Source organism: Photorhabdus namnaonensis (assembly GCF_001684335.1).
GTDB lineage: Bacteria > Pseudomonadota > Gammaproteobacteria > Enterobacterales > Enterobacteriaceae > Photorhabdus > Photorhabdus namnaonensis.
This window is the reverse complement of record NZ_LOIC01000032.1, coordinates 1-57,671: the sequence shown is the minus strand read 5'-3', so window position 1 is coordinate 57,671 and position 57,671 is coordinate 1. Positions and strand designations below refer to the sequence as shown.

The window sequence follows — 57,671 nt, the reverse complement described above, 5'->3', positions numbered from 1 at the left end:
TCGGATTCTCGAACTGTATCTGAACGAAGTTTATTTAGGCAGAAGTGGTGATGGGGAGATCCGAGGATTCCCGCTGGCGAGCCTCTACTATTTTGGTCGTCCTGTGGATGAATTGAGTTTAGATCAACAGGCGTTGCTGGTCGGTATGGTGAAAGGGGCTTCACTCTATAATCCGTGGCGTAATCCTAAACTCGCTCTCCAGCGTCGTAATGTGGTGCTCAAGCTGTTACAAAACCAGCAAATTATTGATGAAGATCTTTATAAATTATTGAGCGCTCGTCCACTGGGAGTAAAACCGAAAGGTGGTGTTATTACCCCACAACCGGCGTTTATGCAGCTAGTTCGTAAGGAGTTGCAGGACCGACTGGGGGATAGAGTAAATGATCTGTCCGGCGTAAAAATCTTCACTACTTTAGACCCGGTATCTCAGGATGCGGCTGAAAACGCAGTGGAAGAGGGGATTGCCAGCCTGAGAAAAACCCGCAAAATCGCTGACCTTGAAGGGGCGATGGTGATTGTCGATCGCATCAGTGGTGAAATCAGGGCGATGGTTGGGGGTTCTCAACCTCAATATGCTGGATTTAACCGAGCGATGATGGCGCGCCGTTCGATTGGCTCACTAGCAAAACCTTCGACTTATTTGGCGGCATTGAGCGAGCCGGATCAATATCGGTTGAATACCTGGCTGGCGGATGAACCTCTTGCGGTAAAACAGCCGAACAGCAAGGTTTGGGAACCGAGAAATTATGACCGTCGTTTCCGTGGGCGTGTCCTGTTGATAGATGGGCTGGCAAATTCATTGAATATTCCTACGGTGAATCTTGGATTGGCGGTTGGCCTTGATCATGTCAGCAACACCTTGATCCGGCTTGGCGTACCGGAGGAAGTGATTCAACAGGTTCCAGCCATGTTACTGGGTTCTCTTAGCTTGACACCTTTAGAAGTAGCGCAGGAATACCAGACAATGGCGAGTGGCGGCAACCGTGCGACGCTTTCCGCGTTACGTTCTGTCATCGCGGAGGATGGTACCGTGATATATCAGAGTTACCCACAGGCTGAACGGGCTGTACCGGCTCAGGCGGCTTATTTGACGCTGTATGGTATGCAGCAGGTGGTGGCGAATGGAACCTCTCGTTCTCTGAACGCTAAGTTTGGTCGTTATAATCTGGCGGGTAAAACGGGTACCACCAATGATCTGCGTGATAGCTGGTTTGCCGGAATCGATGGTAAAGAGGTGGTGATAGCGTGGGTTGGCCGCGATAACAACGACCCGACTAATCTGACCGGTGCTACAGGGGCGTTGAATGTGTATCGCCGTTATCTGGAAAATCAGACGCCGCTGATGTTGAATAATATTCCACCGGAAGGCATTGTTGATATGGCGGTTAATCAGGATGGCAGCTTTAGCTGTAGTAGCAGTGGTTGGCGAACATTACCTGTTTGGACTTATGACCCACAGAGCTTGTGCCAGCAAACAGCGGTATCAGCACCTGTTCAACAGCAAGAACAAGCACCGAGCTGGTTGCGAGAGATGTTTGGCCAATAATAAATATTTGATGAGATAAATGATAAAACGCTGATCTCTATGGTCAGCGTTTTTGTTTTCTGGGTAAAGTAGAGCGCTATTCATCCCACAGAGCTGTTCACTCCCTTTTTACCTGCTTTCCAAACATACCGCGTTATTATCCTTTTAGTCTTATGTTTGTTATTTTATTGTAAATAAATTGTTATAAATTATGAGTTATTACGCCCATCATAGGCAATAAAATCGGCAATTTTCAGAATATTCCTATATGTTTTTTAAGTGAAATCTGATTAATTGTTGATCATGTGTATTAGCTTGATGGTGATAATAATATGACGATAATTTCAATTAGCTTCACTCTCCATGCTGTAAACCAATGGAGAAGTGAATAGATGGCAATAGGATATTTCTTGCTCGTTGGTGATAAGACAACCTGTGGCGGACAGATTATCACCGGTGACCACACCATGACATTTAATGGACGGGCGACCGCTCGTGAAGGGGATACAGTTACCTGTGGCAAACATCCCGGTACTTACATGATTGTCGGTGGTGTATCTGACGTGTTTGACATGGGCCGCAAGCTGGCTGGCACATTGGACAGTGTGAGTACTTGCCCCTGTCGGGCTAGGTTTATCAACTCGGAGATGGACAGCTATGAGAAGCAGGAGCAGCCTAATCATCGGGCTACAGCGCCTGTGAATATGGCGGCCCAGAATTTCTCGTCGCCGGTGAAGGAAACGAGAAACGTTCAGCCCGCACCTCCTGTGACTAAAGAGCCTCCAATACCGGTATTTGCGAAATCCTGCTTACGGGGTAAAGGTTGTACTGATGCCGGAACCGAGGCTGAACCGGCGAATAACTTCGGCAGAATGGCGATATATCAGGTGCCGTCATCTCCCACTCCGGTGACGCCGCAAAAACCGGAACCGCCTCCGCAAGGTGAGAAACAGCCGCCTGAACCGGATAAACCGCAGGATAAAAAATTACCGTGGTATAAGCGATGGTTCCGTAGTGGTGAAGATAAAGCCGAAGCCGCCGCTACCGCTGTGGCTGCAACTGCCCGCAGCGCGGTAGCGGAAGGGGAAACGCTGGTGATGCGTTACATTGGCGGCGGCACTATCAGTGCAGGACGTTGGCTGGCGGCGCCGAATCCGGTGACAGTTGGGTTGTTACTCTGACATTGATCGATGAAGAACGGCCCCGTTATGTTTACCCAAATCAATTACCATTCCTTTGGTTAATCCAATGACGCGTGCATTTAGTTCCTACCGATATCAACTCATCTCATGATGTTCCATATATTGGATATTAATGCTGTTAAAGTCTATAATGTCTTTTTAATAGGACATTAGCATATAAGGTTGTGATTGATATATAATGTTCTTATAATTGCTCATTATAGATATTAATGGTTTTAATGTATCATTTTTGGAGCGTTATGATGTTACATGAAAAAACAGCTTTAGCAATTGCAGAAGAGTTGGGAGAACGCTTGAAACAAGCTCGACTAAATAATGATCTGACTCAAGCTGAAATTGCTGAACTTTTAGGCGTCACAAGAAAAACTGTACTGAATGCTGAAAAAGGTAAAGTCCAATTAGAGATTTTTGTTGCCATTATGGCCGCGTTAAACTTAACCGAACAATTAGATCTTTTTCTTCCCAAACAAAGCATATCTCCTATCCAACTCGCTAAACTTCAAGGAAAAAAACGACAACGAGCATCTGGTCTTAGAAAAAACAAGATTGAAGAGGATACACCAGAATGGTAATGGAAGTTATCAGCGTAATTTACAATCAGCATAAAGTTGGTGCGATGAGTTTTGACCCTAGTAAAAATTTGGGCTTATTTCAGTACGACCCCAACTTTATCGCTAAAGGGATCGAACTGTCTCCGTTGAAAATGCCTTTGACAAATAAAATCTACAGTTTTCCAGAACTGGACTATAACACGTTTAAAGGACTACCTGGATTGATTGCAGACTCACTACCAGACGACTTTGGCAACGCTGTACTCAATGCATGGGTTGCAGCTCAAGGTAAATCTCCTAACGACATTACACCTTTGCAGCGACTTCAATATACTGGGAAAAGAGGGATGGGGGCTCTTGAATACGCACCAGCAACCAAAATGAGAAACCTTAGTTCCTCAAAACAAGTAGAAATAGATTCATTGGTTTCTATTGCCCAAGAAATTCTTGACTCTCGTGGCAATTTTACTGCTGAGTTGGTTAATAATGGTCAGGAAGATCGCGAGGCCATGATGTCACTACTTTCCGTGGGTATGAGTGCTGGCGGAGCCAGACCCAAAGCTATACTAGCCTTTAATGAGGATTTCACTCAGGTTCGTTCTGGTCAAGTTAAAGTCCCTAACGGTTTTATTCACTATCTTATGAAATTTGATGGTGTCAGTGAGCACAACAAAAACCAGGAAACCTTTGGTGATCCACTAGGCTTTGGAGCGATGGAATATGTATACCATTTGATGGCAAAAGATTGCGGTATAGACATGATGCCCTGCCGATTACTCCATGAAGGCAACAGGCGTCACTTTATCACACAGCGTTTTGATCGTCTGGGGAATAAAAAAATCCATGTTCAAACATTAAATGGACTTGCTCACGTTGACTATAAAAAACCAGGTTCTTTCTCCTACGCAGAACTTTTCTTTGTTGCCAGGCAGCTAAAACTATCGGCTAAGGCTGCTGAACAGCTACTAAGAAGAATGTGCTTTAATATCATTGCTAGGAATCATGATGATCACGCTAAAAACTTCGCGTTTATATTAAAAGGCAAAAAATGGGATTTGGCACCGGCCTACGATTTGGCCTACAGTTATAAGCCTGACAGTAGATGGGTAAACAGTCACTGGATGAGTTTAAACGGTAAAAGAGATAACTTCACTCGGCAAGATTTTTATTCATTGGAAAAACTAAGTCCGTTGTTCACCAAAAAAATGGTCAATGGGATTATTGAGGAAACCATAGAAAAAGTCTCTGCTTGGAGTAAGATAGCCGCTGATTTTGGTGTACCAAAATCGTTGATTGATCTAGTTGATACAAATTTGAGATTGAATATCTAATATTGAAATCCTGATTTTCAAAAATAAGCTATAAATATAAGCAGCTTAGGAGTTGTTGTTAAAAAAGCCCTGCATTACAGAACTTTTGTGTGAGGGGCTTGATACAGATGGGGATTATGTGTTTGCCGATGCTGATTTATCAGCTTGAGCCTGTTTCCGGCTCTTCGGCCTCCTGTTCAGAGGTCTGACCATTACTTTCGTTCAACTCTTTGGCTGACGCGGCAGCATGACTCTCCAGCGTGGATGCCATTTTGCAAGAAGTTGGACTATTTAATTATATCGATATAGAAAGTGATGAAGAATAATTATTTACTAACTTGGGCATAGAACCTATATAGATTATTCCAACTCCTTTCGAATCATGTGGTGTAATTATTATCAATAAGCCCTAAAATGTCCTATGTGAATTTTCATATAATCCAGAGCTCTATTCCAAATAAGCATTAATAGCGCTTTCAGATATTATGAGAGATTAATGAATGCTATTATATCTGGTCAGGAAAAATAAAATATCAGTTATTTTTAATGATCAAAATTTTTAAATGCAGATTTATATTAAAAACAGGTAAATAGTTAATGAATAAACTTTATGGATGAGGCTCATTATCTGCTTAAATGGTTACTAATTTTATATGATTTTATATTGTTCATCAATTAAAAAATTTTCATATTTTATCGCCGTTTTGATAACTAAATCAAAAAACGTTATTAATGATTTTCGATGCTTACATGTTAACATGATTAGAAATTTTTTATTTTAAAACTACGGCCATAATAAATAATCACGTATATAAATAATTTGCTATTATATTTTCAAGGAGATATATGAAGAATGCAGCGCAAATTGTGAATGAGGCTTTAAATCAAGGAATTACTCTGTTTGTTGCTGATAATCGATTACAATACGAAACCAGCCGTGATAATATTCCAGCGGAATTATTCAGTGAATGGAAAAATTATAAACAAGAGTTGATCGATTTCCTGAGTCAGATCGATGCAGAAGAAGAAATTCAAACATATCAATTACAGAATATCCAACGTGATGGCAATGCAGAACATTATCCACTCTCATTTGCTCAACAACGCTTGTGGTTTATCGACCAACTTACCGAAGGTAGCCCTCAATATAATTGTCCCGGATATTTGAGATTACGGGAACAGCTTAATTTCAACGCTTTTAAGGCCGCTGTAAAAACGTTGCTTGAGCGTCATGAGGCGTTACGTACCCATATTAAAATTATTGATAATGAGCCACGGCAAGTTGTCGCGCATTCCTATGATTTACCCATCACACTACATGATCTGACCGCATTCTCTGAAACTGAGCAAGAATCTCAAGTCAAAAGATTCAGCAAAGAAGAAGACAACTTGGTTTTTAACCTTAGTACTGATTTGATGTTGCGTATTCGTCTGATAAAGCTGGCTGAAAATGATTATGTGATTATCTATACCATTCACCATATTGCCTGTGATAGTTGGTCAATAGAAATCTTTATTAATGAACTTATCACCTTATATCGCGCGTATCATAAAGGAGAAATATCCCCATTACCGCCACTTAAAATTCAATATACCGATTATGCTCAATGGCAACGAAATTGGCTGCAAGGTGATATTCTGAAAAAACAACTGGATTATTGGCAAACTCAGTTATCAGGTATTTCTCCGCTTCACCGTCTTCCACTGGATAACCCACGACCAGAGAAACAGAGTTTCGAGGGGCATCTTAGTGAGCAACGTATTTCAAAGGATTTGACACAAGAAATAAGGGCATTATGTCACCAACATGAAGTCACATTATTCATGTTTCTGGAGACAGCCTTTGCCGTATTGTTGAGTCGCTACAGTAATGAAAAAGATATTCTGGTCGGGACACCACTTGCCGGGAGAAGGCACTATGATATTGAGCCTCTGATTGGCTTTTTTGTTAACTCTCTGGTGATCAGAACCGATTTATCCGGCCAGCCTACTTTCAGTGAGTTATTAAAACAGAACAGTCGGACTATCCTGGATGCTTATGCTCATCAAGATCTGCCATTTCAAATGCTGGTGGAAAAAATGAGTCCGGGACGAAACTTAAATTATAACCCTATATTCCAAATCGCGTTTACTCTGGAAAATACTCAGCGTGATACGACACTGGCGCGGGATAATAATATTGAACTTGAAGAACGTCTGCTTCTGAAAGTCCGATTTGATTTGGAAATTCATGTTTATGAAGAAGAGGAAGGTGGATTATCCCTGTTGTGGGTTTATGACAGCAGCTTATTCAGAAATATAACTATTGAAAGACTACTCGCCAATTATGAAACCCTGCTTGCTAATATTGTTAGTGTAATGAAGCCATGTCTTGGTTCCGATCTAATACACAGGGAACCCTCTGTCCATGATATTCCACTATTAGCAGAGGCTGAAATACACACTTTATTACATGAATGGAATGGCCCGCAGGATCATATCCAGCATGGCGGCTGTTTTCATGAACTATTTGAGCAACAAGCTGCGCGGTATCCTGAAAAAATAGCCGTTATTTTTGACGGCAATTCACTAAGTTATCAGGAACTAAATAAACAAGCTAACCAACTTGCTCACTACTTGATAGAACAAAAGATCAAACCAGAAACATTGGTCGCGCTCTGTATTCCTCGTTCAATACGCGCTGTAGTCGCGCTACTGGGGATTATTAAAGCAGGGGGAGCTTATTTGCCGTTAGATCCCAGTTATCCGAAACCCCGTCTTCAATATATGTTGGAACACAGCGAAGCTGAGTTCATTCTGACCGAAACAAATCTGATAGAAAAACTCCCAATCAGCCAGCAGAAAGTCGTCTGTTTGGATACGGAGACAATGCAATCACAATTGCAACACATGCCTACGGACAATATTGCTGAACGCCCATTCCCAATAACGGAAAATAATCTGGCTTACGTCATTTATACCTCTGGCTCTACGGGTAAACCAAAAGGAGTTATGTTGGAACATAAAGGGTGGGTGAATCTGGCACTTTCACAGACGGGTTTATTTGGTGTTGATTCATATAGCCGGGGATTGCAGTTCGCTTCCTGGAGCTTTGATGCCATGATCTTAGAAATATCTATGACACTGGCGTATGGCGCAGCACTTTATTTAATTTCAGAAACCCAACAGCATAGCCCTGAATATTTGGATGAGTTAGTTGATAAACACCAGATTACCCACGCTGTATTACCACCAGCTTTGCTGCCTTATCTGGACTTTAACAAATGGCGTTCCGTTTCAACCTTGCTTTTAGCGGGGGAAGCGGTACCACCACAGATCGCTGTTCGTTGGTCACAGGGCAGAAAACTGTTCAACGTGTATGGCCCGACAGAGTGTACCGCCATTGTGACTGCGGGCTTATTAACTGATGACAAAATTACGATTGGGAAACCATTGCCCAATACTGTTATCCGTATTCTTGATCCATCAGGTAATTTGGTGCCTATTGGTGTTGCCGGGGAATTATGTATTGGCGGCATCCAACTGGCACGTGGATATTTGAATGCTCCTGAAACAAACGCAACGAAATTTATTACTGATTTGATGGGTAAATCCCAATCCCAACGTTTATACCGAACGGGAGATTTAGCCCGTTGGTTGCCTGACGGTAGTGTGGAATTTATTGGCCGGATTGACTCTCAAGTCAAGATTAGAGGATTTAGGATTGAATTGGGAGAAATCGAAACTACACTGGCCGGACATGACGCCTTAAGCAGTGCTGCGGTTATTACTTATGGGAACGATAAGAGATTGATTGCTTATGTTTGTCCAACCAAAGATTGGCTGGATAAAAAAGGGCTGAAATTTAATACCGACAACGTTTCTCAATCCTCCGATATTAAAGCTGAACTTTCAGAGCAACTTGAATCAGCACTGAAAAAACAATTACCAGAATATATGGTTCCAAATCTTTATATTCCGCTAGAGCGAATGCCACTCACGTTAAATAACAAAGTGGACAAAAAGGCATTGCCTATTCCAAATGAAAATGATTTCCGCCAACAAGGTTATGTCGGGCCAAGAAATGAAGCGGAGAGAAAAATCAGCCAGTTATGGCAAGCAGTGTTGGGCGTGAGTCAAGTCGGCATTTATGACAACTTTTTTATGTTGGGTGGTCACTCTCTTCAAGCAACCCGCCTTATCAGCTTAATACGCAATGATCTAAACATTGAAATACCGTTGAGCAGTGTCTTTGAACATCCAACACTTGAGCGATTAGCACGAATCGCCACGATTTATCAGGTTAAAGAAAAGAGAAAACATCTCCAAGCTGGGCAAGAGATAACACAGGAACTATTGGAAGGCGATATATGAAAAATGCGGCACAAATTATCAATGAGGCTTTAAATCAAGGGATTACTCTGTTTGTTATTGATAACAAACTGAAATATAAAACCAGCCGAGACAGCATTTCTCCGGAACTTCTCAGTGAATGGAAGCAATATAAACAAGAATTGATTGATTTCCTCAAGCAAATCGATTCAGAAGAGGATACGGACACTCACCGATTGCAAGGTATTCCTCGTTATGAGCGTGCGGAACATTACCCACTTTCATTTGCTCAACAGCGTTTGTGGTTAATCGATCAACTCACCGAAGGCAGTCCTCAGTATAACTGTACAGGTGATTTCAGATTGAGAGAGCCGCTTAATCTCAACGCTTTTGAGGCGGCCATGGCAACATTGCTTGAACGCCATGAATCGTTGCGTACTTATTTCAAAATTATTGATAATGAGCCACGGCAGGTTATCGCTACTGCTTATGATTTGCCGATTACCATACATGATCTGTCCACACTTTCAGAATCTGAGCAAGAACAACAGCTTAAACAACTTGGCGAGCAAGAGTGGAAACAAGCTGTTAATCTCAGTACTGACCTGATGCTGCGTATTCGGTTGCTAAAATTAACAGATGATGATTATTTCATTCTCTATACGATTCATCATATCGCCTGTGATGGCTGGTCGCTGGCAATCTTTATCAGCGAGCTGCTGACATTATATCGTGCTTATTGCCAAGGCGAGGGTAATCCTCTGCCGCCATTACCCGTTCAATATACTGATTATTCCCAATGGCAACGGGATTGGCTGCAAGGGGATATTCTGCAAAAACAATTGGATTACTGGCAAAACCAATTATCAGGTATTTCTCCCCTTCACCGTTTTCCATTGGATAATTCACGACCAGAAAAACAAAATTTTGAAGGGAATGTTCATCCACAACGTATTTCAAAAGCTTTGACCCAAGAAATACGAGTTCTGTGCGCCAAACATGAAGTGACGTTATTTATGTTTCTGGAAACGGCTTTTGCTGTGTTGTTGGGTCGTTACAGCGGTGAAAAGGATATTCTGGTTGGCATGCCGCTTGCAGGCCGAAGACACCGTGACACGGAGCCTTTGATTGGATTTTTCGTCAATTCACTGGTGATAAGAACGGATTTATCCGGTCAGCCTACATTCGGTGAACTATTAAAACAAAACAGTCGTACGATCCTGGATGCTTATGCACATCAAGACCTGCCTTTTGAGATGTTGGTGGAGAAAATCAGTCCAGAACGGAATTTAAATTATAATCCTATTTTCCAGATCATGTTTGCAGTTCAGAATAATCAACGGGATACAACGCTGGAGCAGGATAGCATCGTTACATCTAAAGAACGTTCCCTGCTGACCACCCGATTTGATTTGGAAGTCCATATTTATGAAGAAGACAAAGGTGAGTTATCTATTGGATGGATCTCTGACACCAGCCTGTTCAGAAATGCGACCATTAACAGATTAATCGTCAATTACGAGATTTTGCTGACCAATATTGTTGATGTGATGAAGCATCATGTTGGTATCAACGAGCCGTCCGTGCATGATATTCCATTATTGGCAGACGCTGAACGGAATACCTTACTGCATGAATGGAGCGGGCCACAAATTCCTTATCCGACCGGGAAATGTTTCCATCAACTCTTCGAAGATCGGGTATCACAGCACCCTGAAAAAAATGCACTGATTTTGGGCGATGACACCCTAAGCTATCAGTCATTAAATGAGCAAGCTAACCAATTGGCACATTATCTGATTAGACAGGGGATCATACCGGACACGTTGGTCGCACTTTGCATACCAAGGTCATTACAAGCGGTAGTGGCATTGTTGGGTATTCTTAAAGCGGGTGGCGCTTATGTACCGTTAGACCCCAGTTATCCGAAGGCTCGCCTCCAATATATGTTGGATCACAGTGAAGTCGAATTCATCCTGACCGAAACTCACCTGGTTGAAAAACTGCCAATTAGCCAGCAGAAAGTGATTTGTCTGGACACAGAGATAGTCCAGTCTCAGCTACAACATATGCCTACGGGTAATATTACTGAGCGTCCACTTCCGCTCACGGAAAATCATCTGGCTTATGTGATTTATACTTCCGGCTCTACCGGTAAACCGAAAGGGGTGATGCTGGAACATAAAGGGTGGGTTAATCTGGCATTCTCGCAAGCAGATTTATTTGGCATTGACTCACATTGTCGGGTGTTGCAGTTTGCCTCCTGGAGTTTTGACGCCATGATCTTAGAGATGTCTATGACATTGGCCTATGGCGCAATACTCTATTTGATTTCTGAAACCCAACGGCGTTCCCCTGAATTGCTGGATGAAGTGGTTGAAAAACATCAGATAACCCATGCTGTACTACCACCCGCATTGCTTCCTCATCTGAATTTTAATAAGTGGCGTTCTGTCTCAACTTTGCTTTTGGCGGGTGAAGCAGTACCACCGCAGATTGCTGTTCGTTGGTCACAGAATAGAAAACTGTTTAACGTCTATGGCCCGACAGAATGTACATCCATTGTCACCACAGCGTTACTCACTGACGAGAAGATTACGATTGGAAAACCGTTGCCTAACGTTGTGATGCGTATTCTTGATCCGGAAGGTAATTTGGCTCCGATGGGCGTTATCGGGGAACTGTATATTGGCGGCGTTCAGTTAGCACGTGGTTACCGAAATTCACCGGAAATCACAGCAAGGCAGTTTATCCGAGATCCATTCAGCCTACACTCAACGGATGGCAGGGAAAACAGGCTTTATCGAACTGGCGATTTAGTGCGCTGGACGCCGGATGGTCAGTTAGAATTTATCGGCCGTGTTGACTCTCAGGTTAAGATCCGTAGTCACCGTATAGAGTTGGGTGAAATCGAGACAGTTTTGTCCGGGCATGATGCTTTAAGTAGTGCTGTTGTGATCGCTTATGGTCAAGATGAAGATAAAAAACTCATTGCGTATGTTTGCCCAAGTACAGAGTGGTTAGGTGAAAAAGCGGTTGAGTTTAACGCAAGCAGCGTTGAGAACTGGACAGAAATTTTTGATGAGCAGTACCGTCAACCCACAACGGATAGTACTCGAAAAGAGTGCGTTCAGAACGGTGATGCAGTCGCATCAGACAGTGATTTTGGCGGCTGGATGAACAGCTATACTGAACAACCGATTGTCCTTGAGCAAATGGAGGAGTGGTTAGCAGGAATCATGCACAGGATTAAAGCCTTGCATCCTCATCGCTTACTGGAAATCGGTTGTGGTACCGGATTATTGTTATATCGCTATGCTGAATGGTGCGAATCCGTGGTGGCTACCGATATTTCGGCTGAGGTTTTAAATCGGCATCAACATATTCTGCAACAGCGCGGCTGGTCACATGTGCAGCTCAGAAGAGGTGATGCGCTCAACCTAGGAACATTGAGTGCTGATGAATTTGATACTGTTGTAATTAACTCTGTTGTCCAATATTTCCCCAATGTTCAATATCTGGAAAAAGTACTTGAACAGTTAATACCGGCGGTTGAAGCGGGTGGGAAAATTTTGCTAGGAGATATCCGCAACTTAGATCTATTAACCGCCCATGCTACAGCGATAGAGCAAAGTCATCTTAACGGGCAGCGTATTCAGGTAGGGACGCTGGCGAACCGTATTCAGCGGCGTTTACAACAAGAACCCGAGTTTTTACTTAGTCCAACTTATTTTGCCCAATTACCGGAGCGTTACCCTGAAATTGGCCGGGTTGATATTCTGGTTAAACGTGGCATCGGCGACAATGAAATGTTGCGTTATCGTTACGATGTCATATTGCATAAAAGAGATGAAAAGACCAAATCTTGTCATGAATTACTGTTAAATTGGCATAATTTCGATTCTTTTGAAAGTCTGCGTAATTTATTGCAGATGGGCGCAGAGGATATATTAGGTGTTTCAGGTATCCCCAACGCCAGAATTAAAGATGACTTCACTTTGGCAGAAGGGCTGCGTCACTGGTCAGCCAATCAGATGATAACACCACTAGCAAATGCCGGCAGTTTCTCCCCACAGGCATTACAACAGGTTCAGGAATTCGAGTCGGTACTGCAATACGCTGAACAATGTGGTTATCAATGCGGCATTACGTGGTCACAACAGCAACCTGATTTGCTGGATGTGATTTTTAGTCGTGGAGAGTTACCACCGGTACAAGCACGCACTGACTATAATCAAACCCATTTAGCTAATTATCCGCAAATTTCGGCCATTAGTGGGGAACTTTCAGAATTACTCGAATCCGCACTGAAACAACAATTGCCAGAATATATGGTTCCAGGTCTCTATATTCCTTTGGAACGAATGCCACTCACGTTAAATAATAAAGTGGATAAAAAAGCATTACCGATCCCAAATGAAGACGATTTACGCCGACAGAATTATGTGGCGCCAAGAAATGAAATGGAAATTAAGATCGGTCAGTTGTGGAAGCGGTTATTGAATGTCAGTCAAGTTGGCATCTATGACAATTTCTTCACATTGGGTGGACATTCACTACAGGCAACCCGCCTTATTAGTTCAATACGTAACGAATTAGAAATAGAAGTTCCGTTGAGAAGTGTTTTTGAACACCCGACACTTGAGCAGCTATCACAGATTGTCACTATTCATCTTATCAAAGAAAAAAGAAAACATTTCCAGGCTGGGAAAGAGACAGTACAAGAACTATTGAAGGGTGAGATATGAGAAATGCCGCGCGAATTATTAATGAGTCTTTAGAGCAGGGAATTACTCTGTTCGTTACTGATAACCGTTTACAATACGAGACGAGTCGCGGCAGTATTCCACCAGCCTTGCTCAGTGAATGGAAACAGCATAAACAGGAGTTGATTGATTTTCTGAACCAGCTCGATTCAGAAGAGCAAACTCATTACTTTTTGCAAGATATTCAGCGTGATGGCAAAGCGGAACATTATCCGCTTTCATTTGCTCAACAACGACTATGGTTTATTGATCAACTGGATGGAGGAAGTCCCCAATATAACTGTATGGGGGATTTCAGACTGCGGGAATCCATTAACATAGAAGCGTTTGAGGCGGTCGTTAAATTATTACTTGAACGCCATGAAGTCCTGCGTACCCATTTTCAAATCATCAATAACGAACCGCGGCAATTTATTGCCACGGATTTCGATTTACCGATTACACATCATGATTTATCCGCGTTGTCTGAAATTGAGAAAAACGAACAGGTAAAACAAATTAGCAAGAAAGAAGAAAATCTAATTTTCAACCTTAATGCCGATCTGATGCTACGCATTAGGTTAATAAAATTGGCAGCAGATGATTATCTTATTATTTATACGATACATCATATCGCCTTCGATGGCTGGTCGATGGCAATATTTCTCCATGAATTTTTCACGTTATATAAAGCTTATTGTCAGGGTGAGGTAAATCCGCTACCGCCGCTGAGAATTCAATATGCCGATTATGCCCAGTGGCAACAGGGTTGGCTGCAAGATGATGTGCTGAAAAAACAACTGACATACTGGCAGAATCAGTTAGCCGGAATTTCATCCGTCCACCGTGTACCGCTGGATAATCCACGTCCGGAAAAACAAAATATCGAGGGGCGGCTTCATCTACAGCGCATTTCAGCACATCTTACCCAAGCAATCAGAGCATTATGTGCCAAGCATAAAGTTACACTATTTATGTTCTTGGAAACGGCTTTTGCCGTATTGCTGAGCCGCTATAGTAATGAAAAAGATATTCTGGTTGGAACCGTTATTGCTGGCAGACAACATCCTGATATTGAACCTCTGATCGGTTTTTTTGTTAATTCATTGGTTATCAGAACAGATTTATCCGGTCAGCCGACGTTCAGTGAATTATTAAAGCAAAACAGCCGTACCATCCTGGATGCTTACGAACATCAAGATTTGCCATTTGAGATGTTGGTGGAAAAGCTCAGCCCGGAACGGAACCTAAACCATAATCCCATCTTCCAAATCATGTTTGCAGTACAGAATAACCGACGTGACGCAATACTGGGACAGGATGATATTATTGAACTCGGAGATAATTTATTTAGAACAACCCGGTTTGATTTGGAAATTCATGTTTTTGAAGAAGAGCAGACAGGCGAATTATCTATAGTATGGATTTCAAATACCAGTCTGTTTTATAGCAGTACCATTGAAAGATTTATCGCCAATTACGCAACCTTGCTTTCTGGCATTGTTGAGGTAATGACAGATGATTCAGTAAATAAAGCGCCCTCCATTCATGAACTCCCATTATTGTCAGAAGCTGAAAAGCATACCTTACTGCATGAATTAAATGGGCCACAGAACCATTACCCACAAGGGCGCTGCTTCCATGAGTTGTTTGAAGAACAGGCGGCACTGAATCCTGAAAAAACCGCGCTGGTTTTTGGTGAGGAAAGCTTAAGTTATCAGGCGGTTAATGCTCAGGCCAATCAATTGGCGTATTACCTGATTGAGCAGGGTATCCAGCCAGATATTCTGGTTGCAATTTGCCTTCCCCGGTCGTTGCAAACGGTGATTGCACTGCTGGGTATTCTCAAAGCGGGTGGCGCTTATGTGCCTTTGGATGCCAGTTATCCGCAAGCCCGCCTGCAATATATGCTGGAGCACAGCGGGGCTGAATTTATCCTGACCGAAACACCGCTGGTTGATAAATTGCCTGTCAGTCAGCGACGCGTTATCTGTCTGGATGCTGAAACAGTACAGTCACATGTGCAAAACCTACCCACCGGCAATATCGTGCATCGTTCAGCACCCCTGACAGAAAATCATCTGGCCTATGTCATTTATACCTCTGGTTCTACCGGCCGGCCAAAGGGCGCGATGCTGGAGCACAAGGGGTGGGTGAATCTGGCACAAGCACAAGCCTCGTTATTCGGTGCGGATGCTGATATTCGCGGGTTGCAGTTTGCTTCCTGGAGCTTCGACGCCGCAGTGTTGGAAATGGCAATGACCCTGGCCTATGGCGCCACACTGTATTTGATTTCAGAAACATATCGCCGCTCGCCTGAATGGTTGGATGAGATGGTTGAAAAACACCACATTACCCATGCTGTACTGCCGCCGGCGCTGTTGCCTCATTTGGATTTCAACAAATGGCGTACAGTTTCAACCTTGTTGCTGGCAGGGGAAGCGGTGGCGCCGCATATCGCCGCGCAGTGGTCGCAGGGCAGAAAGCTGTTTAACGTTTATGGCCCGACAGAGTGTACTTCGATTGTGACCTCCGCCTTATTAACAGCAAATAAGCGAGTGACGATTGGAAAACCGTTGCCGAATACCGTGATGAGAATCCTGAATTCCGACGGTAATCTGGCGCCTCTTGGGGCTGTCGGGGAACTGCATATCGGCGGCATTCAATTGGCGCGCGGTTACCGGAATGCGCCGGATATCACGGAAAAACAGTTTATCCGTGATCCTTTCAGTACCAACCGGGCAGACCGACTTTACTGCACGGGTGATTTAGTCCGCTGGACGCCGGAAGGTGAGTTGGAATTCATTGGCCGCCTGGATTCGCAGGTCAAAATTCGCAGCTATCGCATTGAATTAGGGGAAATCGAGTCGGTGCTGGCGGGGCAGGAGATTTTAAGTAATGCTGTGGTGATCGCTGATGGTCATGACAGTGAGGAGAGGAAACTCATTGCTTATGTTTGCCCGAGTACCAATTGGCTGGCGGAGAAAGCAGCCGCTTTTAATGCAGATTACAGCCAAATGCATTTAGCTGATTACCTGCGACTTCCTGCTATTAGTGGAGAACTTGCGGAGCTACTGGAATCCGCCTTGAAAAAACAACTGCCTGACTATATGGTGCCCAGTCTCTATATTCCATTGGAGCGTATTCCACTGAATTTGAACAATAAAGTGGATAAAAAAGCGTTACCTATTCCAGATGAAAATGACTTACGTCGCCAGGCTTATATCGCACCGAGAGATGAAATTGAGGAAAAACTCTGTCAATTATGGCAAACACATCTAAAAATCAATCAAATTGGTATTTATGATAATTTCTTCTCACTCGGTGGTCATTCACTCTTAGCAGTTAAAATAACTGCTGCTATAAGAAATACGTTAACCGATCATTTCAGTATGCATGAGTTGTTTGCAAATCCAACCATTGCTCAAATTGCAAGTGTGATTCGTCACAGTGATAAGCACGAAATATCCGCATCGAAGACAATCCACAATATATCTGATCACAATATATTTGATGGAAAAATGCCTATTTCTTATTGTCAGAAGATGTATTGGTATTTTGTTCAAGAAACGTTGTTAGAGGACTGTTTCCACGTACCCATTACTTTACTAATGGAAGGAGAATTGAATCACAGTGCGTTGGAAAAAAGTTTAAATACCATTTTGGAGCGACATGAAAGTTTACGTTTTAAGTTTTATCAAGAAAATGAGCAGATTTTCATGCAGCCTGATAACAATATGAAAATCAATCTTCAAGTTATTGAAGCGTTACCAAGAGGAATCGAGAGAGAACAAATTATTATTGGAATTAACAAACTCTGGGAAGAGAAATTAAGAACACCTTTTGATGTTTATAATGGCCCGTTAATCAAGACATTCCTACTGCCTGTTTCGGAAACAATCACGGTATTATTGATTGATGTACACCATATTATCTCCGATGGATGGTCTATCAATATCATTATGAATGAGTTTAAACAGTTATATACCGCTTATTCACAGGGGCAAGAAAACACATTGCCACCCGTTGCCATGCAATATTCTGGTTATGTTTATGAATTGCAAGAAATCCATGCGACTGAGGCAGCTAAAAAGCAAATTAAATTCTGGCAACAACAATTTGCTGATGTTGAGCCAGAACGCGATTTTCCAGTTTCTTTCAGAAAACATCTGGCTTCAAAATATCGGTCTCATGCCCGTCATATCAAAATACCTGATTCGCTGGATAAAGCTGTTTTGCAATATTGTGAAACTCATAAAATCACACCTTATATGTTATTTATGGCTTTGTTCCACACTTCTCTTTTTATGCACTCCGGTGAATCACAACATATTGTCACCTCGCCAAAAGCTGACCGAACTCGCATAGAAAGCCATCAAACAATTGGGTTATTCTTGGGTGACTTGATAGTAAAATCCAATATCAATAAGGAAATGAACCTACAAGGAATCATTAAGCAGGTTAGTCAATCTATTCATCGCGCCATAGAGAATTCTAATATCCACATGTCTGTCGTGATTGACACGGTGGGAGAAAAGGCGAGGGATAATATATTTAACGTTTTATTTAACTATTTGGATGCACAAAGTTTCTATGATTTTATCGACATGTCTAAAGATGAAAAATTATCACTGCCAAATCTTGATGTGAAAGTGATAGATACCGAAATAATTCCTTTTGAATCACTTGGGATGAATTTCTTATACATGCCGCAAAATATCAGTTGTGAACTCCATTACAATCCGGAACTGTATACAGAAGCAGTCATTGATAGGATGGCTACATATTATGAACGACTGCTAAACGTCATCGTATCCGGTCAAGAAAAAGAGAGTATCAGCCAGTTTTATGACTGACTTTTTCTGAAACATAAAGAGATTGGCCTCAGGGATGAGGCTAATCGTGACATCTGAGTCCGAATATGCCGCCGTATATGATGGGATTGAATACAAGATTATCATCACACGCGTTTAAGTAGCGGAATATATAGGAGTTAAGTTGCTGATAGTTTCTCACATAGAAAGTAATATTAATAAAGCTGACATAGGTACTTTTATCTGTTGTGCCTGAGCAATCCCCAGATAACGTTTATAACTTTGGTCAGATTACCCGATATCTTTACCATAAAGTTTGATTAAGATATCAGGTATTGGGATTAACGTATTATGCGATAGTAATTTTGAGGTTTACTCCACAAGCTGCTGCATAGCGTTCAAGTGTTGCAATACTTGCTTTCATTGGGTTTTTTTCAACCTTAGCTACTGCCGGTGGGGTAATTCCTAGTCGTTCGGCTAACTGTGAACTATTAATACCTGCTTTCTGTTTCATGCTTTGGATTAGTTCGTAGAGTTTTTCTTCCTGTTTAGCTGCTTCATAAGCGGCTTGAGCTTTGGGGGATGAGAGGGCTTGCGCCTTCACTTCTGAAAATGGAATACCCTTAACTTTCATCTGTCATTTCCTCTAATCTTTGTAATGCCAGTTTGATTTCTGTCGGTGGAGTCTTCGGGGTTTTCTTTATAAATGTGCGAAGTATATAAATTCTTTTTCCCTTAGCATAAGCAAAAATTGTTCTGGTGATGTCTTTGTTGCCTACTCTCAGTTGAAATAGCCCGTCTCTTAGCGGCTCTGTTGTCGGATACCTCAACTTGTTCCCTTCAGCTTCTAGCTTATCAAGCGCCAGTATCGTTTTACCTCTCATAGTGTCGTCTAGCGATTGGAGCTCGTTGTTAGCCTCTTCGTGAAATATCAGTTCAAACATACATGTCCCCTATTAAGTTGGAACAAAATTAACTGATAGGTATATTTAAATCAAGGGTTAATTTAACTTTTGGGTTAAATTTGGTATTTCAATAAAGTTAGTCAGGTTAAGCATAGGACTTCCAACGGAATTATACATCCACTAAAACGGCGCTGAGCCTATGATTCAAGTTACGATATTTCAGTAGCAATCGTAGCGGTGAGTATTACATCAAATTGATTTATCAGTTCATGATTATCAAATCTCTTTTGATTTATGTATCAAGATCTGTGATAGGATTTGGGATATTCCAGTCAATATCAAGAGGTTGTATGAGCCATAAAGCTAAATTGTTTATGGATGGGAAGAGTCAAGCGGTACGCCTGCCAGCAGCTTATCGGTTTGATTCTGATAAAGTTTTTATTCGAAAAGATCCTAAGACAGGAGATGTAATACTATCCTGTAAACCACACGGCTGGGGCGGATTTTTTGCGGCATTGAAGGGAACAACTATACCCAATGATTTTCTGAGTAAAGAAGAGCGGTGTCAGCAAGAACAATCTTGTGACCCATTCGAAGGATGGAAAGAGTGAGCGCCGTAAAAATACGGCGCTATTATTTGAAAAAAAGAAACTATTTCAGCTTGGCAAAGCAGCGAGCGGCCGCATCAACAGTACGCTGAATATCTTCATCAGTGTGAGCGATAGACATAAAACCCGCTTCAAATGCGGAAGGCGCTAAATAAACCCCTTCATCAAGCATCAGGTGGAAGAAATGTTTAAAGCGCTCAATATCGCAATTCATCACATCCTGATAGCAAGTGACGGTTTCTGCATCAGTAAAGAAAATACCGAACATCCCGCCAACATGGTTGATTACCAAAGGAATGCCAGCCTCTTTTGCTGCTTTCGTCAGGCCAGCCGCCAGATTATCTGTTAGTTCAGTCAGGCGTTGATGAACGCCAGGTTGAGAAACTTCTTTCAGACAAGCAAGGCCGGCAGCCATCGCAATCGGGTTGCCGGATAGGGTTCCTGCCTGATAAACAGGGCCAATTGGCGCTAATTTCTCCATCACTTCATAACGTCCGCCGAAAGCGCCAACGGGCATACCGCCGCCAATGATTTTGCCAAGGCAAGTTATATCGGGTTCGACACCGTAACAAGATTGTGCGCCGGATAGGGCGACGCGGAAACCGGTCATCACTTCATCGATAATTAACAAAGCACCGAACTCATCACACAGCGTGCGCAGACCGGGTAAGAATTCTGGTTGCGGCGGTACGCAGTTCATATTACCCGCAACCGGTTCGACAATAATACAGGCGATCTCTTCGGGATATTGTTCAAACGCTTCTCTGACAGAGTGTAGGTCGTTGTAGGTACAGGTTAGCGTATGTTTGACGAAATCAACCGGAACCCCTGGCGAGTTTGGTTGGCCGATGGTCAACGCGCCAGAACCGGCTTTCACCAGCAGACAATCAGCGTGGCCGTGATAGCAACCTTCGAATTTGATGATCTTATCGCGGTTGGTATAGCCACGAGCCAGACGGATAGCACTCATGGTCGCCTCGGTGCCTGAGTTAACCATGCGCACCATATCCATCGATGGCACCAGTTCAGTCACCAATTGCGCCATTTCCACTTCGGCGGCGGTGGGGGCGCCAAAACTCAACCCTTGCTCCGCGGCTTTGATAACGGCATTACGGATAGCGCTGTGGTTATGTCCCAGCACCATTGGCCCCCAGGAACCGACATAATCGATATAGGCTTTACCATCAACATCATAGAGATAAGCGCCATCAGCATGTTTGATAAACAGCGGAGTACCGCCAACGCCATTAAATGCACGTACCGGAGAGTTGACGCCGCCGGGAATAAGTTGCTTTGCCTGAGAATAGAGGATGTCGGATTGGCTCATGAAAGGCTCCTGAATCTAGTTTTAAGTGGATTTGCCGTTTGCCCCACGGATTATAATGCTCTTAGAACGATAATTCCGGGTTTATTCTTTACGTAATCAAGAAATGGTGAATCGACAACTTTTTTATTCGCAGCAAGTGAGGATGCATTCCTCAGCATTGGGCCATGATCCGTCATAATAAAAATCCCTGTATGTGTGACATCCAGCCCGGCAAGATGGGTATATATTCCAATATAATCGCCCGTTTTTAAGTTCTTAATAACGGCATCATTGACCTTATCACCTGGAATATATTTGATCTCTCTTTTGGTGACACCCAGTCCGGGGATATATTCGCTACCATCAGCCTTTTTATTTAGGCTTTTTGTGATTGTTATGTAAGAAGGACTTATTTCATCCGTTACATCTTTGGCATTTAATTTTTCTCTGGTTGACCAATCTGTAAAGAAGTGTTTTCTTTGCAAAAAGCTAATCTTTCCGTCGATATATCTTGTCTGGATGAGATTTTTTACAAAATCATTTTGGTCGTTGGATTTCCTTAGCGATTCTACATAATCAAGGAAAGTAAAACAGTCTAACCCGCTAAAATCTATCACTAATTTTTCGGGTTCAGTCGGGGAACCAATAAGTTTGTTTGCGGCATAAGGTGTGCCCAGGAATTGATAAGAGACGTTTTTTATTATTTCACCTGGATTATCTTTATTTCCCGGTTTTACCTGGTTGTCTATAATTTCATTAATTTTTTTCGCGGTATAGCTGTCAATATCGGCTTGTTTGCTATGAATAGCACAGCTTGCCAGCGCGGCGACAAGCATCAGTGGTAACATTTTTCGCATAGGAACTCCATGTGATTACTTTGATAAATATTCAATAAAGTAACTAATCATGATGATAAATCAATATTTTTCCTTCTTATTGTAAATTGATTGACTAAGGATTTAACTATAATGGCGGTTTACTGCCCTTTGAGGTTATCGTAACAGGCCAGCAATAGTAAGCCACAGGTGTGATAATTTTTTGGCGGTTGGTGTGTTGTCAAAATGACAAAACTTGAACGAACTAATAAGGTATTGGATAATCCGGGTTATTAATGATCGGCAAATTTTTGTTGTCTTCTAAATATCTTTGCCGGGTTCCAGTCTGGAGTAAAAATGATGAGCGATGATATCGCATTACCTTTGCAGTTTACGGATGCTGCCGCTAACAAAGTGAAAATCTTGGTTTCGGATGAAGAAAACCCAAACTTGCGTTTACGGGTTTATATCACCGGTGGAGGATGCAGTGGCTTCCAGTATGGTTTTACCTTTGATGATCAAATCAATGAAGGTGATATGACCATTGAGAAGCAGGGTGTGGAGTTGGTTGTTGATCCGATGAGCCTACAATATTTGGTTGGCGGTTGTGTAGATTATACCGAAGGTTTGGAAGGTTCACGTTTTATCGTCACCAACCCTAATGCAAAGACAACCTGCGGTTGCGGCTCTTCTTTCAGTATCTAATTCCGGGCGATTTCCCGCGATAGGTCTGTGAATATAACATGACCTGTTTGCGGGATATTCCTGTCATCCTTTAACTGATTCTGATTTATCAGGAACCATCATCGTTCAATTGCTGGCATAGCTGTTCGGCTGCCAGAATGATGCGCGGTCCCGCGCGGTGAAACCAATCTTCATGTAATGTAATGACTTTGGCCCGCAATTGTGGATGCCAGAAATTTTCAATTAATCTGACCTGTTCCTGCCCGCCGCTGATAACAATTATCTCAGGTTTCCTGATCAGTACTTGTTCCCGACTGACTTGGGGCCAGGGGACGGGGCTGTCGGCAAAAATATTTCTGCCGCCGCAGATTGAAAGCACTTCACTTTGCAGTGTATGTCCTGAAGCGGTAAACAGAGGGTAAGTGCCGAATTGTAAAAAGACCGGTTTTGGTGTCGTGGCAGCATATTTTTGTTGCAAATTGGCAAATCGTTGACGAAGTTCAGTCGCGGATTTTTTTGCTTGTTCTGGGTGAGGGCTATATTCAGCGAGCCGTTCTAAATCTTGCGCTATCTGTTCGGTGGCGGTGGGATCGGAATAAAAGATTTTAATGCCAAAAGCCGCCAGTTGTTCCAGTGGACGTTGAGGATTACCGCCACGCCATGCCAGAATCAGATCAGGTTTAAGAGTAATAATGCGTTCCAGATTGATGCCTTGCCAGTTAGCCACTTGCTCAAGTTTACGGGCTTGAGGGGGATAATCAGAGTAGGCGCTGGCGGCAATTAGATTGTCGCCTAATCCGGCGGCGTAGGCTAATTCAGTGGTTGACGGCGATAAACTGATTACCCGCAAGGGAGTGGCATACAGAAAATGGCTGAAACTACCGAGAAACAGTAAAAGCAATAACCCAATTGAACTCGTGCTTTTTATCCATTTCATAGATGTACGCTCTTTAAAACATGAAATATACCCGTCATCTTTCAAGCTGCCTCTTTGTTGGCTGCACTCACTCACCCCGGTCACATAGTTATCTATGCTCCCGGGGATTCGTTCCCTTGCCGTCGCGATGCAACTTGAAATTCATAGGGTATATATCGCCGGCAAACACGCCCGAAAATATTAATCAGGGCGTGTCAGTAATATCTTATTTATCTTTACTCAGCGTTGTCAGCATTGCGTTGACCATCAATGTAGATTGACGGGCTGCCACGGCAAGAAATTCATCAAAGCTGATATGAGATTCTTTATCTGCCACATCGGAGATAGCACGCACAACGACAAACGGAGTGTTGTATTGATGGCAGACATGCCCTATCGCCGCGGCTTCCATTTCTACCGCTGTCACTTGTGGGAACGTCGCCCGGATACGTGCAAGGGGTTCCGCGCCATTAATAAAGGCGTCACCACTGCAAATCAGCCCATGTACCGCGTTCAGATTCAGTGAATGAATACACTTTTCCGCCAGAGCGATGAGTTGGTCATCCGCCACAAAAGCCGGAGGACATTGTGCCATCTGACCGGGTTCATAACCAAACGCGGTGACATCAGCGTCATGATAGCGAACTTCGCTGGATACCACGATATCACCGACTTGTAGCTTCGGATCAAGGCCACCGGCTGATCCGGTGTTAATAATCACATCAGGTTGACAATGTTCAAGCAGCAAAGTTGTACCAATTGCGGCAGAAACTTTACCAATACCGGATTTTAACAGTGCGATTTCCACGCCGTTGAGCTTACCGGTATAGATTTCGCAACCACCTCGTGACAGTGTTTGGCAATCTTCAATTTGATCGCGCAGTAAAGTCACCTCTTGCTCCATAGCACCTATCACGCCTACTTTCATGATGTCATACTCGCTGTTGATTAATTAATCATATAAAATCATCCCGTGTTTGAGTTTAACATTGAATTCGGAACAATCAGGTAATCTGTGATGTAAAACAGTGCTATCTCACAAGTCGGGGGATAAATGTCCGGGATAGACTTTAGTCAGAAGCTTAACTATCAGCGCAAATATCGTCAGTATCATATTGATCCTAATGATGAAGAACAGGTTATTCGCCAGTTTGAAAGTGATCGTGGGCGAATTATAAATTCAGCGGCTATTCGCCGTTTACAGCAGAAAACACAGGTTTTTCCACTGGAAAATAATGCCGCTGTTCGCAGTCGCTTGACGCATTCATTGGAAGTGCAACAGGTTGGACGCCATATTTCGAAAACGATTATTCATGAATTAAGAACGAATAATTTGCTGGCCGATTACGGGTTGGATAAACGGCTATTATCATTTGAAAGTTTGATTGAAATGGCTTGTTTAATACACGATATTGGTAATCCGCCATTTGGTCATTTTGGTGAAGCGGCGATTAAAGATTGGTTTGCCAGAAAGCTCGATCTTAATTTTTCCCTGGAAAATATTAAGCGGGAAGATCGATGCGAAATCCCCGCATTGCGTTTGTGTGGCGATGTGAAAAGAGATCTCTTTCGTCGCCAGTTGCGTAAAGATCTGTGTCAGTTTGAAGGGAATGCTCAAGCTATTCGTATGGTGCATAGCTTATTAAAACTCAATCTGACTTATGCCCAAGTTGGCTGTATTCTAAAATATACTGGTCCTGCTTTTCGTCTTGAAGAAACACCAAATCAATTTAATTACTTGATGAAAAAACCGGGTTTTTATTGGTCGGAAGCGCATTTTGTTCGCGAATTACGTCGTGAGCTTAAAATGGGGGAATTCTGTCGTTTCCCACTGACTTATATTATGGAAGCGGCGGATGATATCTCTTATTGCATTGCTGATTTGGATGATGCTGTTGAAAAAGCGATTTTTAGCGTCGATACCCTGATGGGATATTTGGAACAGGAGTGGCAAGAAAATGGCGGTCATCGGACCGGGGATCTATTCGACTTAACGGTCAGAAAGGCATACAAGGGACTTCACGGTAACGAATTACGTCGAAGTCAGCAGGACCAATTTTTTATGTATCTGCGGGTTTATATTACCGGTAAGCTTGTGCCTTACACTGCTCGTCGTTTTATTGATCATCTGCCGGCTGTTTTTGAGGGTTCATTTAATCAAGCGCTACTTGAAGATAAGAGCGAGGAGCATCGGTTGCTTGGAACATTGAAAAACATTGCTTGTAAGAGAGTGTTTAATCATCCAGAGATTGAAAAATTAGAGTTGCAGGGATACCGAATCATCAATGGGTTATTGGATTTTTATTATCCGTTATTGAAGATGTCCCGTCAGGATTTTGTGGAACTCAACCAGAACAATTTCCACAAAGATTATTTTATGGAAACTCGGCTGTTACACAAACTTTCCACCAAACATCGTCTCGCTTATAGTGAAGCTGTGGAGAAAATTGTTGCCACTGATCAATCTGAAAAAGAGCTGATGGAATTCTATTATCGCGCTCGTCTTATTCAGGATTACATCAGTGGCATGACAGATAATTATGCTTATGAAGAGTATCGCAAATTTATTGTGTGTAATTGATCTTCTCGCCGCTACTCAATATTTTTTTTGCGGCGGTAAGGACATTATCAATTTCATCTGCTAGTTCCAACAATTCGGGTTCTATATCTGTTAATTGAACGCCTTGTTGTAATTGTTGTTCAATTAATTGGCAGAGGGCTTTAAGTTGCGGCACGCCGCTATAACAGCAGCTACCGTGTAGTTTATGGATCTGCTGCTGATAATCTTCCACCGTTTCCCCTGACAAAACTTTTTCTGTGATTGTTTTAATCGTTGGCAGTAAATCTACCAACATTTGCAACATATCAATAGCTAACTGTTCTTTTTCAATGGCCTGTTGTAGTGCTAATGTCCAGTTAATATGTGGTGATTTTGGTGTTTTAACGTAGCGATTTAACACCGATCTCAGGCGATCTTCATCAAGAGGTTTGGTCAGGAAATCCTCAAATGGCGATTGATCTGTATCGCTCTTTGGTCGGCAAGTATAGGCTGTAACCGCAATGATCGGCGTACTGCGGTGCTGCGGTAGTTGGTGGATGCGGTCGGAAGTACAGATGCCATCCATACCTGGCATATGAATATCCATCAGAATAACATCAAAATGGTGAGTGGTTACTGACTGCAAAGCTTCTTCTCCACTGCTACATAGCACGGTTTTTTCCACGATTTCTTCCAGTAATGAGCCTATTAGTTTGAGGTTAGCTGGATTATCGTCAACGGCCATGACGGTCATCGGTAAACGTGGGGGATGGATAAGCGTCTTTTGTGGTACAACCGAGCCGGTTAGAATGAAATCGTTTTTTCCTAGCCATAAATCAAAACGGAAAACAGAACCTTTTTTCGGCTCACTGGTAAAACTGATATTTCCGCCCATTTCTTGGATCAGTTTCCGTGTAATAACCAGACCGAGGCCGGTGCCGCCATAACGGCGGGAAATGCTGGCATTTGCTTGATGAAAAGCCTGAAATAGATGAGGTTGCTGTTCAGGGCTGATACCAATACCTGTATCGCTGACCGTAATCTCTAAATTGATTTTATGGTGCTTCTGTTGTAGCAGATTGATATTTATCTCTACAGAACCTTGGTCAGTGAATTTAATCGCGTTACCGATGATATTGGTGAATATTTGTTGGAGGCGCGTAGGGTCGCCTACGACCAGATTTGGTATTTGGGGATCAACATGGTGAGTTAGCTGAATATTCTTACTTTTGGCGCTGAGTGTTAGTAACACCATAACTTCATCAATCGTATCTTGTAGCAGGAATGGAATGTTTTCCAATACCAATTTATCCGCTTCAAGCCGTGAAAAATCCAGTATATCATTGATAATGTTCAGTAGATGATTAGCGGAACGCTCGATAATATACAGATATTCAGTTTGCTGTATTGTTAAAGGTGTTTTCAGTGCTTGGCGGGTGAAGCCAATGACGCCATTAAGTGGTGTGCGTAATTCATGAGACATGTTTGCCAGAAATTCCGTTTTTATTCTGGCTGCTTCTTGAGCGCGTTTTTTCGCTATTGCCAGCTCAACATTCTGAATTTCGAATTGCTCCATTGTTGCCCGCAGATCTGATGTTGCCTGATAAATATCGTTTTGCATCTCTTCTTTATAGCTGGAGAGCGATTTAGCCATTGCATTAATGCCATTTTTCAGTGTATCTAATTCACCAAAATATTTCCCATTGACTCGGCTGTTTAACTGTCCTTGGCGAATTCTATCGACAGTACTGACGATATCGCTGATTGGCTTCGTGATCTTACGAACCAAATGGTAGGCGAACAGCGATGCCCAACCAAGGCAAATGAGCAATAGTAATATAAAAATAACGATTTCTTTATATTGCTGTAAGTGAGCGGACCGTAAATCAAGATCAATGGCGATATAACCAATCGGATGTAAAGAGGAGACGTCAGAATGCTGCTGATTCTGAGACAAATAGTGTTCTGAAATAATGGGTATGCGTAAAATAATACTGTTTTTAACCTCCGTTTTTGTCAATGTGTTTGGCAGAGGCATCTCTGGCGAGATCTGTAGTTGAGCCGCATTGTATTTATAGTTTGATATATCAAATAGTTCATTATCGTCATTAAAAATGGCAATCGCCCGAACTATCTCAGAATTTCTGCGATGGAGCCGGGTTATCAATGAATTGACACGTTCCCGGTTATGCAGGTTTATGCCAATTTCACTGGCGATGGAAAGGGGTTCAATAATACTGATTCCAGATCGAACAATTTGGTTTTTCAGTTCACGATGGTGATAACAGAGGAATGAGATACTGAAAAACATGCCAACCAGTAAAATTGGAACCAGGATCAGGCTCATCATGCGGATGCGTAAGCTATATTTGGTCATAATCGTCCATTGTGGGAAAATAAGAACTTAATAATTCATAGTCCGTAAGAATCATGGTGCAATTTTATTCCCCCAACCGCCGAATAGTAAATCGACATATCATCACAGTGACTGCCGATAATCTGGATGCCCAAGGGCAGGGTGTAGCTCGCTATCAGGGTAAAACTATTTTTATCGCCGGATTATTGCCCGGTGAACAAGCACAGGTACAACTAACGGAAGAGAAGCGTCAGTTTGCAAAAGCAAAGTTGGTTAAGCGTTTATCTGACAGTCCATACCGTGTGAATCCCCGTTGTCCGCATTTTGGAGTATGTGGCGGTTGTCAGCAACAACATGTTGTACCTGATTTACAACGTGAGAGTAAAGCCAGCGTCCTCGAACATCTGATTAGACGGGAAACCGGTGTAACGGTTTCTGCCAAGCCGGTGATTCTCGGTCCCGAATATGGTTATCGGCGTCGGGCAAGGCTTGGTTTACATTATCGAGTAAAACAGCGCCAATTGGTGATGGGATTTCGTCAAAATCAATCCAATGAATTAGTGGCGATAAAAGAGTGCCCTGTTTTGCAACCTGAATTGGAACAGTTATTGCAGCCATTATCTCAGTGTCTGAATAACTTGAAAGCGGTTAAACGGTTGGGGCATGTGGAACTAGTGCTAGCCGATAATGGTCCATTGATCATATTGCGCCATCTTGATCCCTTGAAACGGGAAGATAGAGAGAAACTATGCACATTTTCCGTGCAACATAACGTCGCTGTCTATCTAGCGGCGGATGAAACCTCACTTGAATCACTGAATGAACCGCCGGAACCTTGGTATCAAGTAGGTGGCTTGAAACTGGTTTTCAGTCCAAGAGATTTTATTCAGGTTAACGATCAGGTGAACCAACAAATGGTTGCTCAGGCGATAGAGTGGCTCGATTTACAACCGAATGACAGGGTGCTCGATCTGTTCTGTGGAATGGGGAATTTTACCTTACCTATTGGTCGCGTAGTGCAATCTGTGGTCGGAGTCGAAGGGGTTGCCACGCTGGTGGCTAATGGGCAATATAATGCCAGATTAAATAATTTGGATAACATATCTTTCTGCCATGAGAACTTGGAAGCCGATATACATCAGCAACCTTGGGCGAAATTGGGGTTTAACAAGGTTTTATTAGATCCGGCGCGGGCTGGTGCGGCAGGGGTTATGTCACACATTGTCAAGTTGGCCCCGGAAAAAGTGGTCTACGTCTCTTGTAATCCAACAACATTGGCGCGGGACAGTAAGATTCTGCTTGAGGCTGGCTATCAAATTATCAGTGTGCGGATGCTGGACATGTTTCCGCATACAGGCCATCTGGAGTCAATGGCGCTATTTAGTCGTTAGATCGTGGTTGGATAGAAGCTATGAAGTAATCGGGAGAGATTATGGTTGCGGTAAGAAGTGCTCATTTAACCCCTGCGGGAGAGTTTGCAGTAAACAGGTGGATCGCTAGTTTAAATGTAGCGAATCTTCAATTGGGTGAGAAATTAGCCGAAACCTGGCGTTATTGTCACGAAAAAGCGCAAAATCATCCTGATTCAGAACTTCTGTTATGGCGTGGTGTAGAGATGGTTGAGATCCTCTCTACGCTAAGTATGGATAATGACAGCATGCGTGCTGCGCTACTATTCCCGTTGATGGAAGCTAAATTACTTGACGATCAAACCGTCACCGGGGCGTTTGGCGGTGTGATTACCAATCTGGTGAAAGGCGTTATGGAAATGGACGCCATTCGCCAGTTAAAAGCCACTCATCACGATTCAATCTGCTCTGTACAGGTTGATAATGTTCGCCGGATGCTACTGGCGATGGTGGAAGATTTTCGTTGTGTCATTATCAAATTGGCAGAGCGGATTGCCCATTTGCGGGAAGTTAAAGAGGCGACTGAAGATGAGCGTGTACTGGCTGCGAAAGAGTGTTCCAACATTTATGCGCCGCTTGCTAACCGACTAGGCATTGGTCAACTTAAATGGGAGCTTGAGGATTACTGCTTCCGTTATCTTCATCCTGATGAATATAAAAAAATTGCGAAATTACTGCATGAGCGCCGAATTGATCGTGAGCAGTATATTGATCACTTTGTCAAGACATTACGCAAGTATACGCTCAAGGAGGGCGTCACTACTGAAATATACGGGCGTCCTAAACATATCTACAGCATTTGGCGCAAAATGCAGAAAAAATCACTGTCATTTGATGAGCTGTTTGATGTTCGGGCTGTGCGGATTGTGGTTGAACGCTTGCAGGATTGTTACGCGGCATTGGGGATAGTACATACTCACTATCGTCATTTGCCGGATGAATTTGATGATTATGTTGCTAACCCGAAGCCGAATGGCTATCAATCCATTCATACCGTCGTGCTTGGTCCGGGTGGTAAGACATTGGAGATTCAAATCCGTACCCGTCAGATGCATGAAGATGCGGAATTGGGAATAGCCGCCCACTGGAAATATAAAGAGGGAGCAATGGCGGGCAGTCGTGCCGGATATGAAGGACGCATTGCATGGCTGCGTAAACTGATCGCATGGCAGGAAGAAATGGCTGATTCTGGTGAGATGCTGGACGAGGTTCGCAGCCAGGTGTTTGATGATCGGGTATATGTATTTACACCGAAAGGCGATGTTATTGATCTCCCTACCGGTTCTACGCCGCTGGATTTTGCCTACCATATTCACAGCGATGTGGGGCATCGTTGTATTGGGGCGAAAATCAGTGGTCGCATTGTGCCATTCAGCTATCAATTGCAAATGGGCGATCAGATTGAAATCATCACACAGAAACATCCGAACCCAAGTCGTGATTGGTTAAATCCAAACTTGGGATATGTCACCACCAGCCGCGGTCGGGCGAAAATCCATAACTGGTTCCGTAAACAGGATCGGGATAAAAACATCATTGCTGGTCGTCAGATGCTGGATAACGAGCTGGAACACTTGGATCTCAGCTTAAAAGAGGCGGAAAAGCTGCTCATTGCTCGTTATAACGTCCATACCCTTGATGAAGTGCTGGCGGGAATTGGGGTTGGTGATATCCGTATTAACCAATTGGTCAATTTCTTACAAAGCAAGCTCAAGAAAACTACCGCGGAGGATGCGGATCGGGAAGCGCTTCGCAATTTAGAAAGTAAATCACATTCTCAGCGCAGTTCTGCTAAAGATGATGGACGGATTGTGGTAGAAGGTGTGGGTAACTTGATGCATCACATTGCCCGTTGCTGCCAGCCAATTCCCGGCGATGAGATTGTCGGCTTTATCACTCGTGGTCGGGGAATCTCTATCCATTGGGTTGATTGTGAACAACTGGCAGAGTTGCAGGCGAGTGCGCCTGAAAGGGTGGTGGATGCGGTTTGGGGAGAGAGCTATTCCAGTGGTTACTCACTGATTGTGCGTGTCGTTGCGAACGATCGCAGTGGATTATTGCGTGATATCACCACGATTCTGGCGAATGAGAAGGTGAACGTACTTGGGGTGAGTAGCCGCAGTGATGTAAAACAGCAGATTGCTACCATCGATATGAATATTGAGATTTATAACCTGCAAGTACTGGGGCGGGTTTTGGCGAAAATCAATCAGTTACTGGATGTTATTGAAGCCAAACGTCTTCATGGCAACTGACCGCGGGAAAATTTGGATAAAAAATGAAATCATCTGCCAACAAAGAGGCAACTTAAAAGATGACGGGTATAAAACGGTTATTAGAGATTATGGCGCAGTTGCGCCACCCTCAACAGGGATGTCCTTGGGACAAACAACAGACATTTAAAACTATTGCACCTTATACATTAGAAGAGACTTATGAAGTCATTGATGCCATTGAGCGTGGTGATTTTTCTGATCTAAAAGAAGAATTGGGCGATCTGTTATTTCAGGTAGTGTTCTATGCTGAAATGGGCAAAGAGCAACAGTTGTTTGATTTTAATGATATCTGCGATGCGATTAGCAATAAACTGGAGCGCCGCCATCCACATATTTTCGGTCATCAGCGGGATATCAGCGGTGATGTGGCTATCGGTGGTTGGGAAAAACATAAGGCGCAGGAAAGAGCGCAAAAAGATCTCCATTCGGTGCTTGATGACATTCCGGCAAGTCTGCCGGCATTGATGAAAGCTTACAAAATACAGAAACGTTGTGCCGCGGTTGGTTTTGACTGGGATACTTTAGGGCCGGTGCTGGACAAAGTTTACGAAGAGATCGACGAAGTGATGGATGAAGCTCATCAGGCGGTGGTTGATGAACAGCATCTGGAAGAAGAGATTGGCGATCTGTTATTTGCCGTTGTTAATTTATCCCGTCATCTCGGATACAAACCGGAAATTGCATTGCAAAAAGCATGCAATAAGTTTGAGAGCCGATTTAGAGAAGTAGAAACATTGATCCTAAATAGAGGCCAAACCTTGGAAGCAGCAACATTGGAAGAAATGGAACAAATGTGGCAACGGGTTAAGAAACAGTAACCGGAAATAATAGCCTGAAAGCTGGGGTTTTTATTTTTTTTAAGAGGGAAATTTGTGTTGAATAAATTTCCCTGAGCTCTGTTTGAGTTAGTTCTAGATATTATAAATGAAGGTAAAATTGATATATCGAATATATTAAATATAAAAAATATAGAGATGTTATGATAGATAAGATATCAAAGCTAAATGATATTCATGTAACTATAAGTCAAGCTAATTTTATTTTCTTTTCAGGAGGTTTTAATAATATTAATTTATTTAAAAATAAAGTCATTGAAAATGGGATAAAAATAAATACTTTCCCATTAGGTTATTTAAAGACCACAGATAATAGTATAAGGTTATCTATTGGTGATAAATTAACGAATGATATTATTTTAAACCTTATCTTGACGAACTTTTATTTTGAATAAATATGGAGAAAAGTCTGGATTATTATTTAATGATGAATGTCTTTCTCGTTTTTCCAATGATAAGTTTTTTCAAAAAAGAATATTTTCAAGAATAGAAGATAGAGTTGGAATATCGTTTTCACCATTACTCAATAATTTTAAATGTACGGAAGAGGTTTACTCAATGCTTATGGATATCAATATATTTATACATCAAAAGGAAAATCAATACCGATTGCATTTAAGGGAAAATCAATGTATTGTGTTTAGTAATTATTTGTATTTACATTCTAGGACGAAATTTCCGAAAGACTCACAAAGGACGTTGTTTAGATTTTGGTTTTAGGGGATTGTATGAATTTAATAATAGCTGATGCATTGGAGTATAGAGACAGAATAAAAAAATTTGCGTCCGGGAACAAAAATGTCATTATATTTCTTTGTTTCTTATTACTTCCGGCAAAAGCCAGTGGTGTAATTGAGTTCTTAATTATCTTGTCTTCGAATATTGTTACTCCAGAGAACTATACCCTATGGATTTCAAGATGCATCGCGGCGGCAAGGGAGCGAATCCCCGGGAGCATAGAGAACTATGTGACCGGGGTGAGTGAGTGCAGCCAACAAAGAAGCAACTTGAAAGATGACGGGTATATATCAAATCGTTTTATTGCTTTTCCATATCCTTAATAATGTATGTGTTATTTTATTTGGTTAATATAAGGTTTTTTCCTACAGCGAGGAAAAATTCAATTGTTGTTTCTTTGGTAGATAAAAAAACATTGTTTCTTTGTAGTATCATTTTTTTCATTTATAGTGCTTTTCCGATGATTATTTTCTTTTCTTTAGGTTTTTTTTCTGGAAATGCTAATTCTTTATATTATTCTTCATCTATGTTGTTTTTGATTGTTTCTTTTGCTGTAATTGGATTTTGCTTGTTTGAGTTAAATTTATTATGTTTTATTTTGGTTGCTGCATTCTTTATTCTTTCTGCATCATTGAGAAATGGAGTATTGTATAATTTTATTTTTACATCGGCTATTTTATTAATAGCGTTTAGATTATATTTAAGCTCTGCATCATGTCACACAATTAATCAACATAAGAAATTATTCTCATCAGGATTTTTTTTATCACCTTATATTATAAACCTACGATGCCATTTCCATAAAAATAAAACATCGTCATTTATTATGTGATTATCTGTTCTGATTTTATATATATTATGTGAAAGTGCGTTTTCTCAAATTCCAGCCAAGGCTGATTATATATTACTAACATATTTCAGTGTTGTTATCTATATGTGCATGTTATTGTTTTATAATCTCTCATATATTGAAATAAATCGATTTTCATATTTATTTAATTTTTTGTCTATGCAAAAATTTTTATTTTATAATTATTTGGTTTCTTTGTTTTTATTTTCTATTTTAATTTCTGCTTTTTGTTTTTTTGTGGTGAAATCATTTTCAGTTATTATGTTTATATCCTATATTTTTCTTTCAGTTATTCTCTCATTTATTTCTTTATTGAGAACTCAGTATACGAAACTTATTATTCTCTGTGTTATTGTCTCTTTTACATGCTTTTTGGGGGTTATTTATGCTTGAAGTTATTGGACTGGAAGTTATTATTAATGATAAAATTATTTTTTCAGAAAGCAATTGTAATTTTTATGTTGGATTGAACCGTATTGCGGGAATGAATGGGTCGGGTAAAACGACTTTTCTTTCAAGTATTGCGGGTATGAATAAGGTTAAAAAAGGAATGATTAACTTTATAAAAAAGGAGAAAAAATATCGATTTAATTTACAGAAACATGGTTTTTATGTATCGGATAATGTTGATTTTTATAACTTTATTACTGGGATGGATGTGATAAAGCTATGCAAACGTTATAGGAAAAATAATCTAAGACATCAATTAGATTACTATTTAAATGGTTTTGGCATATCTAAATATTCTGGTATTGAATATGGGCAAATGTCACTTGGTACAAAAAAGAAATTCTTATTGACCTCAGCTTTTATTACGGATGCAGATGTTTATATTTTTGATGAGCTAACAAATGGCCTTGACTCAGATTCAATAACATTTTTAATAGAATTGATGATTTCTCTTGCAGAAGAGAAAATTGTTATTTTTAGCTCACATGATGATAGCTTTTTGCAGGGATTAAATTTCACTACCTATGAAATAAATGGTAATAAAATAATGCATCATAGGGAATAAAATATCCTGATTAGTAGTAATGTAGCGTTGCCTGAATGTAAAAACATAAAACAACGCAATTGCCGTTAAACCTCAGTAATTAATGGCAGTAATCCCAAATTCAACAACTGAATTTCAACATCATTGGCTTTATCAATATCATCCTGATTTTCGCCGTCAAAAATGCCTTGTTTGGTGATAATTAATGTCCCCAATTGTTCTTTATCATTGGTAATAGGCAAGATTTCAGCTGCCATTGGTAATAATGCGGGGTCTATAACGAAGGGTAAATAAATCATCCAGCCTGCACTTAACCTGTCGGGAAATACCTGATTTCGTTTCAAGGTATAGCCGTTAGTTTCCACCATAATGTAGGGAGCATTACGACTGAGAATTAAAAAGGTAATAAAATCAATCAACCGTGAAAACTGAAACTCTTTTTCGTCAATATTGAGTCTTATTGTTATATTAGTTTGTTCTAACTTGTCTCTACGGTAGTTCTCATAAAATAGGGAACAGGCAAGGTCATCAACTTCACCATCCCAGATTTTCTTTCCTATAAAAGGAAAATCTTCTTTGTAACTTTCTTCAAACACCTGAACCGCTTTTTCTGTCGGGTGGCCCCCTTCAAAAACAAGGTGTTCCAATGCTTCCTTACGAGTATGACCTGTCAAATACCAGTTTTTTTGACGCCCGAAGAGTTGGTCAATCTGTTGTGTTATCTTATACAAATCAGCCAGTGCCACTTGAGGAGTCAAAGATTCTTTCCAGTCAAAATATAGTTTTATTTTTAGCGATAAAATATTCATGTATTACCTCAGATTATCTAAATAAGGGAGTATGAAATACCTACCTGATAAGGGTAGAGACTAAACCTCAGTAATTAATGGCAGTAATCCCAGATTTAACAACTGAATTTCAACATCATTGGCTTTATCAATATCGTTCTGATTTTCGCCGTCAAAAATGCCTTTTTTGGTGATGATTAATGTGCCTAATTGCTCTTTATCATTTGCAATAGGCAAGATTTCATCTGCCATTGGTAACAATGAGGGGTCTATAACGAAGGGTAAATAAATCATCCACCCAGCACTCAGCCTGTCGGGGAATACCTGATTTTGCTTCAAGGTATAACCGTTAGTTTCTACCATAATGTAGGGAGCATTACGACTGAGAACTAAAAAAGTAATAAAATCAATCAACCGTGAAAACTGAAACTCTTTTTCGTCAATATTAAGATCTATTGTTATCTCAGTTTGTCCTAACCTGTCACTACGATAGTTCTCATAAAATAGGGAACAGGCAAGATCATCATCTTCGCCATCCCAAATACTTTTTCCTATAAAAGGAAAATTTTCTTTGTAATTTTTTTCAAACATTTGAAACGCTTTTTCCGTCGGGTGGTTCTCTTCAAAAACAAGGTGTTCTAATGCTTCTTTACGAGTATGGCCTGTCAAATACCAAGCCTTATGACGGCCAAAAAAGTGATCGATTTGCTGAGTAATTCTATATAAATCAGTTAATACTATTTGGGGACTCAACGGTTCTTGCCGGTCAAAATACAGCTTTATTTCTGGTGATAAAATGATCATTTGTTATCTCGCATTATCTGAATAAGGGGGTATGAAATACTTTAATATTGGGATATTTAGAAAACTCTTTTGAATAGTAAGCCGCGCTCATAGGTTCCATAAAATGCCAGTGGGAACGTGGAATGCCATTCAATGAAGTGCATACTTCTTGCTGCCGTCCTCCTTGGTTCCTCATTGAATCTTTTCCCGTCCACCACCCCATTGGCTTTCCCTTCCTAAAAAACTGATCATATTTAGCTTTAGATTCCAGAAATAGGCATGCTTTTGGTCGCCAGCCATCAAAACTGACCCCCAGACATTCCCATACTTGTATGAGTTTTGCGTCCGGTTTGTAAACGGTTTTTGCTATCTGGAGTTGATAATCAAGGGTAACCTGTGAATATGAACTGGTACTCTCCCAACTGGGACTCACTTTCTCAATGGCGGGGCAAGCCTTGCATTCCTCCCTTGTTGTACTGATCACATCCGTTCGGGCTTCCGCTTGCTCTTTTTCATCATCCTTGTCTTTTGTCATTTCCGTAACGCCGAGGCCCACACCAACGCCGACTAATATGCCCGCAAGGGCTGATGCCGCATATTCGGCAGCAGTCAGAGCGACCGGAACTACCAGAGGTAAAGGCATGTTAATTGCTCCTTTTCAACAATTTATCTATTATTCTCAAGATATCTTTGTATTGTTGTTCCGGGTTTTCTCCTGCTTCAAGGGCATTTTTGATTTCTGGAGTATCATGGAAATTAAGATTGAAGGCAGTTAAATAAAGGTATGATTTAATCAGCTTTTTATCTTTAAAGCCCAGGTCTTCGATTAAATACCGATAGGCTTCTTTAAGTCGCTTATGCAAATTTTTCTCATCCTCATGCACAACCAAGTCGGCATGTTCTGACAAAATGCATTGCCTGATTTTTTCAATATAAGTATTGTCCTCTATATCAATAATTTTATCGAATTGTTCCTGAGTCAGTGTAATCATGACGCCGCTCCTTAAATCATAAGTGACTGTTACCTATAATGGGGCCTTTGGGTTGAGTGTGATTTAGGTGAAATGATCACTATAGAAGCAATAATACTGTTTTTTAATCAATTAAAGCAATAAAATCATCCGACATTGAGAATAAACAGGCGCGATTGACTTCATGGAAAATAAAGTTTGTGTCTGTGCTCATGTTGACATTGACAATGCTATGAAAGGGGCTGTTATCCACGTACAACGAATGAACCGGCTGTGCTTAAGCAGAGATGGGGTTAATGTGGGACAACAAAACGCGGGAAAAATACCTTATTTGCGTTCAGATTATTTGTGGCGAATTTAAGGTTCGGGTATACTGCTTTCCCGTCCTGGTTATATCCATCATCCTTTAAACCTAAACTTTCAGGTTCAGCATGAAAACTAATTATATTTTTGTGACCGGCGGGGTCGTATCCTCTCTGGGTAAAGGCATTGCCGCAGCCTCTTTGGCGGCTATACTCGAAGCCCGTGGACTCAATGTGACGATTATGAAACTGGACCCGTACATCAATGTCGATCCAGGTACGATGAGTCCAATCCAACACGGGGAAGTTTTCGTTACCGAAGATGGTGCTGAAACTGATCTCGATTTAGGTCACTACGAGCGTTTCATCCGTACTAAAATGACTCGCCGCAATAACTTTACGACGGGGCGGGTTTATTCCGAAGTACTGCGCAAAGAGCGCCGTGGCGACTATTTGGGGGCGACTGTTCAAGTTATTCCTCACATCACCAATGAAATTAAAGATCGCATCATCAGTGGTGGAGAAGGTCATGATGTGGTGCTGGTGGAAGTTGGCGGTACTGTCGGTGATATCGAATCACTGCCGTTCCTCGAAGCGATTCGTCAAATGGCGGTAGAAGTTGGCCGTGAACACACTTTATATCTGCATCTGACACTGGTGCCTTATCTAGCGGCGGCTGGAGAAGTCAAAACTAAACCTACTCAGCACTCGGTAAAAGAACTACTCTCTATCGGTATTCAACCGGATATCCTGATTTGTCGTTCAGATCGCGTCATTCCCGCTAATGAACGGGCAAAAATTGCGCTTTTCTGTAATGTGCCGGAGAAAGCGGTTATCTCCCTAAAAGACGTTGATTCCATTTATAAAATCCCAGGGCTATTGAAATCTCAAGGCTTAGATGATTATATTTGTAAACGATTCAGCCTTGATTGCCCGGAAGCAAACTTATCTGAATGGGAGCAGGTCATTTACGAAGAAGCTAATCCTTCTGGTGAAGTCACTATTGGGATGGTGGGTAAATACGTTGAACTGCCTGATGCGTACAAATCCGTGATTGAGGCATTGAAGCACGGTGGATTGAAAAATCGTCTGACGGTTAACATCAAACTGCTTGATTCGCAGGATGTTGAAACTCGTGGTGTTGAATTATTGAAGGGACTGGATGCGATTCTGGTTCCTGGCGGTTTCGGTGGCCGTGGTGTGGAAGGCAAAATTATGACCGCCCGTTATGCGCGTGAGAACAAAATCCCTTATCTGGGGATCTGCCTCGGCATGCAGGTGGCATTGATTGAGTTTTCTCGCCATGTTGCGGGTTTGGAAAAAGCCAGCTCGACAGAATTTGAGCCAGATTGCCGATTCCCGGTTGTTGGCCTGATCACTGAATGGCGTGATGAAGACGGTAATTTAGAAGTGCGTAGCGAAGAGAGTGATCTTGGTGGAACGATGCGTGTGGGTGGTCAGCCATGCCACCTGACAAAAGATAGCTTAGTGCGCGCCTTGTATGGAGCAGATACGATTGTTGAGCGTCATCGTCATCGTTATGAAGTGAATAATTTACTGCTAAAACGTATTGAAGCCGCTGGTCTGCGGGTAGCGGGTCTTTCAGTAGACCATAAGTTAGTGGAAATTATTGAGATTCCAGATCATCCTTGGTTCGTGGCTTGTCAGTTCCACCCAGAATTTACTTCCACTCCTCGTGATGGCCATCCGTTGTTTAGTGGTTTTGTTAAAGCAGCCGGTAAATATCAAAAAGGCCAGCTCAAATAAGATGTGCAGTAAGTGGCGGTATGAAGTATTCCGCCACTTACCTGAAATGTAACTTGTACTGAGGAAAACCTAATGTCCAAAATCGTTAAAGTGATTGGTCGTGAAATCATTGACTCCCGTGGTAACCCAACCGTAGAAGCGGAAGTGCATCTTGAAGGAGGCTTTGTGGGTTTAGCGGCCGCGCCCTCTGGTGCGTCTACCGGTTCCCGTGAAGCGTTGGAACTGCGTGACGGTGACAAATCCCGTTTTATGGGTAAAGGTGTATTGAAAGCTGTTGATGCGGTAAATGGCCCGATTGCACAGGCAGTTATCGGCCAGGATTCTAAAGATCAGGCTAACATTGACAGAATCATGATCGACCTGGATGGTACTGAAAATAAATCCAAATTCGGTGCTAACGCGATTCTGGCGGTTTCTCTGGCTAACGCTAAAGCGGCGGCGGCGGCGAAAGGCATGCCATTGTACGAGCACATTGCTGAATTGAATGGTACCCCGGGTAAATTCTCTATGCCATTGCCGATGATGAACATCATTAATGGCGGTGAACACGCGGATAACAACGTTGATATTCAGGAATTTATGATTCAGCCGATTGGGGCGAAAACGTTGAAAGAGGCGGTGCGTATCGGTTCTGAAGTTTTCCATAGCTTGGCTAAAGTTTTGAAAGCAAAAGGCATGAGCACTGCGGTTGGTGACGAAGGCGGCTATGCGCCTAACCTGGAATCTAACGCGGCTGCGCTGGTTGCTATAAAAGAAGCGGTAGAACAGGCCGGTTATGTTTTGGGTAAAGATGTCACTTTGGCTATGGATTGCGCCGCTTCTGAATTCTACAACTCAGAAACGGGTAACTACGAACTGAAAGGTGAAGGTAAGACTTTCACTTCTCAAGAGTTCACTCATTATCTGGAAGATTTGACCAGAAAGTACCCGATTGTTTCTATCGAAGATGGATTGAATGAGTCTGACTGGGAAGGTTTTGCTTACCAGACAAAAGTCTTGGGTGAAAAAATCCAGTTGGTTGGCGACGACCTGTTTGTTACCAATACCAATATCCTGAAAGAAGGTATTGAAAAAGGCATTGCTAACTCCATTCTGATTAAATTCAACCAGATTGGTTCTCTGACAGAAACACTGGCAGCGATTAAAATGGCAAAAGACGCAGGTTACACGGCGGTCATTTCTCATCGTTCCGGTGAAACAGAAGATGCGACTATTGCTGATCTGGCAGTAGGCACCGCGGCAGGCCAAATCAAAACCGGTTCCATGAGCCGTTCTGATCGTGTTGCTAAATACAACCAGTTGATCCGTATTGAAGAAGCTTTGGGTAACCGTGCTCCTTTCTATGGTCTGAAAGAAGTAAAAGGTCAGGCTTAATTGGTAATTAAGTATTAGCATTAAATAGGAGGGGTAAAACCCTCCTTTAATGCCTTAACCAACATACGAGTCGTTGTTGACGTCGCCCCGGAAATAAAAAGGGTGCTCGCCGCAACGGGTAGACTCATCGATGGTAACGATGCTGCCATTGCCGGGCACACCATTGCAGTGGGGTTGTGTTGGTCACTATTGTGTTGGTCACTGATAATACGTGAGAGTTTAAACAAGTGCGGCTTTTTTGCTTGGCAGTTTTGATGTGTTGAGCGTTTCTGATCCTTTTGCCGGTAGTGGAACAACTACTATATAAAAGTGAAGTATGGTTATTAATCGATTAGCCGCAGAAGGTCGGCTGCCGGATGGGTTGCTGCAACCGAATAGCGAGACGTTACAGGCAATTCATGATCTAGAGAACGGGATAGGCGTTCACCGTGCCAACACGCTTGATGAATTAAAAAGTGATCTAGGTTGGTAACAGTGCTGATTTTCGTTTATCAGAGCCGATTTAAAAAGGATGCCAAAAAGTACGTCAACAATAAAAAGCGCAAGAAATCATTATGAAAACCCTTGCGCTTTTGCAAACCAGCCAGCCATTACCACCGAAGTATAAAGTACACCGCCTGAACGGTATTACGTTATTTAAGGGATTTGCTTCGGTCGTATATTATCGATAATGTGGCTGACGTTCGGATAAATGGTCATCTCATCGAATGCCTTCCCGGCCTGTTAAATGTCTCCTTCAACGGCTTGGATGCTGATTCGCTTTTGCTGGAGCTTTCCGAAGTCGCGTTGTCCTCTGGGTCTGCATGTACATCCGCTAACAGGGCGCCATCACATGTATTGAAAGCGATAGGACTCAACGATGCTCAGGCTCAAGCCAGTGTGCGCTTCGGACTGGGCAGATTTAATGACGAGGACGAGATACGGTATGTTTGTCTCCGTCTACAAAAAGCGGTGAATAAATTGAGGTCGATGGCGCCAAAGCCATTCGGCGTCCTGTAATAATTAAGATGGAGTTTGACTCATGCGAACAATGTCGGCACTTTTTCTCCTGTTCGGAACCCTGTTCACTGCGGGGGGATATGGCGCCACCTTTCTTATTTCCGCGTATTTTCGGTCACAAGGGGGGAGTGACATTGATACTGGAACGACCCTTAGTGTGGCTTTGGTCGGCACCTTGATTGGCGTTCCTTTGGTTGGATGGTTTGCCGGGCGACTGGAAGCATCACGCCTTGCCGCCCTCGCGGCGCTGGCGATGTCTTGCGGATATTTTCTTTTAGGCGGTTTCAGCGGTGAACTGAGTTATATCCCGCGTATCGCAGCGTTCTTGATTGGACTCGGTTGGGGAATGTTCTATATCAGTGGGCCTATGGCATTGTCGGAACGTGTTACTGACGCTGACAGGGGGCACTGGTTTACTCGTTTCAGCGCGTTTCAAATGGCTGGGATTTGCGGTAGTCCCATCCTTCTCGCTGCTGCGGTTGAACAGGCAGGAGTGCCCATACAAACAACGTTTCTCTTTGTTGGCGTCATTGGCATCCTCGCCTCGTTACTTCTGGCGACCTTTGGGATCAAGGAGCCGCATGGTCAACGGGAGTTATCACTGAGACCTTGGGTGAAAAAAATAACCAAGATTGCTGCCAGTAGTGCGATCCGTCCTATTGTAATGGTGGGTTTGGGAGGCGGTGTATTCTCCGGAATGATGTCGTTCCAGAGTTCGTTGGTTGAAGGGACTCAAGCAAATGCAAGTACATTCTTTGCTGTACATGCAGCGACTGTGGTTGTAGCGCGGCTTTTGCTAGCCCGCCGTTTATCGACGATGCCCCGTATCCCGTTAGTCATCGTGCTGATGTTATTCTTGATTATGGGCATTCTGGCTCTGTTAGGCATACCGGTTCACCCTATGTTTCAGATTGTGGCGGCCATGTTAACGGGGATAGGTTATGGATTGGTGTATCCCGTTATTCAAACATGGGCAGTAAACGACTCTGCGCTTGAGAACCGTCATGCTGCCCTTACTTGGTTCGTTGTCGCTTACTTTGTGGGGATATTTGGATTTCCAGCGATAGGAGGATGGATATTAGTTGGCGCGGGCAAGACCTTATTTATCTTAACCTTAGCCGCAATAGCTTCTCTTGAACTTATGGTGGCGATATTGGGAGGAAGATGGTTTTGTCGCATTAAGGGCAGGTTAACGGCACAGAATGAAGCACGTTAACAGTCATTCAGCCAGTCGATAATTATCGACTGGCTTTGCTGTTGTACAAGCAATTTTTCGATGGACATAAAGTATTAATTGGTGTTATTCCTCGTAATTGAAGAGTTTTTTAGGACATTCATTAATGTATTTAATGCTCTTCCAACATTTCCCAAAATAACTAAACTTTTTAAACATTCTAGTATCTATAAAAGAGAATTTATTAACAATTAAAGTTCATTTATGACTTTTGAACGTTAGATATAACATTTTCCTATTCGGAGAATATTTGGCTGTACTTAGCGGGGTTTAACGTTTTAGTTCAGTTATTTTTTAATATTCCGCACCAGTGCGGACTCAGGGAAAAAGCTGTAACAATATAAAAACATTAATTTGAAGAGAGTATGAATATAGCACCTTGAATAACCAAACTGAGAGGAGAATCAGGAATGATTGTAAAAAACGACTGGCACCCGGCTGATATTATTGCAGGGCTTAAAAAGCGGGGAACGTCGTTATCTGCTATTTCAAGAGAAGCGGGGCTTGCATCATCCACTTTATCAAATGCTTTGCACCGTCCGTGGCCTAAAGGTGAACAACTCATTGCTACTGCTTTAAATTGCGAGCCTTTCGAAATATGGCCAAGCAGATATTCTAAATGAATTAAAATAAACTTCTCGAAAAAAAGTTAATGAGAAGAAATTAAATACCTGAAGCTTTTCTGGTGTCTTGTGGAAAGTTTCAGGTATATTCATAGGATTAGAATAGAGTTATTAACGTCGCGTTTTTATGCTTGTCATAATTAATTTTTCTACATCAATTATTTAATCTTTTGTATTATGTTGACACTCTTATCTATATTTATTTCTGTTGATTTCACGGATCACCAGATAGGCGTAGTATTACATAAGCGGATGAAACAAAACTTTTTGGGGGAATAGGATTCTGCTTGGCAGAACCCTAATGGAACAGCGACGGTATGGTTCATTGTTATGTTAGAGTTATATAGGGATTCGGGTTAATAAATCGGGTAGGAGCATAGTTATCATACCCTTTACCCCTGCAATATTCTTTTAACTGGCTTAATGAGTTTATCCCTATTTTCTGATAAATGATATGTAGCCTGCTTTGTACCGTTCTATATGTAATACCTAATTTTCTCGCTATATCTTTAGCGCTTAGTGATTGCAAAGCAAAAAATACTATATCGAATTCTCTGTCGGTAAATAAATCAGTTGGTTTGCCAAAGGTTAATGACTCTGGATGAATGTTGTTTTCAAAATGATACATGGAATAAATTTGAAGTTTTTTACCGTGCGACACAATCCCAATGCATTTTCCATCCTTCATTAGAGGAGTAACATTGACCAGAAATGGTTGGATTATTTTTTCTCTTCCGACATAAGTGAAGGTGTGTAGTACCCGAATGGTCTTTTGACTCGTCATTACATTGTTATCATTAGCTTGTATAATACTTTCAAACTCAGACCACGGTGCTGGACACTCACCATCAAGCTTCCCTTCTATATTAAAACCTTTAGGAAGACCGCTGTAATAAATCATAGTATCATTGGCATAGATGAATCGAGATTCGTTGTCTTTTATAACCCAAACATCGTTGCTGTTTTCCATATATGAAATGAAGGTATCAAAGCTTTTTGAATGAACATCCAGATCTTTGTTTACAGAGAAACTCATAGTTTTATCTTTCATAATTTCACCTATCATGATTAAACTGTAAGAACTTCCATGTGAGGTATCTCACATAACTGCTTTTCACGTTATTAAGCGAGTTTTGGTCGGAGCATAGAGTTCTGTTTAGACAGAACTCTAATGGCATAGTGACGGCAGAAATGTCATGCATTGTTATGCCAGAGGTATAAAGGGATTAGGGTTAATAAATCGGGTCGGAGCATAGTTATTATATCCTTTACCCCTGCAATATTCTTTTAACTGGCTTAATGAATTTATCCCTATTTTCTGGTAAATGACATGTAGCCTGCTTTGTACTGTTCTATATGAAATACCTAATTTTCTCGCTATATCTTTAGCACTGAGTGATTGCAAAGCGAAAAATACTATATCGAACTCTCTATCTGTAAAAATTTCAGTTGGATTGCCAAATGATAATGATTCAGGATGCCTGTTGTTTTCAAAATGATACATGGAATAAATTTCAAGTTTTTTACCGTGCCCCACAACCCCAATACATTCTCCATCCTTCATTAGTGGTGTAACATTGACCAAAAATGGTTGGATTATTTTTTCTCTCCCGCCATAAATGAAGGTGTTTAGTACCGGAATGGTCTTTTGATTCGTCATTACGTTGCCATCATTATCATGTACAATATCTTCAAGTTCGTACCACGGAGCTGGACACTCACTAACAAGTCTCCCTTCTATGTTAAAACCCTTAGGAAGACCGCTGTAATAAAGCATAGTATCATTGGCATAGACGAACCGATGTTCCCTGTCTTTTATAGCCCAAAAATCGTTACTGTTTTCCATATATGAAATGAAGGCATCAAAGCTGTTTGAATGAACGTCCAGATCTTTGTTTACAGAGAAACTCATAGTTTTATCATTCATATTTTCACCCATCATAATTAAATTGTAAGAACTTTCATGTGAGGTATCCCACATAACTGCTTTTCGCGCTGTTAAGCGAGTTTTGGTCGGAGCATAGGGTTCTGTTTAGAGAGAACCCTAATGGCATAGTGACGGCAAAAATGTTGTGCATTGTTATGCCAGAGGTATATAGGGATTCGGGTTAATAAATCGGGTAGGAGCATAGTTATCATATCCCTTACCCCTGCAATATTCTTTTAACTGGCTTAATGAGTTTATCCCTATTTTCTGGTAAATGATATGGAGCCTGCTTTGTACCGTTCTGTATGTGATGCCTAATTTCTTAGCTATATCTTTAGCACTGAGTGACTGCAACGCAAAAAACACTATATCGAACTCTCTATCAGTAAATAAATCAGTTGGTTTGCCAAAAGTTAATGAGTCAGGATGAATGTTGTTTTCGAAATGGTACATGGAATAAATTTCAAGTTTTTTACCGTGACCAACAACCCCAATGCATTTCCCATCTTTCATTAAAGGTGTAACATCGAGCATAAATGGTTGGATTATTTTTTCTCTCCCGCCATAAGTGAAGGTGTTTAGTACCGGAATAGTTTTTTGACTGGTCATTACGTTTTTATCGTTAGCTTGTATAATATCTTCAAACTCAGACCACGGTGCTGGACATTCACTATCAAGCTTGCCTTCTATATTAAAACCTTTAGGAAGGCCACTGTAATAAAGCATAATATTATTTGCATAGACGAATCGAGATTCGTTGTCTTTTATAACCCAAAAATCGTTACTGTTTTCCATATATGAAATGAAAGCATCAAAGCTGTTTGAATGAACGTCCAGATCTTTATTTACAGAGAAACTCATAGTTTTATCATTCATATTTTCACCCATCATAATTAAACTGTAAGAACTTCCATGTGAGGCATCCCACATAACTGCTTTTCGCGCTGTTAAGCGAGTTTTGGTCGGAGCATAGAGTTCTGTTTAGACAGAACCCTAATGGCATAGTGACGGCAAAAATGTTGTGCATTGTTATGCCAGAGGTATATAGGGATTCGGGTTAATAAATCGGGTAGGAGCATAATTATCGTACCCCTTACCCCTGCAATATTCTTTTAACTGGCTTAATGAATTTATCCCTATTTTCTGGTAAATGATATGGAGCCTGCTTTGTACCGTTCTATATGAAATGCCTAATTTCTTAGCTATATCTTTAGCACTGAGTGACTGCAACGCAAAAAATACTATATCGAACTCTCTATCAGTAAATAAATCGGTTGGTTTGCCAAAAGTTAATGAGTCAGGATTTCTGTTGTTTTCGAAATGGTACATGGAATAAATTTCAAGTTTTTTACCGTGACCGACAACCCCAATGCATTTCCCATCCTTCATTAGGGGGGTAATATTGACTAGAAGTGGTTGGATTATTTTTTGTCTTCCACCATAAATGAAAGTATTTAGTACCGGAATGGTTTTTTGACTAGTCATTACGTTTCTATCATTGGCTTGTATAACATCTACAAAATCAACCCACGGTCCTGGACATTCAATATCAAGCCTACCTTCCATATTAAAACCTTTGGGTAAGTTGCAGTAATAATGCGTAACATCATTAGCGTAAACGAATCGAGATTCGCTGTCTTTTATGATCCAAAAATCGTTGCTGTTTTCCATATATGAAATGAAAGCATCAAAGCTGTTTGAATGAACATCCAGATCTTTATTTACAGAGAAACTCATAGTTTTATCATTCATAATTTCACCTATCATAATTAAACTGTAAAACTGTAAAACTGTAAAACTGTAAAACTGTAAAACTGTAAAACTGTAAAACTGTAAAACTGTAAAACTGTAAAACTGTAAAACTGTAAAAAACTCCATGTAAGGTTATCACTTTTACGACGCAATGAGTAATTATGTTTAGGGAATTAAAAAGGAGAACCTCTTTGGTGCTAATTATGTTTTTAATGAAGAATTACAATGTGAAATATTTTGGATGAAATGAGAAAAGAAGTTAGCTGTTTATGTAATCGGTTTTATGAATTGTGAAAATGACCATTTTGCATTGATTTTCGATCTTGCTTATAGCTGGGTAGTAAAATAATTTTATAGCTCGTGGTCTTATTCACTTAGATTAAATCATATGGATTATCGTTTTTCGTGCCATTTGAAATCAAAGGATTATAGAAATTTTAACTTATTCAAGTAAGAGTAATTATGTTTTATCTGAAAGTGATTAAACAGAGTTAAGAAAATCCATTTTTTATCTATCAAAATGGTTTTAAAATCTGGAAAAAAGAAAGGTATATTATGAAAAAACAGGTAAAAACTTTAATCATTAAAAGTAAAAAAGGTGATTAAGAATTTTTTAAAGTAGGTGAAAATTCGATGTTATACTGATATTGGAAGAGAAAACAGGTTTTAATTTGATTAATAAAGTGATCAAATAGACAGAATTAATCAAATAACAGGAGTATGAGGTTATATCAAAACATTTAACAGGATTAAACCGATTAAGAAAATTTTCTCAAATAAAAGATTTTGTATGGTTGCAAGGGGTTTACCGAAAATCAGAAACAATCATTAAAGAAAGCTGATAAGTTTTTAAGTTAACCTAGATTAGCTGTGAAAAAAGGAATAAAAAATTTATTTAATCACATTAAAAATGATTAAAGGAATCGGGAAAACGGTTAAAATTTTTTGCGATTAAAATCAGAAGGTTAAATAGTGGCTTTTAATAACAGTTTAAAACCTACTCATAAAGCTATCGGTGAAAAATGAAAAAAATAGTCTTGTTAATATTAAAATACCCGTCCAGCCTATAACCTTTCTTGCAAATTCATTCGCTAGCTCTTTAATCATCGTTGATACGAAAACGCCTCTCGTTTTTTAAATGGGTTTATTAGCAACTTGAGGAGAAGTAAAAATCACTTGCTTTTGTGCCAAAAAAACTCATAAAACGTAACGATTTGCTATACCTATAATGGTGTAATAATGTGATGTAACAACGAAAATTTGTATAAAATACCGTCTTTTATGATTTAATTGGTTGGTTCTTGCGCTTTAGATCCCAAAATTCAAAGAACTGCATTTGCTTCTTACAGAAGACTCCTTATATTCACACGCCTTGTATTTTTTTAACAATTGTAGCAATGGTAGATCAGATATCACCGGCGCTAATGGAGTCACCAATGGATGCTTCTGAATCTTTAACACCAGCCATGAAGCTAAATTTTTCTAATAAAAAAGGCTTAATTATTCTGGCTGCTGATGTTGTATTACTATTTATTCTACTTAATACATTGCCGTTTAGTGAAAAAGCTAATGCGGGTTTAGCACTAATGGTATTTGTTGGCGTACTGTGGCTTACCGAAGCTATTCACGTCACTATTACTGCATTATGTATTCCCATTCTGGCAGTTGGTATGGGATTGATGAATACGGGAGATGCGCTGAAATCTTTTGCTAATCCCATCATCTTCCTGTTTTTTGGTGGTTTTGCTCTGGCAACCGCGCTTCACATCCAAGGACTGGACAGACTGATTGCGAACCGTCTGCTGATGATTGCCCGCGGACGTTTGTCTGTAGCGGTGATGCTGTTGTTTGGCGTGACGGCTGGCCTTTCCATGTGGATCAGTAACACAGCGACTGCTGCGATGATGCTGCCATTAGTCTTGGGTATTTTGTCCAATCTGGATGCGCGTTCTGAGCGCCATACATTTGTATTTGTGCTGTTGGGAGTGGCTTATAGCGCGAGTATCGGTGGTTTAGGTACTTTGGTGGGTAGCCCGCCAAACGCCATTGCAGCGGCTCAATTGGGCATCGATTTCTTCAATTGGATGAAATTTGGCATTCCTCTGGTCGTTATTTTGATGCCAATGATGGTTGGTGTGATGTATCTGATGCTGCGCCCGAATTTGAATCATAAATTCGACATGAAGCTGGAAAAACTGGATTGGACTGGTAAGCGTCTAATGACCATGCTGATCTTTCTATTAACCGTATTTTGTTGGATCTTTAGTACGGTTATCAGTTCTGCCTTAGGGGGCGTGAAAGATCTGGATACCATTATTGCTGTCAGTGCCGCCGTTCTGATTGGTATAACGGGGGTGGCGAGTTGGTCCCAGATTCAAAATAACACCGAGTGGGGTGTGTTGATGCTGTTTGGCGGTGGTCTGACTTTAAGCGCTATTTTGAAAAACTCAGGTGCTAGTGAAATCATGGCGAATGGTATGGCTGCTACTTTTGGCGCAAGCCACTGGTTTGTGATTATTATTGCGGTAGCTGCATTTATTATCTTCCTGACTGAATTTACCAGTAATACAGCCAGCGCAGCTTTGCTGGTACCGATATTCGCAACCGTTGCGGAAGCGTTGGGCATGCCGGTAATGACGCTGACGCTCATTATCGGATTCGGGGCGTCCTGTGCCTTTATGTTGCCGGTTGCCACCCCACCTAATGCGATTGTTTTCAGCTCCGGTCATATTAAACAGACTGAAATGGTCAGAGTGGGCATGGTGCTGAATATTGCCTGCATCGTTATTATCTCTCTGTTTGCTTGGTTATTCTGGTTATAACTGAAAATTTACTCATGTCCCTCTGGACACAATAACTATTCAATATCCCCATCAAATGTAGGTGGGGAAATAAAGCCAGAGGGCGAAGATTCATAGAGAAGGATTTGCCGAACGCGTCAGCCAGAAATCTAATATTGCCAATGTAAGGCCGATGACCAATCCGACGGATAGCACGACCATTGCTGTGCTTGAACCTCCTGCGATTAACCCAATAGTAGCTAATGGCACTAAGCACAAAATTCCCAGATTATTGAATGTTTCTGCAAAGGCCAGAACCATACCTTTGTTAGGGCCTGCTCGTGTTGCCAAAACGACGGTACTTGCAGGCGCTCCAACGCCCAGTGCGGCACCCCAGAATATCAAACATCCTAGAGAACCGAAGAGCGTAAGCGGAACCAGCATAAAAATAGAGATCACTCCAGTCAGTAGCAAACTGACGAAGACCAAAGTCACTTCTTCGCGACCGCAAAGCTTACGGAGCCAACCGGCGGACAGATTACCTAATCCCAAGCCAACACCAAAGGCAGCGACAGTCAAACCGATTTCAGTGGGGCCAAATCCGTACCGTTGACGTAAGACTTCTCCAGACAAAAGAAAAGCAGAGACGCCGGCGCCATTCCAGGCCCCTTTTGCAATGAGCGGCCTGACAACCGACCATTGCCGAAACCAGACTAAGCGCTGGTTTGTTGGCTTTAGGAGTACGGTTTTTGATGGAAGGCAGTAGATCCCGATGATGAATGTAACGACACAGCCGAGTGAGCTAAATAAAAATGGCGCCTGCCAATTTATTAAATCTGTCAGTATCCCGGCTAAAGCTGGACCGAATGCAATGCCAAAAGTCATACCGAGCATAACCACGCCCATCGCTCCGGCTTGGCGATCATAAGGAATGATATCGGCGATCAAGGCAAATACGGTGGGTATGATTACCGCTGATGCTATACCGCCAAAAATTCGCAGTATGATTGCGATATTAAGAGTGGGGGCAAGAATGATAGCGAGACCATCTGCGGCGAAAAACAGCAGAGAAATCAGAAGTAATCTGCTTCTGTTAATACGATCTGCAAAATACCCAAATATAGGTGCTGCCAGAGCGTAGGAAAATGCATAGCTGGATACCAGCCAGGATGCTCCGACCGCCGTTGTCCCGAAGGCTACCGCAAGAGGGGTAAGCATGGATGACAACATGAATTCGGTTGCGCCAACGAAGAATACAGTGACTGAAAGGATAAATAAAAACGTGTATTTTGTACTCTGTTCCAAAGTGGATGAATATTGTGCTTTTTTGTTCATAAGATCGATTTAACTCCATATGTAGATAAATGTTCGTATATTTCTTGTGGTAAAGCGTGATGAGTCATGGTGTAGAAAAGCTGTTGTGAAATACATATAAGGAGGGCAGACCAGATTAGGCTGATGTGAAAGTATTAGGTATTGTAAAGGAGGGGAGGAAGCTGATTAGTAATATACCCGATAAAGAAAACGAGCAAGGAATTAATTTATCGGACTAGATATGTCGGATACCGGATATAAGAACTGCGATTATCCCTTGTATACATTTTTCAGCTACAGGAAGTTTGGTAAAAATCTTCCCCGTATTAGGGGGAGATGCATTTGGTTAAGCTTGTATTTTGCAAGAATGGATATACAATAAAAATGTATATCTAAGGAGGTAATATCATGCAAGTAGCAAAATGGGGTAACAGCCTTGCCATACGTTTGCCGGCTAGTTTAGTTGAAATTCTGGAATTGCGTGAAGGTGATGATATTGAGATTGTAGTGGATGATCCGCGTACCTTCGCGGTACGCAAGAAGCCTGGATCTGAGGTGTTGTTGGAGCGTCTTCGGACATTCCGCGGTAAGTTGCCGGCGGATTTCAAGTTCAGTAGAGATGAAGCGAATGACAGGGGCTAAGTTTTGCGGTTTCATCGACAGCAATGTGGTGCTGTACCTGCTGTCCCAAGATGTGGCTAAGGGCGATAGTGCTGAAGCGCTGCTGAAGGCGAATCCGGTCATTAGTGTACAGGTGCTCAACGAAGTGGCGCACGTGTGTGTGCGTAAACTTAAGATGAGTTGGGAAGAGGTAGCGGAGCTCCTCGATATTGTCCGTAGTTTTTGCAAAATCGTGCCTCTTACGGTTGAAGTTCATGACCGAGCTAGGTTTATTGCAGAGCGTTATCACTTGTCATTCTACGATTCTTGTATTGTGGCGGCTGCGGTCATCGCAGGTTGTCGGGCGCTCTATAGTGAAGACATGAATCACGGGCAGATGTTGGAAGACAGCTTGGTTATTAAAAATCCATTCTCATATGTCTGACGATTTGGTGAGTCCGAGAGGGATCGAGGTTCACATACCGATTTAACCTGACAGACACCGATATAAAGGTATCTGTCAGCTCAAATCTGCGTTATGACCCCGATTTATTGTGCAGAAAATATCTACATTTATATAATTGTTATATATGTTGACATTTCATAATTTTCTCGTAATGGATAACTTAAAGAAATGAGGAGATAATATGGTTAACAATATAATTTTATTTAAAAATTCTTTAAAGCCTATTTCAAGGATTAAAGCTTTTTCATGTTTATTAAAGATATATGTATTCATTGATATTTTACCAAAGCTATTGTCAATCGAGATCATGTGGAAAAACCTGTTTACACTTATTCCTATTCTCTTGGTTTTAGATAGAGAAAGGTTTATTACAAACAGGTTATGATTGGCATAATAAGCCATCTTTTACTATGTGGCTAAATTTATTAATTGTGTTGGAAGCCTGCCGTTTTATTGTTTGATGGATTTCTATTTATATCTATCATTTATATTCATAATACGATGTTTGAGATTTATAAAATATCATTATTATCATACGTCCGACTAATCTCTTGAACAGCAAATTCTTGGACGGATTGAACCTTAATCGGGCCGTTGGGACCATATTTGTAGATATTACTAGTCGGGGCATTGTCTAAAAGCATCACATAGGACATTCTATCCCGCTGTCCATTCCGTTCTGTGCGAACGACGCCATGTATATTGGCCCGAACAGTTTTCGTTAAATTTTCTGTTAGCACTTCGATTGAACTGCCAAAGTTAATGATTAAGTAGCCAGGAACAGGATCGATAGCCAAAAGTTCATCATCTATATAAGCCAATAACCCACGTTCAGTTGTTCTTAGGATTGTTATCCATCCTATATCTCGATGAAATTTGGAGCCTCGGGTCGCTTTCTCTGATCGGTAGTGATTAAACCCCAACATCAGGTGGCCTTTTCCCTCTGAAAGACCACCTGTAACTAATTCCCAGTCACTGGGAGGAATACCAACATGATTTAGTACTGACCGTAATATACATGTACCTATATGCGCCATGCGATGACCAAGTATCGCGACTTCGGTTGGAATTAAGTTCCAGTGCGCTCGTTCGAGATAGAGATTTTCCCATTGAGCGTACTCTCTATCGAAATAACCTTCGTAACCGTTGGAAAAAGTGCATGATTTGAAGCCCGTATAGGGACGAAGGTCGCCTTCTGTCGCAGGTTCAAAGAAGTGGTATGCAAATCGATCCCCGTGTTCAAAATCTATATAGGATGGAACCTCCAAAAGGAAAAAGCCATGTCGAATAGCCCGGTCAAAACCATCATCATCAATAAAAACAAGGTCGTCTCCTTTTAGGTGGGATCGCGCTATGTTTGCTGATTTATAAGTTTTTGCTGCGGTTATTTCGGATGGCATTGGTGGTAGTTTAACTAGAGTTCTCATTGTTGATGAGGTTTTCATGATTATGGTCCTTGAATAAGATGGTTGAAAATCGAGGAATGTTTTAACTAGTGTTAAAGTGCTATTTCTGTCATATTGATAGAAATATTGATCCCTTCTTGAACCAATATGGATACCAAGATTAAATCTATATTCACTCAATATTTACAACTCATTACAAAAGAGATGATGTGATAATTATTTATCATAGCTATAGATGACAATCTCGTCACATATGCATTCGCTAATTAATGTTTCTTATCTATATGATTAATATATGGCATGGAAAGAATTAAAATGCAAATGGCTACAATGAAAAATACGATTTATTTTCTATTATAAAAATTTTAATTAGGAAAATCTTATAAATCATTTTGTTATTTTGTGATGATTTATGGTGAAGCTTTTATGGAGTTGTTATTAGTTCTGTTGTAATTGTTGATATTGAGTAAGATAGTAAATGATTTATTTGATTTAATTGTTTGTTTAATAAAAGATATTTCGTTGGTATAAGCGTAAATTGAACCTAAATTTTTTAGATTAAACTCTGTAAGAGATTAAGCAGATGGACTCTTTTGATAGAAAGTTTATAGGATTGTTATGTGTTATTATGTTAATTGATTGAATCTTATTCAGTTTAATGCTGTTTTTTCATCATTCTTCTGTACCGAATAAATGACAGATACTTTCATTATGATAATATTCCATGATTGTTCCGTAGCGGATAACTTAAAGAAGGGCGTAGGTAAGATTATTAATAATATACCCGTCATCTTTCAAGCTGCCTCTTTGTTGGCTGCACTCGCTCACCCCGGTCACATAGTTTGCTATGCTCCCGGGGATTCACTCCCTGGCCGCCGCGATGCAACTTGAAATCCATAGGGTATATGATGATAGTTGAAGTAAAAATGCTCCCCGTTTTTACGGGGACATAATAATGGTGTTGTTGATTATATTATTGATTGTGTGTTGTTTCTCTCTCAGCTTTCAATAAACCTTTGGGAAGGGGCGTCGTCAGTCAGTGTTTGTAAATAATCTACGTAGGTAAGTTTGCTAATATTATCTCCGTTTGCTAAACGGTATTTTAACCAATTGATAATTTGTTCCACTAATTGTCCCTCTGGCTGATCCAGCTTATCAGCCAATTCTCCGTGGTTTTCCCAGCAATTGTCACTGATCGCAGATGCCATCCCTTGCAGGGCATAATCGGAATGATGCCAGGCATGCGATAAATGATCGCCCAGAATAAAGGGCGATTCACTGCCGCCTTGACCACAATTTTCAGGCCGATAATAAATCTGCGGTTCGGGCATATCGATTATCAGCTCACTTACTGGCGTCAAAAATGCCGACCAATCGCTGACGATCATTGCCGGTAATAACAGACCGAGGATACGTGGGTCCATACTGCGAAAAATCACTTGCCTCTCCCGCAAAATCACCTGCTGGCGTGAACGCCAATGATTAAGCTGTCGCGCCCATAAATCCTCACTGCGATAAGCCCAACCCCAACTGTTATCGCTCAGAGTTTGGCTATCAAGCAGATGACCGATTACTGACAGACAACCTGACTTAGGCTGAATCAGCCAGGGACTTTGCGCCAGCATGTGATCCATCGGTGTATTGCTGTATAGCGGAAAAGCCTGCTCTACCCAGTCGTTGCGATAAAAGAGCGCTACCGGGTTAGGTTCCGCCAGTGAATTGAGCATAAAGAAAACCGATGGTTTATTAGGGATACTCAGCCACTGTTGCCAATTTATTGATTTGTTCATTTGTCCTCCAAATTATCAATAATCCAATTTGTTTCCTGTTGAGCCAGCACGGCACAAAGCGGTTTGGCAGGGAGTTTAACCTCCGGCAGAGGCGCAAGCCCTTCCGGCAGTTGCAGAGACAATCTACGGCCAGTACCGGCTGAACCTTGCCCGACAAATAAATTGGGGGAAGTCAGAATACCGCCGGGGGTTAACCGGATAAAATGGCCGCCGACTTTTAAGGTAATCTCCGACGCCGCTTCCAACACCATTTTACCGCCGCTTTTCAGGTGCGTTTCCTGACCGCTTTCCGCCACCCACGCTTCCCCGGTCTGTAAATGTTGACTGCCTGAGATACGGTGTGAAACATCGCCATCAGTGCTGTACTTTCCCGATCCCCTGACATGCTGATGATCATCCACTGAAATTTCGCTATAGCGGTTATTATCGATCCGCTGTTTATGGTCATGTTTAATATGCCAGTAAGCGTCGTGCTGAATATGGGCGGTCAGATTTTTCTGCCCGCGCAGGTAAATCTCCTCCCGATCTTTCTCATCTTCAAAGCGCAGTTCATTAAAACCTTCTCCTTTGTGGGTTTGGGTTTTAAATGTCGTGCGGGTCTTTTCCGCGGGTAAATTTAACGGCGGCCGGTTTGAACCGTTGTAGGTGCAACCGGTGACAATCGGGCGATCAATATCGCCGTTCAGATAAGAAACAATCACCTCCTGACCGATACGGGGAACCGCCATAAAACCGTAACCGCTGCCATTCCAGCCTTGCGCGAATCGTACCCAACAGGTGGCGTTTTCATCGGCTTTATCATAACGATCCCAGTGAAAATGGATGCGGATACACCCCTCTTCATTGACATAAATCTCTTCGCCTTCCGGGCCAACCACGGTGGCGATTTCATCACCGTCCGCCAGCGGTTTGTAACGGTATAGCGCTCGCCAGTCTCGATAACCCGAAATAAAACTGAATTCGTTGTGCAGATAAGTGCCTGATTCGCCGCTCTCTTCTTGCAGTGCCTGCGGACACTTGCCGTGATGATGGATAGTGACGATTTGCCAGCGGGTGTTCATGGCGTCAACCGGGTGTTCGTTAAGCGCAAAGATTTTACCGGGCA

45 protein-coding genes and 1 pseudogene (1 of these 46 running past the window's edge) are annotated in these 57,671 nt (G+C 41.6%); 26 read left to right on the top strand and 20 right to left on the bottom strand.

The annotated features are described in order from the left end of the window. The 7 genes and pseudogenes from mrcB to Phpb_RS06315 all read left to right on the top strand — a co-directional run. A protein-coding gene (mrcB, locus tag Phpb_RS06345; RefSeq protein WP_065389627.1) for a bifunctional glycosyl transferase/transpeptidase crosses the window boundary here: on the top strand, positions 1 to 1,546 show its 3' portion. Its footprint begins 914 nt before the window's first position; only the last 1,546 of its 2,460 coding nucleotides appear in the window; the start codon falls outside the window, past its left edge; it ends in the stop codon at positions 1,544 to 1,546. A gap of 371 nt (positions 1,547 to 1,917) precedes the next feature. Beyond that, positions 1,918 to 2,700, top strand: a pseudogene (locus Phpb_RS06340) (PAAR domain-containing protein); the annotation flags it as partial. A gap of 266 nt (positions 2,701 to 2,966) precedes the next feature. Beyond that, a complete protein-coding gene (locus tag Phpb_RS06335) occupies positions 2,967 to 3,299 on the top strand; it encodes a helix-turn-helix transcriptional regulator (RefSeq protein ID WP_455430679.1) in 333 nt (110 codons plus the stop codon). After that, a complete protein-coding gene (locus Phpb_RS06330; RefSeq protein WP_065389626.1) occupies positions 3,293 to 4,609 on the top strand; it encodes a type II toxin-antitoxin system HipA family toxin in 1,317 nt (438 codons plus the stop codon). The genes Phpb_RS06335 and Phpb_RS06330 overlap by 7 nt, the downstream gene beginning before the upstream one ends. Positions 4,610 to 5,434: 825 nt before the next feature. Beyond that, positions 5,435 to 8,941: a non-ribosomal peptide synthetase gene (locus Phpb_RS06325; protein ID WP_082302538.1), complete on the top strand. Its 3,507-nt coding sequence runs from the start codon at positions 5,435 to 5,437 to the stop codon at positions 8,939 to 8,941. Beyond that, complete coding sequence (locus tag Phpb_RS06320) at positions 8,938 to 13,647, top strand: non-ribosomal peptide synthetase (protein ID WP_065389625.1); 4,710 nt, start codon at positions 8,938 to 8,940, stop codon at positions 13,645 to 13,647. The genes Phpb_RS06325 and Phpb_RS06320 overlap by 4 nt, the downstream gene beginning before the upstream one ends. Beyond that, the gene (locus tag Phpb_RS06315) at positions 13,644 to 18,500 is read left to right on the top strand and encodes a non-ribosomal peptide synthetase (RefSeq protein ID WP_065389624.1); all 4,857 of its coding nucleotides are present in this window, start codon (positions 13,644 to 13,646) and stop codon (positions 18,498 to 18,500) included. Before Phpb_RS06320 ends, Phpb_RS06315 begins: the two co-directional genes overlap by 4 nt. Positions 18,501 to 18,807: 307 nt before the next feature. On the opposite strand, the gene Phpb_RS06310 is transcribed toward Phpb_RS06315, so the two are convergent. Next, positions 18,808 to 19,092 (bottom strand): helix-turn-helix domain-containing protein, encoded by a 285-nt coding sequence (locus tag Phpb_RS06310; protein WP_065389623.1) that lies wholly within the window; start codon positions 19,090 to 19,092, stop codon positions 18,808 to 18,810. Continuing rightward, entirely contained in the window at positions 19,082 to 19,402 is a 321-nt protein-coding gene (locus Phpb_RS06305) for a type II toxin-antitoxin system RelE/ParE family toxin (RefSeq protein ID WP_065389622.1), read from the bottom strand. The genes Phpb_RS06310 and Phpb_RS06305 overlap by 11 nt, the downstream gene beginning before the upstream one ends. A 311-nt stretch (positions 19,403 to 19,713) precedes the next feature. On the opposite strand from Phpb_RS06305, the gene Phpb_RS06300 reads away from it, so the two are divergent. Continuing rightward, a complete protein-coding gene (locus Phpb_RS06300) occupies positions 19,714 to 19,974 on the top strand; it encodes an antitoxin (protein ID WP_065389621.1) in 261 nt (86 codons plus the stop codon). 40 nt (positions 19,975 to 20,014) lie between these two features. Here the strand turns inward: Phpb_RS06300 and hemL are convergent, their stop codons facing one another. Further along, on the bottom strand, positions 20,015 to 21,298 hold the full coding sequence (gene hemL / locus Phpb_RS06295; protein WP_065389620.1) for a glutamate-1-semialdehyde 2,1-aminomutase: 1,284 nt from the start codon (positions 21,296 to 21,298) through the stop codon (positions 20,015 to 20,017). 50 nt (positions 21,299 to 21,348) lie between these two features. Next, positions 21,349 to 22,134: a DUF1460 domain-containing protein gene (locus Phpb_RS06290; RefSeq protein ID WP_065389619.1), complete on the bottom strand. Its 786-nt coding sequence runs from the start codon at positions 22,132 to 22,134 to the stop codon at positions 21,349 to 21,351. Positions 22,135 to 22,452: 318 nt separating this feature from the next. Here Phpb_RS06290 and erpA point away from each other — a divergent pair, with 318 nt between their 5' ends. Beyond that, positions 22,453 to 22,797 carry an iron-sulfur cluster insertion protein ErpA gene (gene erpA, locus Phpb_RS06285; RefSeq protein WP_036781943.1) on the top strand — a complete coding sequence of 115 codons (345 nt, stop codon included), beginning with the start codon at positions 22,453 to 22,455 and terminating at the stop codon, positions 22,795 to 22,797. Between the two features lie 88 nt (positions 22,798 to 22,885). Here the strand turns inward: erpA and btuF are convergent, their stop codons facing one another. Together btuF and mtnN are read right to left on the bottom strand one after the other, a co-directional pair. Then, entirely contained in the window at positions 22,886 to 23,713 is an 828-nt protein-coding gene (btuF, locus tag Phpb_RS06280) for a vitamin B12 ABC transporter substrate-binding protein BtuF (RefSeq protein ID WP_109396566.1), read from the bottom strand. 205 nt (positions 23,714 to 23,918) lie between these two features. Continuing rightward, positions 23,919 to 24,620 carry a 5'-methylthioadenosine/S-adenosylhomocysteine nucleosidase gene (mtnN, locus tag Phpb_RS06275; protein WP_065389618.1) on the bottom strand — a complete coding sequence of 234 codons (702 nt, stop codon included), beginning with the start codon at positions 24,618 to 24,620 and terminating at the stop codon, positions 23,919 to 23,921. 126 nt (positions 24,621 to 24,746) lie between these two features. Between mtnN and dgt the strand changes: the two genes are divergently transcribed. Next, positions 24,747 to 26,273, top strand: coding sequence for a dGTPase (dgt, locus tag Phpb_RS06270; protein WP_065389617.1), 1,527 nt, complete (start codon positions 24,747 to 24,749; stop codon positions 26,271 to 26,273). Here the strand turns inward: dgt and Phpb_RS06265 are convergent. Continuing rightward, the gene (locus tag Phpb_RS06265; protein WP_065389616.1) at positions 26,257 to 28,608 is read right to left on the bottom strand and encodes an ATP-binding protein; all 2,352 of its coding nucleotides are present in this window, start codon (positions 28,606 to 28,608) and stop codon (positions 26,257 to 26,259) included. The two genes, dgt and Phpb_RS06265, sit on opposite strands and share 17 nt — an antisense overlap. 53 nt (positions 28,609 to 28,661) lie before the next feature. Here Phpb_RS06265 and rlmD point away from each other — a divergent pair, with 53 nt between their 5' ends. The 6 genes from rlmD (at position 28,662) to Phpb_RS06230 (ending at position 35,711) form a co-directional block, all read left to right on the top strand. After that, positions 28,662 to 29,978: a 23S rRNA (uracil(1939)-C(5))-methyltransferase RlmD gene (rlmD, locus tag Phpb_RS06260; protein WP_065389615.1), complete on the top strand. Its 1,317-nt coding sequence runs from the start codon at positions 28,662 to 28,664 to the stop codon at positions 29,976 to 29,978. A gap of 41 nt (positions 29,979 to 30,019) precedes the next feature. Next, positions 30,020 to 32,251, top strand: a complete 2,232-nt coding sequence (relA, locus tag Phpb_RS06255) for a GTP diphosphokinase (protein ID WP_065389614.1) — start codon at positions 30,020 to 30,022, stop codon at positions 32,249 to 32,251. Between the two features lie 59 nt (positions 32,252 to 32,310). Further along, positions 32,311 to 33,090 carry a nucleoside triphosphate pyrophosphohydrolase gene (gene mazG / locus Phpb_RS06250; RefSeq protein ID WP_065389613.1) on the top strand — a complete coding sequence of 260 codons (780 nt, stop codon included), beginning with the start codon at positions 32,311 to 32,313 and terminating at the stop codon, positions 33,088 to 33,090. A 161-nt stretch (positions 33,091 to 33,251) separates the two neighbouring features. Beyond that, positions 33,252 to 33,503 (top strand): hypothetical protein, encoded by a 252-nt coding sequence (locus Phpb_RS06245; RefSeq protein WP_065389612.1) that lies wholly within the window; start codon positions 33,252 to 33,254, stop codon positions 33,501 to 33,503. Continuing rightward, positions 33,496 to 33,828, top strand: a complete 333-nt coding sequence (locus tag Phpb_RS27515; protein WP_131817497.1) for a TauD/TfdA family dioxygenase — start codon at positions 33,496 to 33,498, stop codon at positions 33,826 to 33,828. Before Phpb_RS06245 ends, Phpb_RS27515 begins: the two co-directional genes overlap by 8 nt. A gap of 1,253 nt (positions 33,829 to 35,081) precedes the next feature. After that, positions 35,082 to 35,711: an AAA family ATPase gene (locus tag Phpb_RS06230; RefSeq protein WP_065389609.1), complete on the top strand. Its 630-nt coding sequence runs from the start codon at positions 35,082 to 35,084 to the stop codon at positions 35,709 to 35,711. A gap of 65 nt (positions 35,712 to 35,776) precedes the next feature. On the opposite strand, the gene Phpb_RS06225 is transcribed toward Phpb_RS06230, so the two are convergent. From Phpb_RS06225 to Phpb_RS06210, 4 genes are read right to left on the bottom strand one after another with little or no spacing between them, the layout of a single operon-like run. Then, positions 35,777 to 36,499, bottom strand: a complete 723-nt coding sequence (locus Phpb_RS06225; RefSeq protein ID WP_065389608.1) for an Imm52 family immunity protein — start codon at positions 36,497 to 36,499, stop codon at positions 35,777 to 35,779. 60 nt (positions 36,500 to 36,559) lie between these two features. Further along, entirely contained in the window at positions 36,560 to 37,282 is a 723-nt protein-coding gene (locus tag Phpb_RS06220; protein WP_065389607.1) for an Imm52 family immunity protein, read from the bottom strand. A 13-nt stretch (positions 37,283 to 37,295) separates the two neighbouring features. Next, complete coding sequence (locus Phpb_RS06215; protein ID WP_065389606.1) at positions 37,296 to 37,904, bottom strand: restriction endonuclease fold toxin 5 domain-containing protein; 609 nt, start codon at positions 37,902 to 37,904, stop codon at positions 37,296 to 37,298. 1 nt (position 37,905) lies between these two features. Next, the gene (locus Phpb_RS06210) at positions 37,906 to 38,253 is read right to left on the bottom strand and encodes a hypothetical protein (RefSeq protein ID WP_065389605.1); all 348 of its coding nucleotides are present in this window, start codon (positions 38,251 to 38,253) and stop codon (positions 37,906 to 37,908) included. Between the two features lie 163 nt (positions 38,254 to 38,416). On the opposite strand from Phpb_RS06210, the gene Phpb_RS25955 reads away from it, so the two are divergent. The 3 genes from Phpb_RS25955 to eno all read left to right on the top strand — a co-directional run bounded on the left by Phpb_RS25955 (position 38,417) and on the right by eno (position 41,675). Further along, positions 38,417 to 38,593, top strand: a complete 177-nt coding sequence (locus Phpb_RS25955; RefSeq protein WP_165603272.1) for a hypothetical protein — start codon at positions 38,417 to 38,419, stop codon at positions 38,591 to 38,593. Positions 38,594 to 38,663: 70 nt separating this feature from the next. After that, positions 38,664 to 40,301 (top strand): glutamine hydrolyzing CTP synthase, encoded by a 1,638-nt coding sequence (gene pyrG / locus Phpb_RS06205; protein WP_065389604.1) that lies wholly within the window; start codon positions 38,664 to 38,666, stop codon positions 40,299 to 40,301. A gap of 72 nt (positions 40,302 to 40,373) precedes the next feature. Beyond that, the gene (gene eno / locus Phpb_RS06200; protein WP_065389603.1) at positions 40,374 to 41,675 is read left to right on the top strand and encodes a phosphopyruvate hydratase; all 1,302 of its coding nucleotides are present in this window, start codon (positions 40,374 to 40,376) and stop codon (positions 41,673 to 41,675) included. Positions 41,676 to 41,695: 20 nt separating this feature from the next. On the opposite strand, the gene Phpb_RS25950 is transcribed toward eno, so the two are convergent. Next, positions 41,696 to 41,902, bottom strand: coding sequence for a hypothetical protein (locus tag Phpb_RS25950; protein WP_165603271.1), 207 nt, complete (start codon positions 41,900 to 41,902; stop codon positions 41,696 to 41,698). 89 nt (positions 41,903 to 41,991) lie between these two features. Between Phpb_RS25950 and Phpb_RS06195 the strand changes: the two genes are divergently transcribed. The 4 genes from Phpb_RS06195 (at position 41,992) to Phpb_RS06180 (ending at position 44,531) form a co-directional block, all read left to right on the top strand. After that, complete coding sequence (locus Phpb_RS06195; RefSeq protein WP_052739485.1) at positions 41,992 to 42,147, top strand: type II toxin-antitoxin system RelB/DinJ family antitoxin; 156 nt, start codon at positions 41,992 to 41,994, stop codon at positions 42,145 to 42,147. Between the two features lie 173 nt (positions 42,148 to 42,320). Beyond that, complete coding sequence (locus Phpb_RS06190; RefSeq protein ID WP_236548269.1) at positions 42,321 to 42,674, top strand: aminotransferase class V-fold PLP-dependent enzyme; 354 nt, start codon at positions 42,321 to 42,323, stop codon at positions 42,672 to 42,674. A 22-nt stretch (positions 42,675 to 42,696) separates the two neighbouring features. Then, complete coding sequence (locus tag Phpb_RS06185; protein ID WP_065389602.1) at positions 42,697 to 43,890, top strand: MFS transporter; 1,194 nt, start codon at positions 42,697 to 42,699, stop codon at positions 43,888 to 43,890. Between the two features lie 431 nt (positions 43,891 to 44,321). After that, positions 44,322 to 44,531, top strand: a complete 210-nt coding sequence (locus Phpb_RS06180; protein ID WP_036780506.1) for a helix-turn-helix domain-containing protein — start codon at positions 44,322 to 44,324, stop codon at positions 44,529 to 44,531. A gap of 328 nt (positions 44,532 to 44,859) precedes the next feature. Here the strand turns inward: Phpb_RS06180 and Phpb_RS06175 are convergent, their stop codons facing one another. The 4 genes from Phpb_RS06175 to Phpb_RS06160 form a co-directional block, all read right to left on the bottom strand. Continuing rightward, the gene (locus Phpb_RS06175; RefSeq protein WP_065389601.1) at positions 44,860 to 45,582 is read right to left on the bottom strand and encodes a helix-turn-helix transcriptional regulator; all 723 of its coding nucleotides are present in this window, start codon (positions 45,580 to 45,582) and stop codon (positions 44,860 to 44,862) included. 153 nt (positions 45,583 to 45,735) lie between these two features. After that, positions 45,736 to 46,458: a helix-turn-helix transcriptional regulator gene (locus Phpb_RS06170; protein WP_065389600.1), complete on the bottom strand. Its 723-nt coding sequence runs from the start codon at positions 46,456 to 46,458 to the stop codon at positions 45,736 to 45,738. Positions 46,459 to 46,611: 153 nt separating this feature from the next. Then, positions 46,612 to 47,334, bottom strand: coding sequence for a helix-turn-helix transcriptional regulator (locus Phpb_RS06165; protein WP_065389646.1), 723 nt, complete (start codon positions 47,332 to 47,334; stop codon positions 46,612 to 46,614). 153 nt (positions 47,335 to 47,487) lie between these two features. Beyond that, positions 47,488 to 48,210 carry a helix-turn-helix transcriptional regulator gene (locus Phpb_RS06160; RefSeq protein WP_065389645.1) on the bottom strand — a complete coding sequence of 241 codons (723 nt, stop codon included), beginning with the start codon at positions 48,208 to 48,210 and terminating at the stop codon, positions 47,488 to 47,490. A gap of 1,436 nt (positions 48,211 to 49,646) precedes the next feature. Here Phpb_RS06160 and Phpb_RS06155 point away from each other — a divergent pair. Next, positions 49,647 to 51,032, top strand: a complete 1,386-nt coding sequence (locus tag Phpb_RS06155) for a DASS family sodium-coupled anion symporter (RefSeq protein ID WP_065389599.1) — start codon at positions 49,647 to 49,649, stop codon at positions 51,030 to 51,032. A gap of 90 nt (positions 51,033 to 51,122) precedes the next feature. Here the strand turns inward: Phpb_RS06155 and Phpb_RS06150 are convergent, their stop codons facing one another. Beyond that, a complete protein-coding gene (locus Phpb_RS06150) occupies positions 51,123 to 52,325 on the bottom strand; it encodes an MFS transporter (RefSeq protein WP_065389598.1) in 1,203 nt (400 codons plus the stop codon). Positions 52,326 to 52,712: 387 nt separating this feature from the next. Here Phpb_RS06150 and Phpb_RS06145 point away from each other — a divergent pair, with 387 nt between their 5' ends. Further along, positions 52,713 to 52,946 carry an AbrB/MazE/SpoVT family DNA-binding domain-containing protein gene (locus Phpb_RS06145; protein WP_036808122.1) on the top strand — a complete coding sequence of 78 codons (234 nt, stop codon included), beginning with the start codon at positions 52,713 to 52,715 and terminating at the stop codon, positions 52,944 to 52,946. Beyond that, positions 52,933 to 53,349 carry a PIN domain-containing protein gene (locus tag Phpb_RS06140; RefSeq protein ID WP_065389597.1) on the top strand — a complete coding sequence of 139 codons (417 nt, stop codon included), beginning with the start codon at positions 52,933 to 52,935 and terminating at the stop codon, positions 53,347 to 53,349. Before Phpb_RS06145 ends, Phpb_RS06140 begins: the two co-directional genes overlap by 14 nt. Positions 53,350 to 53,882: 533 nt before the next feature. On the opposite strand, the gene Phpb_RS06130 is transcribed toward Phpb_RS06140, so the two are convergent. From Phpb_RS06130 to tssI, 3 genes are all read right to left on the bottom strand, one after another. After that, positions 53,883 to 54,797, bottom strand: a complete 915-nt coding sequence (locus tag Phpb_RS06130) for a 2OG-Fe(II) oxygenase family protein (RefSeq protein ID WP_240492423.1) — start codon at positions 54,795 to 54,797, stop codon at positions 53,883 to 53,885. A gap of 977 nt (positions 54,798 to 55,774) precedes the next feature. Then, on the bottom strand, positions 55,775 to 56,566 hold the full coding sequence (locus Phpb_RS06125) for a DUF4123 domain-containing protein (RefSeq protein ID WP_065389594.1): 792 nt from the start codon (positions 56,564 to 56,566) through the stop codon (positions 55,775 to 55,777). Continuing rightward, positions 56,563 to 57,671, bottom strand: a 1,109-nt coding sequence (gene tssI, locus Phpb_RS06120) for a type VI secretion system tip protein TssI/VgrG (RefSeq protein WP_122983173.1), incomplete at its 5' end; no start/stop codon positions are given. The genes Phpb_RS06125 and tssI, both read right to left, overlap by 4 nt.

Excerpts from the sequence above, each read along its gene's own strand:
- Phpb_RS25955 (WP_165603272.1), top strand. The coding sequence starts at position 38,417 with ATGGAAAATAAAGTTTGTGTCTGTGCTCATGTTGACATTGACAATGCT.
- mazG (WP_065389613.1), top strand. The coding sequence starts at position 32,311 with ATGACGGGTATAAAACGGTTATTAGAGATTATGGCGCAGTTGCGCCAC.
- Phpb_RS06170 (WP_065389600.1), bottom strand. The coding sequence starts at position 46,458 with ATGAATGATAAAACTATGAGTTTCTCTGTAAACAAAGATCTGGACGTT.
- Phpb_RS06225 (WP_065389608.1), bottom strand. The coding sequence starts at position 36,499 with ATGAATATTTTATCGCTAAAAATAAAACTATATTTTGACTGGAAAGAA.
- Phpb_RS06265 (WP_065389616.1), bottom strand. The coding sequence starts at position 28,608 with ATGACCAAATATAGCTTACGCATCCGCATGATGAGCCTGATCCTGGTT.
- Phpb_RS06220 (WP_065389607.1), bottom strand. The coding sequence starts at position 37,282 with ATGATCATTTTATCACCAGAAATAAAGCTGTATTTTGACCGGCAAGAA.
- Phpb_RS06175 (WP_065389601.1), bottom strand. The coding sequence starts at position 45,582 with ATGAAAGATAAAACTATGAGTTTCTCTGTAAACAAAGATCTGGATGTT.
- Phpb_RS06145 (WP_036808122.1), top strand. The coding sequence starts at position 52,713 with ATGCAAGTAGCAAAATGGGGTAACAGCCTTGCCATACGTTTGCCGGCT.
- Phpb_RS06315 (WP_065389624.1), top strand. The coding sequence starts at position 13,644 with ATGAGAAATGCCGCGCGAATTATTAATGAGTCTTTAGAGCAGGGAATT.
- Phpb_RS06125 (WP_065389594.1), bottom strand. The coding sequence starts at position 56,566 with ATGAACAAATCAATAAATTGGCAACAGTGGCTGAGTATCCCTAATAAA.
- mtnN (WP_065389618.1), bottom strand. The coding sequence starts at position 24,620 with ATGAAAGTAGGCGTGATAGGTGCTATGGAGCAAGAGGTGACTTTACTG.
- Phpb_RS06290 (WP_065389619.1), bottom strand. The coding sequence starts at position 22,134 with ATGCGAAAAATGTTACCACTGATGCTTGTCGCCGCGCTGGCAAGCTGT.
- eno (WP_065389603.1), top strand. The coding sequence starts at position 40,374 with ATGTCCAAAATCGTTAAAGTGATTGGTCGTGAAATCATTGACTCCCGT.
- rlmD (WP_065389615.1), top strand. The coding sequence starts at position 28,662 with ATGGTGCAATTTTATTCCCCCAACCGCCGAATAGTAAATCGACATATC.
- dgt (WP_065389617.1), top strand. The coding sequence starts at position 24,747 with ATGTCCGGGATAGACTTTAGTCAGAAGCTTAACTATCAGCGCAAATAT.
- Phpb_RS06185 (WP_065389602.1), top strand. The coding sequence starts at position 42,697 with ATGCGAACAATGTCGGCACTTTTTCTCCTGTTCGGAACCCTGTTCACT.
- Phpb_RS06210 (WP_065389605.1), bottom strand. The coding sequence starts at position 38,253 with ATGATTACACTGACTCAGGAACAATTCGATAAAATTATTGATATAGAG.
- btuF (WP_109396566.1), bottom strand. The coding sequence starts at position 23,713 with ATGAAATGGATAAAAAGCACGAGTTCAATTGGGTTATTGCTTTTACTG.
- Phpb_RS06310 (WP_065389623.1), bottom strand. The coding sequence starts at position 19,092 with ATGAAAGTTAAGGGTATTCCATTTTCAGAAGTGAAGGCGCAAGCCCTC.
- hemL (WP_065389620.1), bottom strand. The coding sequence starts at position 21,298 with ATGAGCCAATCCGACATCCTCTATTCTCAGGCAAAGCAACTTATTCCC.
- Phpb_RS06305 (WP_065389622.1), bottom strand. The coding sequence starts at position 19,402 with ATGTTTGAACTGATATTTCACGAAGAGGCTAACAACGAGCTCCAATCG.
- Phpb_RS06245 (WP_065389612.1), top strand. The coding sequence starts at position 33,252 with ATGATAGATAAGATATCAAAGCTAAATGATATTCATGTAACTATAAGT.
- Phpb_RS06130 (WP_240492423.1), bottom strand. The coding sequence starts at position 54,797 with ATGAGAACTCTAGTTAAACTACCACCAATGCCATCCGAAATAACCGCA.
- Phpb_RS06160 (WP_065389645.1), bottom strand. The coding sequence starts at position 48,210 with ATGAATGATAAAACTATGAGTTTCTCTGTAAATAAAGATCTGGATGTT.
- erpA (WP_036781943.1), top strand. The coding sequence starts at position 22,453 with ATGAGCGATGATATCGCATTACCTTTGCAGTTTACGGATGCTGCCGCT.
- Phpb_RS06195 (WP_052739485.1), top strand. The coding sequence starts at position 41,992 with ATGGTTATTAATCGATTAGCCGCAGAAGGTCGGCTGCCGGATGGGTTG.
- Phpb_RS06300 (WP_065389621.1), top strand. The coding sequence starts at position 19,714 with ATGAGCCATAAAGCTAAATTGTTTATGGATGGGAAGAGTCAAGCGGTA.
- relA (WP_065389614.1), top strand. The coding sequence starts at position 30,020 with ATGGTTGCGGTAAGAAGTGCTCATTTAACCCCTGCGGGAGAGTTTGCA.
- Phpb_RS06330 (WP_065389626.1), top strand. The coding sequence starts at position 3,293 with ATGGTAATGGAAGTTATCAGCGTAATTTACAATCAGCATAAAGTTGGT.
- Phpb_RS06140 (WP_065389597.1), top strand. The coding sequence starts at position 52,933 with ATGACAGGGGCTAAGTTTTGCGGTTTCATCGACAGCAATGTGGTGCTG.
- Phpb_RS06215 (WP_065389606.1), bottom strand. The coding sequence starts at position 37,904 with ATGCCTTTACCTCTGGTAGTTCCGGTCGCTCTGACTGCTGCCGAATAT.
- Phpb_RS06325 (WP_082302538.1), top strand. The coding sequence starts at position 5,435 with ATGAAGAATGCAGCGCAAATTGTGAATGAGGCTTTAAATCAAGGAATT.
- Phpb_RS06155 (WP_065389599.1), top strand. The coding sequence starts at position 49,647 with ATGGATGCTTCTGAATCTTTAACACCAGCCATGAAGCTAAATTTTTCT.
- Phpb_RS06335 (WP_455430679.1), top strand. The coding sequence starts at position 2,967 with ATGATGTTACATGAAAAAACAGCTTTAGCAATTGCAGAAGAGTTGGGA.
- Phpb_RS06150 (WP_065389598.1), bottom strand. The coding sequence starts at position 52,325 with ATGAACAAAAAAGCACAATATTCATCCACTTTGGAACAGAGTACAAAA.
- Phpb_RS06165 (WP_065389646.1), bottom strand. The coding sequence starts at position 47,334 with ATGAATGATAAAACTATGAGTTTCTCTGTAAATAAAGATCTGGACGTT.
- pyrG (WP_065389604.1), top strand. The coding sequence starts at position 38,664 with ATGAAAACTAATTATATTTTTGTGACCGGCGGGGTCGTATCCTCTCTG.
- Phpb_RS06320 (WP_065389625.1), top strand. The coding sequence starts at position 8,938 with ATGAAAAATGCGGCACAAATTATCAATGAGGCTTTAAATCAAGGGATT.
- Phpb_RS06230 (WP_065389609.1), top strand. The coding sequence starts at position 35,082 with ATGCTTGAAGTTATTGGACTGGAAGTTATTATTAATGATAAAATTATT.